Genomic DNA, 56,384 nt, shown 5'->3' with positions numbered 1-56,384 from the left:
CCGTGGCGGTCAGGACAATGGGCTTGCCCTGCAGGGCCAGCGGATCGAGTAAATCGATGAGGTGCTTGAAAAGCCCCGTGTAGCTGCCCTTGTAGGTTGGGGTGCCGACCACAAGAACGTCAGCCGCCAGAATTTTCTCAACAATTTGCGTTGAGGAAGCATCAAGATCATTGGTGTAGCGGGCCGCGCCAAGGCTGTCACCGAAATCAACCAGATCGAAAACTTCAGACGCAAGCCCATATTGATGACTGATTCGACTGACCACGTTAGCGACAAGTGATCTTGTTTTTGATGGGCGCTGGAAGTTGCCGGAAAGACCGACGACAGTCGGATTGGCCATGGGAGGATCCCTTTTAAACAAAACAGCGCACATGCCGCCGCGCAGGAAGACTAACAAGAGCCGTGAGATAAAGAAGAAAACCAAGCCCGAACTTCGACGCTATCCGGACAAAATATTCTCAATCAGGGTATTCTTGTGGGACGACACGAGCGTTACTGATCGCTCGCCTCAAAGCGAGTGGAACCGATGGCACATGGCGGGATTGCACGGAGACCGGTTGTAGGCCGCAAGTTGTCGCCCACTTGTCAATGTTGTTATGGTGGCAGTGCCTGGACATGGGAAGTCGAACTTAGGCCGTGGGTCGAGACATTTTAAACATTAGACGGACTGACGAGATCTGGCGCGCCAGACCATCACCGACAGCATCGACAGAAGCTCACAGCAAATCCGAATGATGTCGCTGGGCCACATCTGGATGTGAACGCAATCGTCCCTTAAGATAGTTACGGCCAACCTCGCGGAACAATGGATTTGTCGCATCAGTGTCGATACCCTCGGTCTCGTCAGCCAATCCTGCTGGAAGGTCCAATAAAGGGACGTCGGCATTGAGGTCTGCACCGAAGAAGAAGGCGACCGAAAGTCGGTCCTTTCCGGATGGAGGCGTCACCACACGATGCACAGTTGCCTTGAGATATCCATTGGATGCCAATTCCAGGATTTCACCAATATTGATGATGAAAGTGCCCGGAACGGGGGTGGCGTTGATCCACCGACCATCTGTCTCAACCTGCAAACCCCCTTGGCTGCCTTGCAAGAGGAGTGTCAGAAATCCGCTGTCCTTGTGTGCGCCGACGCCCTGGTCGCTGCCAGCTGCCTCGCGGCCCGGGTATCGAATAACTTTTAAATGCTGGTTCGGGGCGTCTCGATAGATAGGAGCAAAGACATCCTTGTCCTGCCCCAACGCCAAGGCAAATGCTTGCAGAAGCTCGATCGCGATACGCGTCAGCTCGTTTTGCCATTCGAGAACGATGGGTTTGAAATCCGGCAAGGAGCCTGGCCACTGGTTTGGACCCTGCAAGCGCAACCATGGCTTGCCAACTGGAAGATGGGCTACAGCTTCCCGTTCCGCACCGATATCGAACTGCTCCCGCCAGTCCGCCTGGCCTTTGGTGCGCTCCCAACCGGCACGGGTGTAGCCTCTGAAGTGCGGGGAGCGCACCATCTCCACCGCGAGCTTATCCTTCTCAGGCAACGCGAAGAATCGTCGCGCGATTGTCGCGATTTTCTCCTCGAGCGCGGAGGATACTCCGTGATTGCTCAGGTAGAAAAAACCAAATGTACGCGCAGCCGCCCGCAAATCTTCAAAGAAACCATTTTGCTTGTCAGGGTCGCGGAATCTCGAAAAGTCCAATGTCGGCAAGGTCGCCTCGGAAGAGTTGTGGTCCACAAAAAATCCTCCTCGTCGGTTTCTGGAATGACTATCGCATTTCTCCACACGCCATGCGACTATTTTGAAATGGGCGACAACGGATTGGTACCGAACGCAGCCAGTTCGTAACCATGAACATTTGACCTGTAGGCAGCAACTTCAATCTGCTGGTAGAGCCCGACGAAAGGGCTCGATGCCAACACTTTTCTTTGAAGATCGCGATAGATCTCGGCCCGCTTTACGCTATCTGACACCAGCAGCGCCGCCCGGGTTTCCCGGGTCAGGTCCGGCACATCCCATGCGTTGCGCCAGGCCAGGGTTTTATTCGTGCCTTCATCGGAATTGTCGGGATTATTCGTGAAAGTGTCGGCGTTCGAGTTGGGATCCCAGTAATCTGTCCCCCAGGGTCCGATGAAGATATCGTGGGTGCGTGCGCGGTATTTCGTCAATGTCTGCTTGCCATCGCCGGGGATGATATCCAGCTTGACACCACCTTGCGCAAAAGTCTGCTGTAGCGATTCCGCAATACCGGTTACAGGCTGGGTATTGCGAACATCGATGGTGACGGAAAAACCATCTTTCAGACCTGCCTTTGCGAGCAGTTCCTTTGCTTTGGCGACATCGAGCCTGTAGGGTTTTTCGTCAAGTTCTCCCAGAATAGCCTTGGGCAGGAAGGTCTGGTGAATTTCGCCAATACCCTTGATCAGCTTGTCGCCGATCGCATCGTAGTCAACGAGATATTTCAATGCCTCACGCACTTCCGGTTTGGCAAGTTCGGTATTCTTTTGGTTGAGGCCCAGATAATAGATGGTGCCCTTCGGCACGCTGGTTGTGGCGACATCTTTGTCCTTGGTGACCTGTTCCAGATCGTTCGGCTCAAGATTGCGCGCAACATCGATATCGCCTTTTTCGAGCAGCAATCGCTGCGCGGCGCTTTCCTTGACGTGGCGATAGATCACCCGGTTGAGCGGCGATTTCGCGCCGTAGTAATTGTCGTTGCGCTCCAGCACGACGATCTCGTTGGCACGCCAATCGCGCACCTTCCAAGCGCCTGAACCGGCATAAGCTGTCCTCAACCAGGCATAGCCGAAATCATTGTTGACCGCATGTTCCAAGACGAGCTTCTTGTCGACAACCGAAGCGACGGTTGCCGTCAGGCAGTTCAAGACGAAGCTTGGCGCATAAGGCTGATCGACTGTGAAAACGAATGTCGAGGGATCGGTCGCCTTGGCCTTTTGAGCGACATTTTCCGCTGTCAGGCCGAACTGGGTCAGGATGAATGCCGGGCTCTTGTCGAGCGTGACGGACCGTTCGAAGGACCAGGCCACATCGTCGGCGGTTATGGGATTGCCGGAGGCGAATTTCAGGCCAGGCTTCAGCTTGAAGGTATAGTGCAACCCGTCGTCGGAAACGTTCCAGCTTTCGGCAATGTCGGAAATGATTTTCGAAGGATCCTTGTTATCGAGGCGGACCAATCTGTCATAGGTATTTCCGGTGATCTCCCCGGATGAGACTTCAAACGCCTCGGCAGGATCGAGCGTAATAAGCTCATCCAGCGCGAAGGCTTCGACAAGGGTATCGGCTGGCGTTCCCGCGTGCGCGGGTGGCTGGAATGAAAGGGCTGCGACAAGCGGCAGGGCAATTCTTGCCATTCCATAGGATCGCTTGAGCAACTGCGGGCGGGATACTGACATTTGAAATCCTCGTACTTTGCTGACACGGCGCGAAGAGGAAGCCGCATTTTGGTGCGGCTTCTCGAGATGGGATGAAAATCAGCTGTTCGGCAGTCCGGGAGGGTTGGTTGCAGCCTTGTCGATTGCCTCGGAACCGAGATTCCAGCGGTCGAGAACCTGCTTATATTTCCCGTTGGCGATGAGTTCATTGAGCGCTTCGGTGATGCCGTCGGCGGCACCGCTTCCCTTGCGCGTTGTCACGGCAACCTCCGCCGTGATCGGCCAGCCGCCGCTTACCGTGCCGACGAGCCTGGTCTTGCCATTGACCTTCGCCTTGTAGGCCTGGGTCGCATTTACGCTGAAAACGGCATCGGCACGTCCGGATTCGATAGCGAGGTATTTGACAGCCTCGTCATCGTAATATTGCACGTCGATCGGCTTCAAGCCATTGCCGACATTCTGCTTGTCCCAGGCAAGCAGGATTTTCTCCTGGTTTGTACCCGGATCCGTAATCACTTTCAGACCAGCGATATCCTTTGGCTCCTTGATTGATTTGATGGGTCCATCGGCTTTGACGTAGAAGCCAAGCTCATCCTTGCGATAGGTTGAGAAATCAAATTTCTCCTTACGCTGCTCGGTGACCGTGACATTGGAAATGACGGCATCGAACTTCCCCGATTGCAAACCAAGGGGCCAATCGGCCCAGGCGACTGGAACGAGAACAAGTTCGCGCCCGAGGCTATCTGCGACCAGTTGTGCGAGATCGACATCATATCCAACCACCGTCGTCGCATCTGTTGCATAGGTGCTGAGTGGAGGATTCCCAGGGTTCAGACCAATGGTGAGCTTGCCATCGCTGATAAACTTGAAGTCTTTCGAAACGGCCTCGATCGCCTTTTCGCTTTTCTCCGCCCGGACACGATCCTTTTGCTGAGGACTTAGGTCGAAATCATCGCTTGCCGTGTATCCCAGCCCTGCTGTGGCGGCAATTAAACCGCCGGCGATTGCCGATATCAGTGCTATTCTCTTGGTCATGCTTGGCCCCTTTTCAAAAGTATTGGGTGTTGGGTTGACGTCTAGGTCGTTTCCAGCCGAGTTCCAGCGCAATAGGTTCGACAAAGTCGGAAAGAATCTGTTGGTATTCGTGCGGCTGGAATTCTATGAGAGCTCAAGGCGTAGCTCCCTTGCTCAGAGAACTTTGGCCAGAAACTCGGCAGTCCGGGTGTTTGCGGGACGGTTCAGGATCTGATCGGGTGAGCCTGTTTCAATGATCTTCCCGGCATCCATGAAGATGACAGTGTCGGCAACTTCGCGGGCAAAACCGATTTCATGTGTCACAATGATCAGTGTTGTGCCGGAGCGCGCGAGCTCCTTGATGACATCCAGAACCTCGCCGACGAGCTCGGGATCGAGTGCCGATGTCGGCTCGTCAAACAACAGGACTTTGGGACGAAGCGCGAGCGCTCGTGCAATGGCAACACGCTGTTGCTGGCCGCCGGAAAGCTGCCGGGGATAGGTGTTGATCTTGTCGCCGAGGCCGACACGGGCGAGCAGGTCGCGTGCAAGGTTGATGGCTTCCGGACGGCTCAGCCGCTTCAGCGAAACCGGCGCTTCTATGATATTCTCAAGCACAGTCAGATGAGGAAAGAGATTGAAGCTCTGGAACACCATCCCAACTTCGGCGCGGCGCTTCAGGATGTCTTTCTCCTTCAGCTCATAGAGTGTCCTGCCACTCTTGCGGTATCCGACCAACTCACCGTCGACGGTGACAAAACCATCATCCACACGCTCAAGATGATTGATCGTACGCAGGAGGGTGGATTTGCCCGACCCTGATGGACCGAGAATTGCCGTGACGCTTCCGGCTTTGATATCGAGGCGGATATTGTCCAGAACCTTCAACTGTCCAAAGCTTTTTGACACGCCGTGGATTTTCACCGATCCCGGTGCGCGCCATTGCCCGAAGGTCTCCCTTTGCCCGCCGGTCTTCGGTAGTACCGGAAGTTGGCCGTGCGACCTGACCAGAGACGCAGGCGCGATTTGCGGCCGCGCCAGAATCGGTGCACCGAACAGACGGCGCAGCGTAGGGCTAAACAGCGAGACCGGCGCATTGCGCAGCGCGCCTTTGGCAAAATATCGCTCGATATAATATTGCCCGACGGAAAGGACCGTCATGATGATCAGGTACCAGACGGTCGCGACCATGAGCAACGGCACAACCTCGAGATTGCGGCGATAGATCACCTGCACCGTATAGAAGAGTTCCGGCAGGGCGAGCACGTAGACCATGGACGTTCCCTTGGCCAAACTGATGATCTCGTTGAACCCTGTCGGCAAGATGGTGCGCATCGCCTGGGGAAGGACGATCCGGAAGGCCTGCCGCCTGCGTGGGAGACCGAGAGCCGCCGCGGCCTCGAGCTGACCCTGGTCGACCGACAGGATACCACCACGGATGATTTCCGAAGAGAAGGCGGCCTGATTGAGGCTGAGCCCGATCAAGGCTGCCGCAAAGGGGCTCAAGATCGAAATCGTCGGATATTCGGCGAAGAGAATATCCGTGTAGGGAACGCCGATCCGGACGGTCGCGTAAAGGTAGCCGAGGTTATTGAGTATTAGTAGCAGGACGATGAGCGGGATGGAGCGAAGCAGCCAGATATAGGCCCAGGAGAGCCCGCCGAGCAGCGGCGATTTCGAAACCCGGGCCAGAGCCAGAGCGGTGCCAAGCGCGAAGCCAAGCACCGTCGCCAAGGCGGTCAGAAGAAGGGTTCGGGCGAGGCCAGCCAAGACGGGCGCGGCAAAAAACCACTCGGCAAAAACGCTCCAGCCCCACTTCGGGTTGGTGAGTATAGACTGTAACGTGACGACAATGACGAATGCTGCAACAAGTGTTCCGAAGAAACGCGCGGGGTACTTTGCCTTGACAATCCTGTAGTGCGTGTAGTCCTCACCTCCGCCGGAAGATTGCGGCAGAGAACGAGCATCGGAATAATCTGTCGCAATCGCCATGTTGTTGGCTCCTCTTTACAATACGTGTCATCGAGCTATCCCGGATTGGTTTGATACATTCCGGGATATAATTTTACTCGACTGATTTAGTAGTGTATAGAAGAAACAGTCAAAGATAGATGCTGCGTATCATGGGGTTTATCGGCAGCATTGTTGCAAAAATTGCTGCTTCTTGAGCATTAAATCCCATGGCGTGTCTGGCGTCAGGATTGCGATATTTTGCTCCATTCAAGCCGCATGGGTTGAAAGCTTACCGGCTTCTCCGGCCTGCGATGACGTTTGGGCTGCAAGGTGACTGATGTCTTTTTTGAAGGCCAGATGGCCATAGACTTCCGGATCAACATCGACGTCAAAGAGCGCGGTATACCCCGAACGCAGATAGAGCTGGGTCGCCTCCGGCTGCCTGAATCCGGTGGTCAGATAAATGCGCGAATATCCTTGGCGTGCTGCCTGCGCCTCCAGCTCATAGACAACCTTCCGGGCCAGTCCCTGCTGGCGCAAATCAGCGTGGGTCCAGATGCGCTTCAGTTCGGCTGTTTGCTCATCATAGCGCTTGAACGCGCCGCCGCCGATAGTCAATCCGTCACGCAACAAAAGCAGGAATGAACCGTGTGGCGGCGCAAAATATTCGGCCGGATAACGGGCTAGTTCATTGCGTGCCGGTTCGCCGAAATAGTTGCCGTAACGGCTTTCATATTCTTCAATCAACGCCTCTATAAGGGGGCGTGCCCTTTCGTCATGGGGAGTGGTGTAGACGAAAACATCAGTCATGATTGTCTCGTTTCCTTTCACAATTCAGGATGGATTCTTGGCAAGATATTCTTCTGCCAGCTTGACCCAATAGCGGGACGCCGGGGCGATGATCTCGTCATTGAAGTCATAACGCGGGCTGTGCAGTGGCGCGCTGTCGCCATTGCCTATGAAGAGGTAGCTGCCAGGCAACTCTTCCAGCATGAAAGCGAAATCCTCGCTTGCGGAAATCGGCCGGAAATTGCTCTCAACTCTCTCTTCGCCGAAGTGGGTGATGGCGACCTGACGTGCGAATTGTGTCTCGCCGGGGTGGTTGACAAGCACCGGATATCCTCTCGGATAGTCGATTTCTGCGGTCGCTCCATAGCTCTCCGCCTGTGCCTTGGCCAGGTTCGTGATGCGTTGTTTGATCTTTTCACGCACTTCCGCGCGAAAAGTCCGGATCGTCAGTTCGAGTTCGACACTGTCGGGAATGACGTTCGGTGCGATGCCCGCATGAATGGTGCCAACAGTGATGACGGCCGCATCCAGCGGATCGATGTTGCGTGCCACGATGCTCTGCAGCGCCATGATCAGGGAAGCGCTGGCGACAACGGGATCGACCGTTTCCTGCGGACGCGCTCCGTGACCGCCCTTCCCCACGATACGGATCGTCACCTTGTCAACCGATGCCATGGCGGGACCTGCAATGAAGCCGAATTGCCCCGTTGCTACGCCCGGCCAGTTGTGCAGACCAAAGACTGCGTCGCAGGGGAACCGCTCGAACAGGCCATCCTTTATCATGCGGCGAGCACCAGCGCCGCCCTCTTCCGCCGGCTGGAAGATGAGATTGAGAGTGCCGGTGAAATCTCGCGTGTCGGCGAGATAGCGGGCGCTGTTCAAAAGAATAGCGGTATGGCCGTCATGACCGCAGGCATGCATCTGGCCCGGGGTGCCACTGGCATAGGACAGGCCAGACGTCTCAGTTATCGGCAGTGCGTCCATATCTGCGCGAATGCCAAGACGCTTCGCACCTTTACCGTTCTGCAACGTACCAACCACGCCAGTACCGCCGATCCCTGTGGCAACCTCATATCCCCAGGAGCTGAGCTTGTCGGCAACGATCTGGCTGGTACGATGTTCACTATAGCCGAGCTCAGGGTGGACATGAAGGTCGCGCCGAAGTGCGATCGCCTCGTCGAGAAATCGGTCCAGGCCCGCCGCGACCTTGTCCGGATGATGCGTCATCGCTAGACAGTTTCCTTTTGAGCAATAGGCTTGGTGGCCAACGCGTCCTTTTCGGCATAGCGACTTTCGCGGAATGGAAGTCCGAGATTTTCACGCAAGGTCACTCCCGGCAGGACAGAATGGTGGTAGCCGCGGCTTTCGAGAATGGGCAGCACGGCACGCACGAAATCGTCGAGCCCTGCCGCGAGAATCTGGAAACCGAGGATGAAGCCGTCCGCAGCTTTATTGTCGATCCAGCGGATCAGTTCCTCGGCGATCTTTTCCGGCGTGCCGGTGAAGGAGTTGCGCGGTGTCGTAACTTCAAGCGCCACCTCACGCAAGGTCTGCCCCTTCGCCTTGGCGTCACGTTTTATGCGATCGGTGGTTGAGCGAAAATTGTTCTTGCCTATGTCGCCGAGTTCCGGAAACGGCGCGTCGAGCGGATAGGCACTGAAATCATGATGATCGAAGAAACGCCCCAGATAAGCCAGCGCCTCGTTGACCGTAACCAGATCGCGGATTTCGCGGTATTTCGCATCGGCCTCTTCTTCCGTTGCGCCCACGATAGGCGAGATACCGGGGAAAATCAGAACTTCATCGGGATTGCGGCCATGCGCCTTCACGCTTTCCTTGATGCGGCGGTAGAAGATCTGTGCGTCCTCTATCGGCACATGATTGGTGAAGACCCCATCGGCGTGCTTGCCGGCCAGATCAATGCCAGCATCCGAGGACCCAGCCTGGAAAACCACCGGCTGGCCCTGCGGCGAGCGGCCAATGTTGAGCGGTCCTTCCGAATTGAAGAAACGGCCGTGGTGATCCAACCTGTGCAGTTTGGACTTGTCGAAGAACTGACCGGTGACGCGGTCGCGAATGAAGGCGCCGTCATCCCATGAGTCCCAAAGGCCCTTGACCACATCGAGATGCTCTTCCGCGATCTCGTAACGAAGGGCATGGTCGGGGTGGTCGCGACCGTAATTTTTGCCCGATCCTTCGAGCGGAGATGTCACAGCGTTCCATCCGGCACGTCCGTTGCTGATCTTGTCGATCGATCCGAACTGCCGCGCGACCGTGAACGGGTCGCTGTAGGAGGTGGAAAGCGTACCGACCAGACCGAGTTTCGAGGTTGTCGCTGCCAGCGCCGACAAGATCGCAATTGGTTCGAAACGGTTAAGAAAATGCGGAATGGACTTTTCGTTGATATAGAGCCCATCCGCGATGAAGGCGAAGGCAATACCTGCGGCCTCAGCTTTTCTGGCCTGCTCCACGTAAAAGCTGAAATTGACGCTCGCGTCGGGCGGCGAACTCGGATGCTTCCAGGAATTCATGTGGCCACCAGGACCTTGCAGCATCACCCCGAACCGGACAGGTTTCTTGCTCATCTGATGTCTCCTTGATTACGCTGCAACCGCATATTGGGCCCGCGCCAAAAGTTCGATTGACGCGAGACGTCGCGCCGCATCGTTGATAGGTGTGTCGATGATGAATTCACTGATGCCGTAGCGCTCGTGCAGGTGGTCAAGATCAGCCATGACTTTGCGTGCAGAACCGCGAATGACGTTGGGAATCTTCTTCTCAATGCGGTAATCGCGCGCTCCGACCTGCCGCGCATATTCCCTGGCCTGATCGACACTGCCAACCGTCACGCTCTGCCCACCATTCACATGAACCTTGAAATGCTCAAGATTGCCCGCAAGCCACTCTGCCTCAGAATCCGTTTCCGCAGCCACAACGCCGACAGCAAGAATTGGTCTGCCGTCCGGCGCTTTCTCCCTGTAGGCATCCAGTGTCTGCCTTAAGACTTCTTGATCACCATTGAGATGGCTGGCGAACACGAAGGCCCATCCGTGTGCCGCGGCAAGTTCAGCACTGTCGACACTCGCTCCAAGCAGGAAACGCTGGGCCGAAACAACAGGCAGCGGGCTAGCTGTCACGCCCGCCAGCGGATGAACCGATGGCAGGGTATCGTCGAGAAATGCACTGAGCTGGGCGAGCTGGGCGGCAAAATCCGGCTTTTCCGGCCGCGCGAGCAGTCCTTGCAGCGCACGGGTTGAAAATGGCAAGCCGCCAGGTGCTTTCCCGACACCGAGATCGATCCGATCAGGGGCTAGAGTTGCCAGGACATTGAAATTTTCCGCGACTTTATAGGGGCTATAGTGCTGCAGCATCACTCCGCCGGAACCAATGCGGATGCGCGATGTATTTGCCGCCAGAAAAGCGATCAACACCTCAGGTGACGAACTCGCAACGCCTGACGTATCGTGATGTTCAGCGACCCAGAACCGGTGAAAACCCCATTTTTCGGCCTGTTTGGCGAGTGCCACCGTGCGTTTTAACGCAACACTCGCTGTTTCGCCGTCGAAAATCGGACTCTTGTCGAGCAGGCTGAGTGCATAACCCATTTTGAAAAATCGCCTCCGTAAGGTGAAAGCGCTCGATCGCGATCGGACGAACGCCTCGTGTCAGAGCACCCAGATTTTCCCGTCTTGGGCTCATCGTCAAAGAAAGCCTTGCTAAAATTCTGACGAACCTCAGAAATAAATCGCTCCAAGCCAGGCCGCGAAAAATCGTACACGGAGTGGAAAATACGAAAACGCTATTTTATCCGAGCGGTTGCGCCTCATCCGATACCTCCGCTCCACTTACACCGAGCGATCGTCTCCAAATCAGACTAGCGATCCCCGCCATGTCTGCTGCGCAACCCGCCCTGGCGAGCAAGGCACCGTTGCCTTTTCGCTAAGGCATGTTTACGAGATGGTAAGCAAAATTAGATCGATATATTTATTTACTCAAGCCTGACGCAACCGTAGCTTCCCTGCGGAACCTAAGCGGAAGGACCTCACTCCGATCTTCCAGTAGTTGATGGGAGTAAGGCCGTGGCATTTCGCAATCGAAGAGAAACATTTGAAAAGCGGTTCCACGCTAGAGCCCCTATTTGGCGATGACATGCTGACGAAGAGCAGACTGGTTCTTTTTCACGCGTCAGCAAATTTGAGCCCGATCGAGCGGTTTGCGTTTCCGGTCGATTGGGCTTTGTTGTTTCGAGCTTCAGGTTCTTGGAACACAATTGCTGAAATCTGTGTTGCAGCCAAGTCGTCTCGCGAGGGACGGCAGAGGCTCGGGCATCTGTCATCCGAGCCCAAGGAGGGCGTCGGGCCTCACCCTAATTCAAAAGACTTAATACCGGAACGATCGGTCGACCGTGGTGGTTTGATCTTGGTCGAAGTGCTCACGAGCTCCGGCAAGAGGCCCGACGTCTCACCCTGAACATTGTTGTCGGTTGCGGCCAGCAGCCACGCACCTTCCCCTGCGGCCAGAGTCTCTAATGTCTGCGCGGTCAGCGGCGACCAGCCACCGCCGGTGCTCACATAAAGGGTGTCAGATCTTCTCTCCTCGATCGCAGCCAGGCTGAGGGCGCGTTGATCGCCGCCTCCGTTACACAGATCCGACGAGCGTCGTTCATTCCAAAACGGAAGAGCACCTTGGCCCGCCGGTTGAAAAGCCATGCCACTCCGGACCGCGCTCCTCCCAACCGATGACAGTGCCATCCTCGTCGACATGCCTCTCGACACCATGGTTGGTCTGGCAACTGAAGGCATGACCATGATTTGCGTTACGCACGAGATGGGCTTTGCCCGCCAAGTCGCCGATCGCGTCGTATTCATGGACAAGGGCGCGATTGTTGAACAGGACACACCCGAGGGATTCTTCTCCGCCCCGAAGAGCGATCGTGCTCGGGAGTTTCTGCGACAGATCATTCACTAGCGCCTCGCAATACTCGTTGTAACACCCTGCTACCAAGACTCTGGGAGAATATGGTCACGACCAGCGAAGCCCTGAAGCTCGCCTTAGCAGCCGGGATCGATCCCGAGGCCGCGCTGCGCGTCCTCAACGCGGCGTCGGGGCGGTCGATGATCAGCGAAGTACATTTCCCCACCTGGATCATGTCGGACAAGTTCGACAGCGGGTTTTCAATGGGACTGATGAGGAAGGACGTCCGTCTTGCGAGTGAACTGGCGGCCCGGACGGGGGCCGACCTGCCGATGGCCGAGCTCGTCGCGAAACTTTGGTCCACAACGACGGATCTAAAGGACACCGACGACTTTACGCGCATGGGCGCATTCCAATCCTCTTCAAACTAAGGACAGATATTATGGGCAACGCAGATATCATCCGCGATCCGGGTCCGCGCATCCACGAAATCCTCAAGGGTTTCGTCGGGACGGAGGAGATCGGCAGTTTCGTCAACGGCGAGATAGTCCTTGGTTCGGGTGAAGAATTGACCTTGACCGATCCGTCGAGTGGCAAACCGTTCGCGACGTTCAAAGACGCCGACAAGTCGGTGATCGACGGCGCCATGGACGCCGCCGCCAGCGCGCAGCGTGAATGGATGAAGCTCACTGCATCCGGCCGTGGGCGGGTGATGAACGAGATCGCGCGCAAAATCCGCGAACGTTCCACCGACATTGCTGAAATCGAAAGCCGGTCGGCCGGTCGGCCGATCCGTGACACTCGTGGCGAAGTCGTCAAGGTCGCGGAAATGTTCGAATATTACGCCGGATGGTGCGACAAGTTGCATGGCGACGTCATTCCCGTCCCTACATCTCACCTCAACTACACGCGCCAGGAACCCATCGGTGTCGTCGTACAGATCACGCCTTGGAACGCACCGTTGAACACCGGTGGATGGCAGATCGCTCCCGCCATCTGCGCCGGCAACGCGGTCGTCATCAAGCCGTCCGAGTTGACGCCCCTCAGCACTATCATTTTGGGACTTCTCTGCGAACAGGGCGGGGCGCCCCGAGGTCTGGTGAACGTTATCGCCGGGCAGGGCGTGACCGCAGGTCAAGCAGCGGTAACTCACTCCAAGACAGGCCTCGTCGTGTTCGTCGGATCTGCCCATGCCGGTGCGCTGATCGCGGCTGCGGCAGCCAGGAACGTGGTGCCGTGTATTCTTGAGCTCGGCGGCAAATCGGCCAATATCGTGTTCGGCGATGCGGATGTCGACCGAGCTATCCTTGGCGCTCAGTCCGCGATCTTCGGCGGCGCGGGACAAAGTTGCGTAGCGGGCTCAAGGCTGCTCGTCCATCGTTCCATCCACCAACAGTTCGTCGAACGGTATACGGCTGCAACAGAGAAGATTCCCGTCGGCGATCCTTATCTCGATACGACGCAGATCGGCCCGATCAACAATCTCCGCCAATGGAACAAGATCAGCGAGATGGTTCAGCAGGGTATCGGTGAAGGCGCGCATCTCGCGACCGGCGGTCGCAAACCCCAGCAGCTTGAGGAGACGGGCGGCTTCTATTTCGCGCCGACGATCCTGGACAACGTCTCGCCTGATGCGACAATCTCGAAGGAGGAGGTCTTCGGACCGGTTGTAGGCGTGACGCCGTTCGACACAGAGGAAGAAGCCATCACCTTGGCCAACAACAATCCATACGGACTGGCCGGGGCTGTTTGGAGGCAGAACGTTGCGCGCGGGCACCGTGTAGCTTCGCAGGTTCGGGCGGGGACGTTCTGGATCAACGGTTACAAAACCATCAGTGTAATGTCGCCCTTCGGCGGTTTCGGCAAGAGTGGCTATGGCCGCTCCAGCGGTAGGGACGCGCTACTTGCGTATACGCAGACCAAGAGCATTTGGGTCGAGACCGCGGCCGAACCGACTGTTACGTTTGGCTATTTCGCAGGCTGATTGACGAAGGGCCGGCTATTGGCCGGCTCTTCTCTTTTTTTGGGCACTCCGCTGCTCGCCCTATGGGAAACTCAATCCTGGCGAGGCAGTTGATGTTTCTTTCGGTGTTCGGCCTTTACAAAATTCGAATCGATATTGAGCTCCCACACCATGGGGCCGATGACGGCGGCAACCCGTTTTCTCGACGAAGTGAAGAACGGTGACTGGCCCCGCGCCTCCGGGTCGTCCTGAGTATATTTTCGACCCGGATCTCGACCTCGTCATGGACCGAAAGACTGCTTGCCGGGGCACCCCAATGGCATGGCGTTCGAGGCGCGGCACGGAGACGTCCGCGTTCTTTTGCGCCGCGTTTATTATTCGATGGGCGGAGGCTCGAAGGCAACACGCCGTACTCGACCTCGAAGACGGTGACCGGGACCATAAGGAATTGCGCGCGGCATAGCCGTTTCTAACACTCCGATCACCAAGATTCGCGGAAAGGCCGCAATTCCGTCAAGAACGACCAGGCGGAACGTGGCTGGTGAGTGACATGCCAGACCTCTTCCGCGATGTCGGATGGCTGGATGAAAAAGTCATCCGGCTTGTCCGCGAACCGGGCGCGGGTCCAAGGCACGTCGATGACCGCATCGATCATCATGAAGGACACGTGCACGCCCCTAGGGCCCATCTCTCGGGCAATGGACTCAGTCAGAACCCGCTGCGCTGCCTTGCTTGGGGCAAAACCGGCAAAGGCGGCCTTACCGCGATAGGCAGCGGTGTTGCCTGTCACCAGCAAGGCTCCGCCCCCTGCCGCCTCCATCCGTGGTGCAACCCACCTCGCAAGGTGCAGCAGCGCCATGACATTGATTTGAAAATTTTGCTGAAGGACTTCCGGCTCGATGTCGAGGAAGTTGCCGAAAGCTCCGCCAACAGCGTTGTGAACCACCACTTTTGGCACACCGGCACGTTGCTCGATGCTGGCAAGGGCCGCCGCGAGTGCCGCGGGGTCGGCAACATCGCAGGGGACCGCGAACGCATTCGGAAGTTCGCTCTCAAGATCGCTCAAACGCCCGGCGGTGCGTGCAAGCATGGCGACCTTGTACCCGCCGTCGTGGAACCGCCGAGCGATGGCCGATCCGGTACCCGGCCCGACGCCGGTGATGATTGCAAGCGGGCTCATGCGGGGCTCCTTTGAAGCAATCGTCGTTGTGCTAAATGTTTATCGTCCTTGGCCGGCTCCGCCCTTGGTCGAGTAGGGCCGGCCTCCGGCTCGAAAGTCGGTCATTTGGTAAGTAGAAACAGATCACACCCAGGCCAAGGTTGATGCGCCCGCTTAGCCGGTGGCGACTTGTTTATCCAAGCTTCAAAGCCGACAGCCGCCGATCACCATTTTCACGTCTCACCCTGCATGATGATCATCATCCTGTCCACCCCCGATATACAAAAAATCGATTTGGGCCGAGGCCCCGTCGATGACTGGGCAAGGTACGGATGGGGCCTTCGACTGGTCTGACACGCATGTCGACGAGCACCCATGCACATTGATCTTTGCGGCTCGGAACGGAAATGCATGAGATCTCACACCCATACGAGAGCAGCCTGCCACCTTCCGCAAGTACTGAACCGCGGCCGAGAGTGCCGGGCGCGGCAGCTGTCCCGCCCCATTCCGTAGATCAGGCTTCGTCTTGGTTGTCCGTGTGCGCCAACTCATTGGGCTCGTTGAAGGCCATGAGCTGTTCGCACACGCTGTGGAGCAGGGCGTCCGAACGGGCCGGGTCGGTCATCACCCGCGACAGGGCCAAAGCCCCAACCAGGGCGCTGATGGCCAACATCGCTCTGGAATCGTCGTCGTCGCCAAGCTGTCGCCGAGTGGTAGCGATGTAATCCTCAATAGAGCCTGCCATGACTGTCTTGGCCTGGGCATCGGCCCTCCCGACATCGGAGATCAGGGCCGAGATTGCGCACCCAGTGCTGCGTGAGTCCCGATGGTTGCGACTCAAATAGTTGCGAACGAAGCCGGCGAAGGCGCGTGGATGCGCTGTTACCTCCGCCGATCGATGTGCGCCATCTACAAGGGCGCGCTTCAAGGCCTGGGTGAGTAAGTCCGCACGCGATGCGAAATGTCCATAGAAGCCTCCATGCGTCAGGTTCACGCTCTTCATGAGCGTGCCCACGCTCACGGACTCAAGTCCGCCGGCTCGGATCTGGTCGGCGGCCTCGCTCAGGATCCGCTCTCGACTTTGCGCTTTTTCGGCCTGTGAATGCCCCAAGACAAATGCCTCCTTTTCATCTGACCATCTGCATGATGTTCAACATACTAGCAGAATATTCTTGGTGCAACGATCCATGCAGCATTGCCACGACGAAGTGGCCAAACCCAATGGATCGCCTGTATCTTGCAGTGGAAAACGTCAAGATCTAATGGTGCAATCTCTATGCTGCGGAGCAAGCCAAATGTTTTTTGTTTCCTGGAACGGTCGTTACTTGTGAACCTCTAACGAGAGCGCAAGCTAACGGCAACCTGTAGCCGAGCCAGACGGCATGAGCGATGATTTGCGCTGAAAAACGGTGGCGTTTGTCGCTGACGGCAGGCTGGGTGATGCGCGCGATCGCAAGATTGCTCGACCGTGCATCACAACGATCAGGAGACTTTGAACAAATCCCTCAGGATTACAGCGCTCGGCGGAGAGACAATGCGCCGCCTTCAACCAGGCTCAGATAATGAGATTCCGCGCTCCGAGCGTCACTTGAGCACAATACCAAGCGCGCTTAAAAATGCGAGCATGATGTCATTGACGCCACGCTGGCGCAAAATACGGGCTTCTCTGATTTCTGTGTCTTCTGCAGCACCTTCAATTTCGAACTGCGCCACGGCAACATTGCCTTCGCGCAGGTAGCCTTCGTCTGGCTCAGGATCACAAAATCGGGTGAGCAATAGCGTCAGGGCACGTTCGATGACCTCCCGATCGTTGCCTTTCAGAGCCTCTTGGAATTTGGCGATTGCACCGGCGAGCCCGCCTTCTCCGTGTTCGAGGCAGTAGACGAGATCGTGCGCATCTTTGCGCTCACGCCGGTGATCAAAGGCAAACGCCTTCAGGCATGTGAATGCCACGATATCGGCGTAGGGGATGGATTCTGTCGAGCGGCCTTTTTCACCCAACAGATCAGCGGTGACTTCCATCCGATAGTGGTGCCCGAACACGAGCGACGCGTGAGGGATATTCACCGCAGAAACATTTGCTTCCGTCGGCAGTTCCTGCAATGCGCCACCCCGGAGCTTCGGATCGTCTGCCAAGAACTCCAGAATAACGAGAATGCCGTGCTCGGTCATGGTCTGCCAACGCCAGTTGACCTTGTTGCCCTTGTCATTTTGTGCACGCTCGAAACCCATTTTTTTGAGGTTCTGCTCGAGCGTCCGGTATGCCTCTGTGTCGGCGAGGATCGACAGATCGACGACGACATCGATATCGCCGGTTCCTGCATGAGGCGGGACGTCGGGCGGCCGCTGGGTGACGATGTAGCGCGGTGCCAGCCCACCGACCAGAAAGACGGAGTCACGCCAGGGGCCGAGGCCGCTGAAGAGCGTAACCAGGACGCGCTCGCAGTCGCGGATAACATCGGCACTGTATTCCGTCAGTATCTGAGGCTTTGTCATTCGGGTACCGCGAGTTTTGTCAGCCGAAGATGGTCGGCCAGTTCCTTTGAGCGACCGCTGTCAAGCTGCAGGAGGTCGAGGTAAGTTTGAAGTGGATCTGTGACCCAGACATGACCGACCCGTTGGCGAAACAAAAAGTCGTGGCGTGGATTAGAGTTCTATAACTCCTAGATTCCAGCCCTCGTTGACAACCTTTGCTCCCAGTTTTCGAAGAAGGCTTTCACCGCCGTGATCGATGCGGCAATGGATCTGGGATATTTTCGAGAGGTGCGGTGCATGGATCTGTCCGGCCATAAGCCCGGAGATTTCGTAGCGAACTCCCGTCTCATCGCAGGTGCGGTCAATCTCATGGATTGCCTCATCGATATTGGTCATCCGCATATAGTAAGAGCGGAGCGGCTTCGGCTTGATCGAAGCGACATAGGAAGACCACTCGTCAAGCAGCGCGCGGGGATTGGAGAGTATCCTTTCCTTCGATGGACCGGCACCCTTGGAGTTCACCCATTCGCGGCGCTCTAGTTCGATAAGAACCTGGGATGCAGTTGTCGGAGATACGAATGCCCGCTCGGCCAGTTCATGCACACCGAACCATTGGTCCTTAAATGTCCAGACGGCATGGAGGGCCTGTGCGCGGCTTCCAACGAACAGATTGTTGAGCGACCGAGCCTGCTGCTTCGAGGCTGGCTTTTCGACGAGAACAAAGAGATTGTCGGCCGAAAGATAGAGACTGCCGCTACGATCGAAATAACCGATCTTCTCCTCGCGCAGGAGTGCGCGTGCACCTGGGGAAATGGTATTGGCCATCAATAGGGGGAGAACTCTGGACTTGCCTAGTGGCATGGCGGCAATGTATTTCTTCAGCTGCCAGATTGCTTCCCTGACGTCTCTTGGAAAAGCCGATCTCTTGGCTTCGACAACAAGCTTGAAAGGTGCGTCGGAAAATCGCGCGTCTATAAGGAAATCCGCGTGAGATTTTCCCATCTGCGCCTCAAACATAGGCTCGGACGTGATTTCCGCGCCTGCCTCCGTGAGGCTGGCCGTCAATTCACTCAACATATCGAAAGCGATGGGTTCTTCCATAGATATTCCCTGCGCAGCAAATATAACTATAATACCGCATATCCGTGAAAATGTCTATATGTACTGCGCAGCAAACAAATGAAAACTGCGGTGCAAGCTCCGGCCTTCGCGGCAAAAAAGTTCGCGCCTTCTCATAGACGGGGTTCGTCCGTTAATTGGCAATTGCTCCCGCTATAGGTTCGTTTCGCGGGAACACGCCGCAAAGACTGAAGAGGAGCTGAGATGGCGACAGGTACTGTTAAATTTTTCGCCGATGATAAGGGATTTGGCTTCATCACGCCGGAAAATGGAGGAGCGGACGTATTCGTTCACGTGTCTGCTTTGCAGTGGGGCGGTTCGCTTAGAGAAGGTGACAAGGTCAGTTTCGAGGTAGGCCAGGACCGCAAGACCGGGAAGTCGAAGGCCGGGAACGTCAGCGTGCTCTGACCGCGGGTGCCAAGCGGCGGAAAGGCCAGCAGCGCCACTGCCAACCGCTACGACGTCGGAGACCTCATCCCATTGGGAAGCGTTGCCAAGATGAAGGGCGATATGCCCATATCGATCTGGACGAGTGTGTTGAACCGAAACGATTTCATGACGTCGTTGCTGGTTACAACCGCTTCGATATATTCGACGTCACTGTCAACCGGACACGCCGCAAGCCGATCCGGTTCCAAGAAAGTCCGGATGAATATGGAACCCGCCTCGATGCACCGGCCCTAGAGGAGTAAGGCGATGACTCGCACGGATATGCACATGATAGATACGGGTTTCTCCTTCAAGGGTCCGGCTGAAGGTGTTCATGCGCTCACGTCCTGGATCACCCCCGAGGATGATCTCTTTCTGGTCACGCATATGGGTTTCCTGAACATCGACCCCGACCACTGGCATCTTGATGTCGATGGCCTCGTGGGCAATCCGACGAGGTTTCGTCTCTCGGATCTCCAAGCCATGCCTCAGCACGAGTACATTTCATTTCACGAATGCGCTGGAAGCCCGCTTGCGCCGACAGTTGCCCAGCGCAGGATCGGGAATGTGATTTGGAAAGGCGTTCCGCTGTCGCTTGCTCTGGAACGTGCGAAGATCAGCACCGATGCGTCTTACGTATGGACTTCCGGCCTCGAGTGGGGCGAATGGGCGGAGATTGAAGAAGCCTACCAAAAAGACCTGCCTATCGAGAAAGCGCTTGCAGAAGAGGTTCTTCTTGCGCTTCAGATCAACGGTCGGCCGCTCACTCCGGAGCGCGGAGGTCCAGTTCGACTGGTTGTGCCAGGTTGGTACGGCACGAACTCGGTAAAGTGGGTTGGTTCGATCACCGCCGCGAGCCGGCGGGCGAGCGGTGCTTATACGACGCGCTTCTATAACGAGGAAGGTCATGGCAGCTTGCCTCACTAGGTCCGCGTGAGGATAGAAGTTGGCAGCGGTTTGAGTTGCCATGGGCACCAGCATCCGGCCAGCATCTCCTGCTATGTCGCTGCACCAATGAGCTTGGCGAAATACAGCCGCCATCGGGGGCGAGAAACTCAGTCCATTCGGTGCAGGTCCAAGTTGGTGTTTAGGCCATGCCGCCAGATCAGAGCCGCAATGGATCAACAAGCCGATTTGGGAGGCTTGTCCAGGAATGCATGGCCCAGTGGAAAACTTAGTCTCGTAACCTGGCGGTTGCTTGGAGTATCCACTGCTTGAAGACTCGCGCCTCCTCCCTTACGGCTCGACGCCTGTTCGTCACCAGATAATAGGATTGATTGGCCTGCGTGAAGCCTGGAATGATGGGCACAAGCGCACCTGAAGAGATGATATTATCAATGACATTTCCCCAAGCGAGCAAGATGCCCTGTCCGGCGAGCGCGGCCTGCACGAGCAAAGGCAAAACGCTGTGTCGCACGAACACAAAGAAATATCGTCCGCAGCCGTCTTTGGCAAAAACGTTCCAAGCGGCAGCCGGCTCGACCATTGTCAGGCATCTGCAAAAAGCTTCCCGTTCATGTACTTCAGGCCGGTGTCGCTCGCGACCGTGACAACGGTCCTACCCGGCCCCAACTCATTGGCCAAACGTATCGCCGCAGCGACGTTGAGGCCCGTGGACGTGCCGACCAGCAATCCTTCTTCTCGAGCCAGTTGGCGGCACATAGCGCGTGCTTCTTCCTCCGGAATGTTACGCGCTTCGTCATAGAGGTCGTGACTGAGCAAAGGCGGAACGAAGCCTACCCCTATCCCCTCGACGTGGTGGGTTCCGGCCCAACCTTCCGATATGACGGGTGAAGAGGCCGGCTCCAGAACCACGATCCGAACCGACGCCGAGCGCGATTTAAGAACCCTCGCCACGCCCATTGTCATTCCGGCCACGCCAACCGCGCCACAGAAGGCATCGATACCGTCTGGAAATTGTGTGACCAACTCGTGGCCGATTTCTTCGTAGCCAATCAAGGCATCACGGTTGTTAAACTGGTCCGAGTAATAGCAGTCCGATCGGCTGGACACCTCCTGGGCGTGGCGGATCATTGACGGGATTAGATCCGATGAGATTTCACCGGACGGGCTGTGGATCAGATCAACGGTTGCGCCAAAGCTACGCATCGTACGCAACTTCTCCATGGCAAAGGCGTTGGAAGAAGCCACGATGAGAGGATAGCCTTTCACTGCGCAAACGAAGGCGAGCGAGGACCCGGTGCTTCCCCCACTCGCCTCAACCACTGTCATTCCCGGTTTCAAATCCCCGCGCCGCTCAGCCTCTTCTATGATGGATTTTGCCATGCGGTCTTTATACGAGCCTGTCGGGTTGAAATACTCGAGTTTGACAAAGACTTGAGCACTCCCGTCCGGAACGACGCGACGCAGGCGTATAACCGGTGTATTGCCAATAGCATTGAGCGCGGACTCGACAGGTGGCGGGGGGCTTAGTCGCATATTTTATTTGTCCTTCTGGTTGATCGTCTAGCGTCCATTGGGCAAGCTATCGGCGTGAATGCTTAAAGTGTGTCGAGCTTTTATTGGGCCTGCGGCGTCCTCTTAGAGGTGCGGTGCTGTTCGGCCTCGACGTGGTCGCGTAGTTGACATTCAGGATGATGACTGTCATCCTGAATGTCAACGAGGCGGATGGTCCGCATCCCCGTCACGTCCGGTGCTTAACCCCAACAAAGGAATCTTTCAAATGAATGCTCCACTGACCCAGTTCACGATCACCGAGGCAGCGCCGGGATACTGGCGGGTGACCTTCAACAATCCGCCGATTAACCTGTGCGATCCGGAGACCCTCATCGAGCTGCAGCAGATCGTCGGTCTCATCGAGTCCGACGACACCTTGCGGGTCGTCGTGTTCGATAGCGCTGACCCGGACTTCTTCGTCAATCACTACGACGTCTCCCGGGTTGCCGATTTTCCGCTGGCGCCGGGGCCGACTGGTCTGCCGACGTTCATCGATGCCACGACGCGGTTGACCACCTCCCCGGTCGTGACAATCGCGTCGATTCGGGGTCGCACGCGCGGCGGCGGTTCTGAGATTGCTCTGGCATGTGATATGCGCTTTGCCAGCCTGGAGCGAGCGATCTTCGCTCAGATCGAAGTCGGGGCGGGCGTGTTCCCTGGTGGTGGCGCGACCGAGCGCCTGCCACTCCTCGTCGGACGGGCCAGGGCGCTTGAAATCGTCCTCGGCAGTGATGATTTCGACGCAGCAACGGCAGCGCACTACGGGTGGGTGAACCGCGCACTCCCCGATGATGAACTCGACGCCCACGTCGACAACCTCGCGCGGCGCATCGCGTCGTTCGACAAGCCTGCGCTCGCCGAGGCCAAGCGGCTGATCAACCGTAGAACCCTGCCGTCCGCTGAGGACCTGATGCAGACGCAGGACGCTTTCCTCAACGCGTTCTCTTGGCCGACGATTCCTGAGCGGGGTGCCCGGATAGCACAAAAGCGCGACGAAGTGGGTCCTGACTTCGAGGCACGCATGGGTTATCACCTCGGCAATCTCAGCACCGAAACCCAATGACACCAAAGTCTTGGCGTACGTTCGCCTGAACTGGATCGTTAGCGCCCTTGGACCTTTGAAGGCCGCCGAATAGCAACGGCCCTACCCCCGCTCTTGAGAGGTCGAGCTGTATCGATCAATCGGCATCGGAAAATTCCAGGGCCGCTAGAAGGTCGGCGGCGTGCAGGCGCTGATGACCTCGCACGGCACTGGCCCCACGCATCGGAAACGGTGCGGACGCCTGCTTTCGAAATAGTAGGCGTCGCCCGGTCCAAGGACTCGACGTTCGTCGTCGACGGTGACCTCCAGTCTTCCGGACAGCACGACGCCGCCCTCCTCGCCTTCATGGACGAGCGGCACCTTTCCGGTGTCGGTCCCTGGCTGATAACACTCCTTGAGGATCTGAAGGCTTCGTCCGAACATGTTCTCGCCTACCTGGCGATAGGATATCCCGCCCTTTCCGATCTCGACGAGTTCCTGGGCCGCGTAGAACGCCTTCTTCGGCGTCTCCGGCTCAAGCGCGAAGAACTCCGCCAGGCCGATCGGAATGCCGTCGAGGATCCGCTTTAAAGCTCCGACGGATGGATTGGTGCTGTTCGATTCGATCAGCGAGATCGTCGAGTTTGGCACGCCGGTTCTCTTCGCGAGCTGGCGTTGTGAGAGGTTGTGGGCCTTCCGGACGTATCGCAGCCGGTTTCCGATATTGAAGGTCATGGGAGGGTGTTCATGTTGTTCAAGATTACCAAAACTATACACTGGGCTATCTGTATTTCAATGGCTTACACGGGAATAGAAAAGGGCTTGTTCGGACAGGAGAAATGCCTGAAACCTGCATCACGCCGAAGGAGGGCAAGATGGATCAGATCAACATGATGAACGAGCCGGTGCTGGATAACTTCTGGATGCCGTTTACCGCGAACCGCCAGTTCAAGGCGGCTCCGCGTCTCCTGGCCTCCGCCGAGGGCATGTACTACACCGACGTCGATGGGAACCGCGTGCTGGATGGCACAGCGGGCCTTTGGTGCTGCAACGCCGGCCACGGGCGCAGGAAGATTTCTGAGGCGGTCGAGCGCCAGCTGTCCACCTTGGACTTCGCTCCGACCTTCCAGATGGGCCATCCTGTCGCCTTCGACTTCGCCGCAAAGCTTGCGGAGATCGCTCCAGGCGGACCCGATAACCGTCTCGATCGGGTCTTCTTCACGGGCTCCGGATCGGAGTCCGTCGACACCGCTCTGAAGATCGCGATCGCTTATCAGCGCGCCATCGGCCAGGGAACGCGCACCCGCATCATTGGCCGTGAGAAGGGCTATCACGGCGTCGGCTTCGGCGGCATTTCCGTCGGCGGCCTCGTCAACAACCGCCGTATGTTCCCGCAGATCCTGGCCGACCACATGCGCCATACGCTCGATGTCGAGCGCAACGCCTACTCGAAGGGTCTTCCCGCTCACGGCGTCGAGCTTGCCGATGATCTCGAACGCCTCGTGCAGCTCCATGGTGCCGAGACGATCGCTGCTGTCATCGTCGAGCCGATGTCCGGTTCAGCAGGTGTCATTCTCCCTCCGAAGGGATACCTCGAGAAGCTGCGCGCGACTGCCGACAAGCATGGCATCCTGCTCATCTTTGACGAAGTCATCACCGGCTTCGGCCGCCTCGGCACGCCGTTCGCTACTGATTATTTCGGCGTCGTTCCCGACCTCGTCACGACCGCCAAAGGGCTTACGAACGGCGCCATTCCGATGGGCGCAGTCTTTGCAGGCCGCAAGGTGTATGACGGACTGATGGTCGGCGCCGAAAACGCCATCGAACTGTTCCATGGCTACACCTACTCGGGACACCCGGTCGCCTGCGCGGCGGGCATCGCCACCTTGGGGATCTATGAGGACGAAGGCCTCCTCACCCGCGCCACCGAACTCGCCGACCATTGGCAGGAGGCACTCCATTCGCTGAAGGGCTCGCCGCATGTCGTAGACATCAGAAATCTTGGCCTTGTGGGCGCAATCGAACTGGTCCCGCGTGACGGCGCTCCTGGAACGCGTGCCTACGACGTCTTCGTCGATTGTTTCAAGAGAGGCCTGCTGATCCGCGTGACCGGCGACATCATCGCCCTCTCGCCGCCACTGATCGTCGAGAAGTCCCAGATCGACGACATCGTTTCCACGATCGGTGAAGCGCTCAAGCGGGCAGCGTAACATGCCGTGCGGGCCGGCTACGGCCCACACCACGACCTGCATGACATGTCGTGATATCGCCCTCCTCGCTGACGTGCCGTTTAAAGGCGCGCACGCTGCTGTCTTCCCCGCTCTAGGCGGAGCAACGCGCTAACTGCGAACTTCAACGAGCTCAATCCTTCGAGGGCAACTACTGCCTCGGCGGGCCACGCCTTTTGGTGGCTGGAGCACCGGGCGCGCGCGCAAGCAATCGCGCCACGTGTTGGATGGGTAATCGGGCTCGGCAGCCTTGTCGAGGTCCTCGGACCTAACCAGACTTTGGAAGACGTCGCCCGCAGCGCTGGAACGATCTCCCACGAAATCCTGGCCTCGGCCACCGCTACGACCGCCAATATCGCTAACGGCCGGGCGAGCCGCTTCTAATCGAGGGTAACATGAAGGTCGCAGTTCTTGGCGCCGGCATCAGCCGACGATCTTGTCGCGCACATGCGCCAAACGGGTTCGCGGCGACCGGTCGCTTCATCGCATCGGCTATGTCCGGCCTGCTTCCGGTCATCCGAACGGTCAAACCGGCCGGCGTGTTGGCAAGCCACCAGGCGAAAAGAGGGGCGATCACCCAACTCAAATATGTCAGCAGCGTCTGTCCGCTGACAACATTTCCAATCCATGGTACCGCATCAAGTCCCGGTATCGACCAGTTGGCAAGCGGTCGCAACTCAGGGGTCGAGATTGTCCCGGCAGTGCCAAAAAGAGCGGCGGTGGCAGTGGCGGTTAATCCCGCAACAACAAGATTGATCCCAATCCCAACGATGATGAAGTTCGCCCTAAAGCTGATCGCAAGCAGCGCGAATGCGGCGCAGGCCAGCGCACCGCCAATCGCGCCCGCAAGGGTCGCGGCCGCGACGCAGGGGCTGAAGCGGCTCGCCAACGCCGTTCGCACCGGCACCATCCCGAAGGGCAGCATCGAAGATGGCACCTTGAGGATCGAGCGCTTGGCCGCAGCAGTGCCCCAAGATGCCGAGGAACTCATCCTCGATCTCTACCGGCGCATTCCCGAGGTGCGGATCACCGATATCCTTCTTGAAGTCGATGCGGCAACTGGCTTTGGCGACGCCTTCACCCACTTGCGGACCGGAGCGCCCTGTAACGACAGGATAGGCCTGCTGAACGTGCTGCTCGCCGAAGGACTCAACCTCGGACTGAGAAAGATGGCGGAAGCCTCGAACACCCATGATTACTGGCAATTGTCGCGCCTGTCGCGCTGGCATGTTGAAAGCGACGCCATCAATCAAGCCTTGGCCATGGTCGTCGCTGCCCAGGGGCGATTGCCCATATCCCAATTCTGGGGGCTGGGTGAAACTGCCTCCAGCGATGGCCAATTCTTTCCGGCTGCACGGCAAGGAGAGGCCATGAATCTGATCAACGCCAAATATGGTACCGAGCCCGGCCTGAAGGCCTACACGCATCTCTTCGACCAGTATGCCCCGTTTGCCACCCAGCTCATTCCCGCGACGGTCAGCGAAGCACCTTACATTCTCGACGGTCTGCTCATGAACGAAACCGGGCAACGCATTCGCGAGCAATATGCGGATACCGGCGGATTCACCGATCATGTCTTCGCTGCGGCTTCAATCCTGGGGTACTAATTCATCCCTCACATCCGAGATCTGCCATCCAAGCGCTTCTACGTATTCAATCCAACTGGCACACCGCACGAACTGCGTGGGCTGGTCGGCGGTAAAATTCGCGAAGATACCATTCACCAGAACTGGCCCGATATCTTACGAAGCGCCGCCACCATGGTTGCCGGCATCATGCCGCCAAGCCAACTCCTGCGCAAATTCGCCTCATATCCGCGACAACACGATCTGGCGCTGGCGCTCCGGGAAGTCGGGCGGATCGAACGCACGCTCTTCATCATCGAGTGGATCCTCGATATCGACATGCAACGGCGCGCCCGTATTGGCCTCAACAAGGGCGAGGCACACCATGCCCTCAAGAATGCTCTGCGCATTGGGCGCCAAGGCGAAATCCGCGACCGGACTACGGAGGGGCAGCACTATCGCATGGCCGGTCTCAATCTGCTCGCCGCAATCGTCATCTACTGGAATAGCGTTCATCTCGGTCATGCCATCATCAGTCGCCAACAAGCAGGTCTCGATGTGCCTCCGGAGCTTCTTGCTCACATCTCTCCACTCGGATGGGCTCACATCCTGCTCACGGGCGAATATAGGTGGCCGAAACCGTAGGAGGACTCGCTAACGTATGATTCCGCCCCCAGCCGGAACCGACCCCCTGTAGGGTGCCGCGCGTGCGTTCGTGATAGTGATGCTTGTCTCGTGTCGCAATTCTTCCAGCGAATGGCGCGATTGTTTTGCCAGACGCAGCATACGGCTCTTATTGAACTCATGCCCTGACGAAGCTGCTTCTCTTGAGCCCGTAGCTGTATCGTGGCGTATAGTTGGAAATCCCGGTGTCATTTCCATCTACGGCGCGAACTCGCTTCTCCGTGAAATGTTTCGCTTCTCATTCGCAGCAGCACCTCAAGAAACCTGTTGACGAGTGTGGCACCGACGGATTGACGTCGGTAGCCAATCGTGTGGGTTGAGTCGAAGCTGTGCGTTTTTTCCAGGATGGGACGCAATTCGCCCTTTGAGACCCAAAGCTGAGCCAGATGGGTCGGCAAGAAACCTATGAATCGCCCCGAAAGAACGAGCATTACTTGCGCTTCCATTGCCTCAATTGAAGCGCCTGCTCGTGAATGCCCAAAATAATAGAGATCGTCGAAATGTCTGTAACGGCGAACTGAGAACCGTGCCGCTTCAACATCCCTTCTGTCTATCTGATCGTCGGGAACAGTGAACAGCGGATGACCTCGCCCGCAGTAAAGATTGTGAGGCTCCGCATAGTAATCGACATACTCTACGCCTGCAACCCGCTGGGACAGCGGACCAACGACAATGTCGCGTTCCCCGTCCGCAATACGTCGTTCTAACTCAGGCGCGGTGCCGAGAACCAAGTCGATAAAAATCTCGGAGTCGGCGGGTAAAAACTCCGAAATTGCCCGACTTATTGAAAGCTGAGGTGTGTTAAAGATGCCGTCGCACACGCCAATCCGTAGCCGTCCGGCAAGATTACCGTTTGCAACACTGACGCGTTGGTTGAACTCTTCCAGATCGCGGAAGAGCTTCATGGAAGCTTCATATGTCACTTTCCCAAGCTCAGTGAGCTTGAACTGTTGTCGCCCACGATCGCAAAGGCGGCCACCGAGACGCTTCTCTAGATCTGCCAGATGCGTGCTTAAGGTCGACTGCGAGAGATTTAATGATATTTGCGCTTCTGCAAAACCATTGGCATCCGCCAAGGCCGTGAAAACTCTCAGAAGCCGGATGTCGATATTATCGAGTCTGCGCATGCTGATCCCGCGATCTATTGATAATTACCGATGTTCAATACTAGAAAATGTAATTTACTCCAACGATCCAGGTGAGGTTGTTTCGAAATATGCCGAAGTGTCGCAAGCCTCCGGCATAAACCCACTGCCCCTTCGATCTGGGGTGCCGGATAGTTTCTTGTGCCAAAAGTATCAACACATGTCAGGAGAAGAACGTGCTTTTGAATCCTATTTTGTGGCCTAACGGAAAGAAATTCGGAGCGTCGGTCACCTTCGACATCGATGCTGACACCCTCCTAAGGCTTGCTTGCCCCAACGACAGCGACAGGAGGTTGTCCGCTCTTTCCGTTGCCCGCTACGAGCCGACGGTAGCGGTTCCTCGCGTTCTGGAAACATATCGCCGGCTTAATCTCCGGCAGACGTTTTTTATACCTGGCCAAGTAATGGCGGATAACGAAGCGATGGTCGAGGCGATTCTCGAAGGAGGGCACGAGATTGGTCATCATTCGTGGGCTCACGAAAGCCCCTTGGATCACTCGGACGAGAGAGAAGAGGAACTCTTCGGACGAGCTCTCGAAACGCACCTGAGGCTGACGGGACGGAAACCGCGAGGATATCGAGCCCCGATATACGGAATTACGCCCGCGATTATCGACCGCTTGATCCGAGAAGGCTTCGTGTACGATAGCTCGTTGATGGCCGACGATCTACCATATAGCCTGGAGACCAAGCGGGGATCGCTCATCGAGATACCTGCACATTGGGGCACAGACGATTGGCCGCCCTTTGCTCATATGGAAGAGCAGCACTATGTCATGCCTGTGCGAAGCCCAAGCGCGGGCATGGCAAACTTTTTCGAGGAGCTCGACGCCGCGCGGGAGGTAGGTGGTTTCTGGATGCCAGTGCTGCATCCGTTCCTGACAGGTAGACTTGCGCGTTGGCGGCTGATGGAGAAGCAGTTGGAGGCGCTTCTGGAAAAAGGCGACGTCTGGATTGCCCCGATGGAGGAGATTGCCAAGCATGCACTCTCACAGCACAAATTGCGTGTAGAACCGCTAACTTGATTGAAGCTCGTGGCGGAAGATCTACGTTTCCGCCACGTCGTGCAAACTAGGTCAGGTACACTGCTACTGCATTGGCAAGGATCGATTCGCAGCGCTCTAGTTCCGAAATCGCAATGAATTCGTCCGGTTGGTGGGCTTGCTTGATCGACCCTGGTCCACAGACCACGGTAGAAAGGCCAGCCGCCTGATACATCCCAGCTTCGCTGCAGAACGAAACACTATGCGTCTGGTTTGTTCCGGTGAGCGAGAGCATCATTCGTTCTGCGAAGCCATTAGTCTCTGGCTCAAGCGCGGCAACAGCGCAAAGCTGTTCGGTTTCGATGGACGCATCCTCAGCCGCAAGGAGTAGCCGAGGAAGGGCATTGTCGCGAGCGAATGCTAGTATTTCGTCACGAATTCGCTCAGGTTCGCCGCGATAGCCGGCGCGAATTTCCCAGTTGAATTCGCAATTGGCAGGGATAACGTTCCCTGATGTTCCGCCTTGCACAATTCCACATGACAGTGTTGCATAAGGTGCGTCGTATGCGGTTGTCGTGTAGGGCGCCTGTTTGAGGGCCTCGGCCTCATCCTCAATCCGAGTGATAATGCGTGCAGCAGCGTAGATCGCGTTCGAGCCGTGGGCGGGCACACTTGAATGTGCCGCCCGACCTTTTAAAACTGTCCTGAAATCATATGCGCTCTTATGCGCATTGACGACTTGCAAGTCTGTTGGCTCACCGACGACGACAGCAGTCGGCTTGGGTACATTTGCCATGATGTACTCGATTAGAGGCTCCGCTCCGAAGCAGCCGATTTCCTCGTCGTATGAAAGTGCAAGATGAAGTGGGTTTGTCATACGGACTTTGCTCGCGTTCAGTAGCGTTACGAGGCTAACCGCGATGAACCCTTTCATATCGACTGTGCCGCGACCGTAAGCCCGATCGTCGCGGGAATGCATCTTGAAGGGGTCGTTACTCCAGTTCTGTCCCGTAACCGGTACCACATCCATGTGCGCAGAGAGGACAATTCCATGGCAGTCAGAGGGCCCGATACTGACGAGTAGCCCGGTTTTCATTCCGTCAGCTGAGGGGACGCGAACAGAGCGCGCGCCCACTCGCTGAACAAGAGCTTCAATGTAGGCCGTCATTTCCAGATTGGACTTCTGAGGATTGGTGTCAAATGACACAAGATCCGACAAAATCTCCATCGCAGACGGGTTATCTGGGTTTGCTGACATGATTTGCCTTTCTGTAGCGAGCGACAGTCCACGAGGTTTCTTAGTGGCGGGCTGGTGTTTTGCTCTCGAAAAACCGGAAAAGGCCCACGATGATCCCGGTGAGGCAGCAATAAATCAACGCTAAAAGCAGCAAGGGTTCATAGATAATGAAAGTCTCTTGCCGCACCTTGCTGAAGACGCCGTACAGGTCCGGCACCGTAATCGTTGCCACCAGTGGAATCCCCTTCAGCATTAGGACAGTTTCGCCACCAAGCGTTGGAAGAACGCGACTCACCGCGCGAGGAAACCAAATGCGCCGAAACACGGTCCAGCGACTCATTCCGAAGGCTCGGCCAGCCTCCAGCTCACCTCTGGGAACACCTGCAAATGCTCCCCTCATGACCTCGCCGGCGTAGGCCGAGAATGAAACCACCAATGCCACTAGAGCGTAGGGCCACGCCTCCCGTATATATGGCCATAGGACAGAGCCACGGATCCCGGGATATCTGGGTAGCACAGAGCCAAGGCCGTAGTAGATTATCCAGAGCTGCAGCAGTAACGGTGTTCCGCGGATAATGTTCGAATAGGACCGTGCGAGCCGCGCGAGGGGCCAAGGCCCAGCTACCTGCACGAGGCCGATCGGGACGCTAAGGACGAAGCCCAATCCACAGCTCACAACCAGCATCACAAGTGTTAACCAGACTCCATAGGCAATGGCACTCGAATACTTCGGAACCCAGTCCCACTGCATGAGCCAAATAGCGGATACGACCAGCAACATGCCAACGCACACAAGTGCAATTCGGTGGGGCCGAACGCACCCTTTGGAGCCCGTGTTCCGGAAATGTAAGGCGGCCACTGTGTCATTGCTCATTTTGCTGCACCTACGATTCCTCGGCTATAGTGTCGCTCTAGCAGACCTATAAGGAAGTTTGAGACGTGAGTTATCAGCATATAGAGGACACCCGCCGCCAGGAAGAAAAGCATATAGGCCTTCGTTGCACCGGCAGCTTGCCGGGTAACGAGCATCAACTCGGTGAAACCCACTACCGCCAGAAGTGAGGTTGACTTGATTGCAGTTAGCCAAAGGTTTGAAAGGCCGGGGATAGCGTGTGGAAGCATGGCGGGGAGCGTGATACGTCGAATAATCAAACCTGGCGACATGCCATAGGCTCGGGCCGCTTCGATCTGTCCGAAATGTACAGCTTGTATTGCCGCTCTCATGATTTCGGTTGCATACGCTCCAAGGACGACCCCGATAACGAATATGCCTGCCGCAAGCCCGTTGACGTTGATCGAGCCATAGCCTGCAAGTGCCGAGAGTTTGTTTAGAACGTCCGTGCCGCCGTAAAATAGAATCAGCATCAAAACAAGCTCGGGAACCGCTCGTACGAGCGTGGTGTAGACTTCGAGTAAATCCCGCGCAACAGGGCCGCCATAAAGCTTGCCGATAGCACCCCCTAAACCCAAGATGAGCCCCAGAAGGTAGCCGCCGATCGCGATTTGAACGGTCTGGGCAAAGCCAGCAAGGAGCACGCCGCCCCACCCCGGTGGCTGAAATGCAAGAAGGCTCCAGCTAAAGACTCCGACGTCTGCCATTCCTCTTCCCCCTATTGTGAAGGCGGGGTCGCTGAAGCGAGCGGCCCCGCTGCCAAGTCTCAGCCGCCGTATATATCGAAGTCGAAATACTTCTTAGACAGCGCGTCGTAGGTTCCGTTCTTTCGGATTTCCGCGATTGCCGCATTGACCTTCGACTTCAGCTCTTTGTCACCCTTTCGCAGGCCAACTCCGACGCCTTCGCCAAGCACTTCTGGATCGAACTCGACCATCCCCTTCAGTTCGCAGCAGGCCGCCCCCTGCTCGGTCTTCAAGAAAGTCGATATTGCAATCCGGTCCATTTCGGTCGCGTCGATGCGGCCGGCGAGTAGATCATTGTTGGCTTCGTCCTGTGTGGGATAGTCCCGTATTGTTGCGCCAGCAGGCTCATAGTGCTTATGCGCGTAGGCATAATGTATCGATCCGACCTGTACGCCTATTACCTTCCCAGCAAGAGTTCCAGGCGTCGCGTCGAATTTGAGGTCCTTGGCTCCAACAATACCAGGAGGGGCACTGTAGTACTTGTCGGAAAAGTCGATCGACTTTTTCCGTTCCTTTGTGATCGTCATCGATCCAACGATCATGTCGATCTTGCCGCCTGTCAAAGCCGGGATGATTCCATCCCAGGCGATGGGAGTAATGACGCAGTCGAGTTTCGCCGCGTCGCACATGGCATTCATGAATTCGACCTCCCATCCAGACCAGTTTCCTGAGGCGTCGGGGGAGCTAAAGGGGGGGTAGGGTTCGGCGGCAAATCCGACGTGTACTTGTTCAGCGCTGGCTGCGCCTACAAGCAGTGTTGTCGTAATCGCTGCCATCGCGAGGCTGCTCATAAATCTCATTTGTTCCTCCTCTGTAGTTTTGTTTATTTAGTGGATCGAGCTGATAAACCTCTTCAACTGGTCCGTTTCGGGAGCCTCGAAGATCTGCTCCGGGGGGCCTTGCTCGACGATATTTCCGTTCGCGAGGAAGACAACATGGCTCGCGACGTTGCGAGCGAACTTCATTTCATGGGTGACTAAGATCATTGTCCGCTTTTCTTTCACGAGATCGCCAATGACCATCAGGACCTCCCCTACCAGTTCCGGGTCCAGTGCTGAGGTTGGCTCATCAAACAACATTGCATATGGCTTTACTGCGAGAGCGCGGGCGATGGCGGCCCGTTGTTGCTGTCCGCCGGAGAGGTAGGCGGGATAGCTGGCGCGCTTTTCATACAAGCCTACTCTTCTCAGGAGCTCCTCAGCTCGAAAGATCGCCTCATCGCGCTTCACGCCAAGCACGTGGATTGGGGCCTCGATAACATTTTCCAGCACTGTCATGTGCTGCCAAAGGTTGAAACTCTGAAAAACCATGGCGAGCCGGGATCTCATGCGCTCGATCTGCTTGCGGTCCGCTGGCACGATCCCACCTGCACCGTCATCTTGCATCGCGATGGTCTCGCCCTGGATAGTCACCGACCCAGAATTAGGAAGTTCGAGCATGTTGATACAACGAAGCAGGGTGGATTTACCGGAGCCGGACCCACCGATAACAGCGACTACATCCCCCTCGCGCGCGCTCAACGAAATACCCTTCAAGACCTCTATGGAACCGAAGCTTTTCCGAATTTCGCTCACTTGAATTGCATCGGTTTTGTCGTTCATGGTTTCCCTTGTTGGCTATCGTTGGATTTGTCGCTCTGTGACAGAACGGCTTGTAGTGAACATGGCGTGCAGGCAAGCTGACCACACAAGAGGTTAGCGGCGATGCAGATCCTCGATGGCGCCTGCCAAAGCGGCGGTGAGTCGATCTACCTCCTCCAAGGTGTTGTAATGTGCCAGCGATATCCGAACGATCCCGCCGTTATCATTAATGTCCAGCCGATCGAAAATGCGGTTCGCGGCAAACTTGCCCCAACGGATCGCGATCCGTTGTTTATCCATTGCGAGACATATCTGCTCAGCGTGCACATCGCGCACGCGAAACGAGACGATGGGCAGTCGACCGGAGTTCCAGTTCTGTTGTGTGCCGATAATTCGAACGGCCGGATGTGCGGTTAGGAAAGCGAATAGTCTGCTCAACAAGCTGTTCTCATGTTGGGTAATCGCTTCAAAGCCCTTTTCAAGGGCGACTCTTCTTTCTAGTTCAGCTCCCGTTGCCCCGAGAGAACAAAGGTAGTCCGGGATCGCTGGCAATGAGGCGGTCAGCTCATAGTTGGGATCACCTGGCTCCATTTTGAAAGGAATGTCAGCTTTTCCGTAATAGTGGTGGTAGATAGAGTCTAGTTCCAAGAGGAGGTCGTGCTTGCCATACAGAACGCCGCAGTGAGGACCGTAAGCCTTGTAAGCGCTGAAGACATAGTAATCAGCATCGAGCGCCTGCACGTCGATAGCTCGATGTGGTGCGAATGCTACTCCGTCGACACACAACTTAGCACCAGCCGAGTGCACGATGTCAGCAATATCGCGCACCGGGTTTGTCAAACCGAAGATATTGGATGCGTGGTGTATGCATACCAGTCGCGTCCTGTCACTCAGGAGAGCTCTTAGATCCTCCAGATCGAATTCCGTGCTCTCTCGGCTGAATGACCAGGTTTTGATGACCACGCCAAATTCCGTAAGCCGGTCCCAGCATGTCGCATTGCTCTCGTGGTCAGCGCTGGTAAGGATGATCTCGTCGCCAGGCAGGAAACTTTTTCGGAGGCCCTGCGCAAGATTGGCAAGCGCCACGGTCGATGAGCCAGCGAAGATGATTTCCTCCGGTCGGTGTGCGTTCATCATGAGCGCCATGGCTTCGCGCGCGTTCCAGAGACGAGCTTCAGCTTCCATGGAAAGAGCGTAGCTCCCTCCATGCTGTACATATGCCGTGCGAAAGAAATCGTTGATCCTGGCGACCCCAGACCTGAGGATCTGGGACCCGCCAGCGTTATCCATAAGGATCCAGCCCTGATCGAGGCCGAAGAACTGCTCTCGTATTGCGTCGATCACTAGAGGTGGCGTGGAATTTAACATTTTTGTCTCTTTATGATGCAGTCTGCATGAGGTCGTTTAAAGCGCATTTGCGCTTGGCAATACCATTCGAAAGAATGCACGCGATCTCATAGAGAAGTGAGGCGCCCACCAGGGAGGTGCCACCCGTTTGGTCGAACGGTGGCGAGATCTCGACGAGGTCGGCACCTATCAGGTTCAGGCCATCCAGACCCCGTATTAGTGCCTGGGCCTGGATCGTAGTGATCCCACCGATCTCTGGTGTTCCCGTGCCAGGCGCAAAGACCGGATCGACGCTGTCGATGTCAAATGACAGGTAGGCTTCACCCTCGCCGACTACGGCGCGCGCCTTCTCCAGCACTTTCTCAACGCCGATCTCGTTGACTTCTTCAATGAAGATCACCGTGACGCCATGGTCTTCCGCATACTGCCAGCCGCTCTTATTATTTTGAGCGCCGCGAATGCCGATCTGCACCACCCGCTTCGGGTCAAGAAGACCATCCTCGATTGCGCGGCGGAAGGGGGATCCGTGGCTGAACTTGGATCCTTGAAATTCGTCCCAGAGATCCATATGGGCATCGATATGGACCATTCCAATCTTGCGCTCGCGTGCGATCGACCTAAAGATCGGATAGGTAACAGAATGGTCGCCCCCCACGGAGAGCGGAATGATTTTGGCTGCATGAACCAGATCGTAGAAGGCGCTGATGTCGTCGTGCGCCCCTTCTACGCTAAGAGCCCTGGTCATTGGCACATCGCCGAGATCCGCAATCCGGCAAAGATCAAACGGATTCGTCCGCGATACGTGGTGATACTTGCGGGTTAGGGACGATTGATTTCGCACCTCGCGAGGTCCGTGCCGCGCCCCGGATCGGTTTGTCAGTCCACCGTCATACGGGATGCCGACGAGGCCCAAATCGACATCCCGCAGGTCAGTTGCAAGTGGCGCGCGAAGAAAAGTTGCAATCTCGGCATACCGAGGGGCATCGAGGTCAGGTGTTGCGGGGGAGTGAAACTGATGCGACGTCATAGCTCGAATGTAATCCTCATCATAAATTATTGACTTTTTGACATTCTCGTAGCCCCCTGCAGCGATCGTCGAAAGCTTTCCGTCGGCTCGGGGCTGAACGTCCTCGTGCTCTCCTATTGATTAGGTATCCTTTGGCCTCGGCAGCTTGTAAATTTAAAATTCTCGCGCTCTACTTTGAAAAACGTCGATGTGTCGCGTCATATTTCATTCGAGATAAGTGAGTGGCCGTTGGCATTTCGCCAGTAAACTGCGCCAGGCGCATTACTTTTGCCCCCGCCCCTCGAAAACTGGGCTCCCTAAGTCAGGACTTGTTCATGACAACATTTGGAAAAACCGATGTAAGCGACGAAAATTCAAAATTTACTTTGAGGGTCCCATGGCCAACCTTGAACCTGAAATGCAGTCAACATGCATCAAGGGGAAACGAGAATGTTTATCAATGGTTCTTTCAACCGTCTGCTTGGCGGTATGCTCGCTATCGCAATTTTGGCATCAGCGTCGATAACCTCTGCGGCAAAAGCGGCCGACTGGACAGTAGGTGCAAATATCGGGAACGTGCCTTGGGAGTTTGCAGAAAAGGATGGAAGCTATACTGGCTTTGAAGTAGAACTCGTGAATGAGTTGGGGAAGCGGCTCAACCAAACCGTCGATATCCAAAACCTTCCGTTTGAAGGTGTTATTCCAGCATTGCTGTCTGACCGCATCCAGATAGGCATTGCATCGATGACCATAACTGATGAAAGACTAAAGTCGCTCGCATTTGCGCAGCCCTACTTTGATGCTGACCAGTCCGTCACGACGCTTGCGACCAGTTCGGTGACAGACTTAAACGGCATCAAAGGGACCCGAGTCGCCGTGGAGTCCGCCGCAACATCAGATATTTGGGCAACGAAGAACGAAGCAGAATACTCCTTCGAGACGATCAATCGCTACGACTCCATGAGTTCCGCAATCCTGGATTTGCAGGCTGGACGCGTTGACGCGTACATAGCGGATATGCCCGCAATCGCGTACTACATCAAAGACAAGCCTCAGTTTCATATCGTCGCGCGGATCCCAACGGGTGAGCAGTACTCATTAATATTCAACAAGAATTTTGCGGATATCGGCGCAATCAATGGCGCGATTTCGGAGATGAAGACGGACGGCTTCCTCGCTTCGTTGCACAAGAAATGGTTTGGAACGGAGCCAGCTGCGGATTCCTCAACCGTCGTCGTTAAGCCCTTGCCAGCGGTTAAGTGATCCGGCGATGGACATCGTTCAAACCTTCTTCAATCTCGACGTCCTGCGATCGAGCCTACCGGCTCTGTTGTCCGGCCTAGCTGTGACCGTGGTGTTGGGTATCGTATGTGCAATTGCTAGCTCCGTCCTCGGCCTCACTTTCGCTCTGCTTCGTGTTTATGGAGCCAAACCCGTTCGGATCGCAGTAGCTTTCTACATCGACGTGTTCCGATCAATCCCGCTTCTAGTGCTGCTGGTGCTCATATACTACGCGCTTCCGTTTGTCGGGGTTCGCCTTTCGTCTTTTTCCTCGGCGGCAACTGCGCTTTCGCTCGTTGCGGCGGCATACGCGGCCGAGATATTTCGAGCAGGATTTCAGTCGATTCCGAAAGGCCAATTTGAAGCCGCGTCGGCAATAGGATTGGGTTTCTTCAACACAATGCGAGATGTTGTCATTCCGCAGGCTTTCCGCCTGGTAGTGCCGCCTTTGACGGGAAATGCCATTAGCGTCCTGAAGGACACGGCTCTTGCGTCGGTCGTCGCGATGCCGGATCTCCTCAAACAGGCAACGCAGGCCCAGTCGCTGGCTGCCAATCCATCTCCCCTGGTCGGCGCGGCCTTGCTCTACCTCGTGCTTCTTCTTCCACTGGTAAAAATCGTAAGCCGCTTCGAAAACCGCCGACTGAGCGAAGGAAGATAACGTGATGTCAATTTGCCCTCCCCAAAAGGATGCAACGCCCTGTATGATCGAGATAAAGGGTTTGCGTAAGGCTTATGGCGCCTTCGAAGTGCTTCACAATCTGGACCTCAGTGTGAAAAAAGGGGAGGTTGTTTGCATCATTGGACCGTCAGGTTCGGGCAAATCTACGCTAATTCGATGCATCAACCTCCTGGAAAAGTATCAAGGCGGCCAGATTCATGTCGAAGGAGCTCCAGTAGGACCCGACAAGGTTTCTCCAAAGACCCATCGTAAGCTCGGCATGGTATTCCAAAGCTTCAACCTGTTTCCGCACCTTACGGCTCTGCAAAATGTCGCTCTTGGGCCGATCCGTGTCCGGAAGATCCCGAAATCAGAGGCCCATGAGAATGGACGCGCGCTACTAAAAAGAGTGGGATTGGAAACTCATGCGTCAAAATATCCGTCGCAATTGTCTGGCGGCCAACAACAACGCGTGGCCATTGCTCGCGCCTTGGCAATGGAGCCGCAGGTGTTGCTCTTCGATGAGCCAACGTCGGCGCTTGACCCTGAGATGGTAGGCGAAGTCCTGTCTGTTATCCAAGCGTTAGCACATACTGGAGTGACGATGGTAATCGTGACGCACGAAATGAGTTTCGCGCGTACGGTCAGCGACCGGGTGATCTTCATGGATGGCGGAGTGGTGGTTGAGCAGGCTGCTCCAGACGAGTTCTTCACCAAGCCGATGATGCAGAGGACTAAGGACTTTCTAAACGCTGTCAGACCAAATCACGCCGTGCCGGCCTAGGATGGGCTGCTTTTCCCTGAAATGACCGGACTCTCGCCGCGAAACCTGAAATATATGCGCGCATTCGTCAAGGCGTTCCCGATGAACAAATTGTGCAGCGGCTTGTTGCACAACTGCCCTGGGATCACAGCGTCAAGCTTCTCGATGCCGTCAAAGGGCCGGAGGAGCGCCTCTGGTATTGCGCCAAGTCATCGAGCCCGGCTGGAGCCGCAATGTCCTTGCCCATTAGATCGCAACCGGCTTGTCCTTCGGCAGGAAAGGCCCATCACCAATGTCGCAAGAACGCTGCCAGCGCCACAATCCGATCTCGCCCAAGCCCTGATCAGGGATCCCTACGCCTTCGATTTCCTCCCGCTCGGTTCTGCTATTTCGCAGCGGGAGCTTGAGCAGGCTGTTGTTGAGCATTTGCGCGCGCTGATCCTCGAGCTCGACATGGGTTTTTCGTTCGTCGGCAGCCAGGACTATTTTGTTGATCGCCTCTTCGACCAACTGCGACTGCGCTGTTTCGTCGTGATTTTAACTCCAGGTCGAGACTTCAAACCTGAATTTGCGGGCAAGAGGACTTCTACCTTCTTATGTCGATGATCGCCATTTTACCGACGCGCCAAGAATTGGCATCATTCTCTTTAAAGACAAAAGCGAGGTCATCGTTGAATACGCTACGCCGGGGCCCTACAAGCCCATGGGTGTTGCAGAGTATCGTCTATCCGCCGCCTTCCCGGCCCCCCTGCAGGCCGAGCGCCCGACTGAAACCGAATTCGGCGCGAATTCCACCTCTTTTCATTGGTCAGGCTGATGATGGAAGTTGAACGTTGAACGTGAATCCGGATGCTTCTCGACGACAACTCGCCTGCCGAGCGGCCGGTTTCTCTTGGGATACTGATTGGCCCCGCCTCGAACCGGCAGTTCGATTGTCAGTGGCAACAGAAACGAAATCAACATTCTGTTGCAAGATCAATATTATGTTGATATCCAATGAGTGTTTTGAAGATCTCATCCGGGAGGGGGAGTGAAGATGAAGTTCTCGATCATGGGCTTCGTGGCCGCGGCCTTCATGGCCAGCGCCGGCATGGCGACGGCGCAGGAAACGGCAGCGCCGGCATCGAAGACGCTCGACGCCGTCAAGGCGCGCGGCCAGCTGTCTTGCGGCGTCATCGGCGTTAGCCCGGGGTTCTCGTTGCCCGACAGCCAGGGCGTGATGCGCGGCATCGATGCCGATCAGTGCAGAGCGGTCGCCGCGGCCACGCTCGGCGATGCCGAGAAGGTCAAATGGGTTGTGCTTACGCCGCAACAGCGTTTCACTGCGCTCCAGTCCGGTGAAGTCGACGTAGTCTATGCAAACGTCACGTGGACGATGACCCGGGAAAGCCAGCTCGGTCTGCAATTCGCCAATGTCTATTACTACGATGGCATCGGCTTCATGGTGAAGAAGTCGCTCGGCATCGCCGATGCTTCGGGACTCGATGGCGGTAGCCTCTGCATGCTGACTGGCGGCACGACCGAACTTTCGGTTCAGGAATATTTCTCGCTTCACAAAATGACCTACACGCCCGTCCTTTTCTCGGAAGGCGAGGAGGCTCGCAAGGCGCTGCTCGCCGACCGCTGCGATGCCTACGTCTCGGACGCGTCGGACCTCGCGGCCTCGAAGGCAGCGCGTGGCGATTCCGGCAACGACCTGCTCATCCTCCCGGAACGCATCACCGCGGAGCCTTTGGGGGGCGTCGTGCGCAAGGGTGACGAGCGCTGGTTCGACATTGTTCGCTGGACGCATTATACGATGGTGAATGCTGAGGTTCTGGGTATCGACAGCAAGAATCTCGACAAGTCGCTTGCATCGGAAAATCCCGCCGTCCGCCGCTTCCTCGGTCTAGAGGGCGAACTCGGCCAGACCCTCGGCCTGTCGAACGACTTCACCCAGAAGATCATCAAGCAGGTCGGCAATTTCGGTGAGGTCTGGGATCGCAACATCGTGGGTGTCGATCGCGGCATGAACGATGTCTGGACAAAGGGCGGTCTGCAATACTCCCCGCCGTTCCGTTGAGCCGAATGGCTGGCGCGGCCTTCGCCGCGTCACCGCCCTCTCCCGATCCACCGAAGCTGGCGACATGAAATACACGAGCCGTGACGTAGTCAGTTCGATCGTCATCCAAATGCTCCTGATCATGGCGGTCGGGGGCGTTGGTTGGTTCTTGGTCGCGACAACGCTTGGAAACCTCGAGTCCCGAGGTGTTTCCACCGGGTTCGCCTTCCTCTGGCGCATTGTCAGCATGCCGATCGCCAACAGCTGGATCGAATTCATCCCGGGCGTGCATACCTATGCCCGCGCACTGTTGATCGGACTTTTGAACACGCTGACCGTGTCGGGTGCCGTGATAGTCGTGTGCACCATCGTCGGGGCTTTCATCGGCATCGCTCGGCTGTCTCCCAATCTGCTGCTTGCGAAATCCTGCGGTGCCTATGTCGAGGCCGTGCGTAATGTTCCGGTGCTGCTGCAGCTCGTCTTCTGGTACCAGCTGATCCTGCAACTGCCGGCGCCGCGCGCTGCCTTCAAGCTCGCGGAAGGGTTCTTCATTTCCAACCGAGGCATACGCTATCCCTCGTTTGGAGACGGGACCGCGGTCGGCATCGCCGGGTTGACGCTTCTGGTCGTCATCATCGCCTTCATCTTCGCAGCTGGGCTGCAGCGCAAGGGCAAGATTCGGTTCGGTCGATTGCTGTCCCTTCCCATATTCCTGGTCCTCGCCATCTGCCTGCCGGTCGCCGCGGTCTTGCTGTCAGGGCAAGCCACCGTGCCCGATGTGCCGGTCCTGAAAGGCCTCAATTTCCGGGGCGGCGCAACGTTGACGCCGGAATTGTCGGCGCTGGTGATCGGCCTTTCGATCTATACCTCCGCCTTCGTCGCCGAGATCGTTCGGGCTGGCATTCTCGGCGTCCCCTCCGGACAGCGCGAAGCTGCAATGGCGCTGGGCCTTGGCCCGCTCGTCACGCTGCGCAAGGTCATCATACCGCAGGCGCTCAGGATTATCATTCCGCCGCTGAGCAGCGAATATCTCGGCGTGATCAAGAACAGCTCGCTTGCCGTAGCGGTTGGCTATCCCGATCTTTTCGCCATCGTGAATTCGATGATCAGCGATACCGGGCAGGCGGTGGAAGGCGTCACCATCATCATCCTGGCCTTCCTGACGATCAGCCTCGCCGTCAGCGCGCTGATGAACTGGTATAACCGCTCCGTCGCCCTGGTGACTCGATGAGCCATTTTGTTACGACTGCCGAGAAGCCAGCTCTACCAAGGCCAGTAGATCCGTCGGAGCGCGGCGTTGCCGGTTGGCTGAGACGGCACCTTTTCAGTTCATGGTCATCGACAGCGATTACCTTGATTATGCTCCTGCTGCTGGGCAAGCTTGCGTGGTTGTTTCTGGACTGGGCAGTGTTCCGCGCGGTCTGGTCGGTGCCGTCGGCGCCGTCTCCAGATACGCAGGCCTGCCGCACCGCCGATGCCGGCGCGTGCTGGGCGTTGATCCGTGAGAAATACCGGTTCATCCTTTTCGGCCTCTATCCGTACGCCGAACAGTGGCGCGCGGCGCTGAGCGTTCTCATTTTTATCTCGCTTTATCCACTTTCCGCCGACCGTCGACTGTGGGGATGGAAGCTTGTCATGCTCTGGGTCGCCGGTTTGGCGACCGTCTTCGTCCTGATGTATGGCGGGGTCATGGGCCTTGCCTATGTCCCCGAGGACCAATGGGGCGGGCTACCGGTCACACTCATGCTCGCGACCTTCGGCATCGCGCTCGCCTTGCCCCTTGCAGTCGTCGTGGCGCTGGGACGCTCCTCGGCCAATCCGACCGTCAGGACGATGTGCGTCATTTATGTCGAGCTGATCCGCGGCATACCGCTCATCAGCGTGCTGTTCATGGCCAGCGTCATGTTTCCGCTTTTCCTTCCCGACGGGATGAACTTCTCCAAGCTGTTGCGCGCACAGCTTGGCATCGTCCTCTTCATGGGCGCCTATCTGTCGGAGACGATCCGCGGCGGATTGCAGGCCGTACCGGCGGGACAATCCGAGGCCGCGCAGTCGCTCGGTCTGGGATACTGGAAGACGATGTATTTCGTGGTCATGCCGCAGGCACTCACGCTCGTCCTGCCGCCGATCATCAGCCTCTGCATCGGCCTGTTCAAGAGCACGTCGCTCGTTATGATCATCGGCATCTTCGATCTGCTCAATGCAGGCAAGCGCGCAATCGCTGAACCCGCATGGCAGGGCTTCGGCGCCGAGGCCTATATTTTCGTGGGCGCCATCTATTTCGCTTTCTGCTTCTCGATGGCACGCTTCGGCGCCGGGTTGGAAAAGAGGCTTCGTCGGGACAGATGAGAGCATTTGGCATGAATGAAACGACAATGCTTGATATGGACGCGGTGAGGTCGACTTTCCCCTACCTCCGCGAGCGAGTCTATCTCAACACCGCTGCGACCGGTATCATGCCCCTTAATATCGGCGAGGCTGTCGGGCGCCAGCTCGACGGCATGTTCAGCCGCGGCTACGACGCCGCCGAGGAATGGCGGAGCGTGTCCGATAGCGTGAAGGCGAAACTCGCGCGGCTCATGGGGGTGGAAACCCAGGATATTGGCTTTGCGTCGAGCACATCAGAAGTCCTGAACCTCGTCGCATGGTCCGTACCTGTCCGCGCCGCTGATCAGGTCGTGGTCTGCCAGGACGAATTTCCTACGGTGCTCGCCGTGGCCAATACGCTAAGCAGGCGCGGCGCCGAAGTCGTGACCGTCGCGGTGGATTCGGAGACCAATCGGACCGCGGCGCTGGCCTCCTCGATCAAGCGTGGCGGCGTCGTGCTCGTCTCTCATGTCCATTGGCAAACCGGAACCGAAGTCGATCTGCAGGTCCTCTTCGAGGTCTGCCAGGCCAAGAGGGCGTTTCTCGTGGTGGACGGGATCCACGGTCTCGGCGCCGTGCCCGTATCGGCGCAGTTTGCAGATGTTTACGCGGCGTCGACATTCAAATGGCTGCTCTCCGGCTTTGGCCTGGCGATCTCCGTCACCAGCCTGCGATTGAGGCAATCGCTGGATCCGGCCTTTCGAGGATACTCGAACCCGGCACCGTCTAGGGAACTGCAATACAGCCATTCCAATTATCCCGGGCTCACCACGCTCGAATTTGGATTGGCCTATCTTGAGGGTCTAGGCTGGGACAACATCTACCGCCGCAATCGATTACTCTGCAGGCGGCTGGCCGATGGACTCGCAGCACTCGGCGTTCCGCTCGTGAGCCCGGCCGGATCGGCTCCGATCGTGAGCTTTCGTTCCGGGAACGCCCGTCGTCTGGTCGAGGCAATGAATGCGGAGGGCGTGAGCGTGGCCGCCCGAGGCACCAATGTCCGGGTATCCCCGCACTTCTATAATGACGAATCCGATATCGACACGTTCATCGAGCGTCTTAAAAAACTGGAAAGGAATTGAATTCATGTCCGTCGCAGCAAGACTTGCTGAACTCGGTATTACGCTGCCTGATGATTTCGGAGCGCTTGCATCCTACGTTCCATCCCGTCGCTCCGGAAACCTGGTTTTCATTGCCGGGCAAGGGCCGATTGCCGGCGGCAAGGCGGTGATGCGCGGCAAGCTTGGCCGTGAATTCACTGTCGCGGAGGGTGTGGAAGCGGCGCGAATGTCCATTCTCAATGGGCTCGCGGTTATCAAACGCGAGATCGGCGATCTCGACAGGGTCACGCAGATCGTGAAACTCAATGGCTATGTCAATTCCACCGACGATTTCGAGGACCAACACCTGGTCATCAATGGTGCGTCGGAATTGCTGGTCGAGATCTTCGGGGAGACCGGTCGGCATGCCCGTGCCGCAGTCGGCACGAACACGCTTCCCTTCGGCGTTCCCGTCGAAATCGAGATGGTGGTAGAAGTAAAGCTGTGACCGTGCCACGTGCCCACTGAATTGCCGTTGCACACCGTCAAGAGCTTGCTAGACAGATTTGTGACTTATCGCGGAGAAGATCGAATTCAATGGCAGTTGAACGTATGCGGCCTACCACCGACGCTGAACGCAGACTCGTGATCGATGCGCTGGCAAGTGTCGTCGCCGGTCTTGCCAAATGCTTCGGGCCCAATACCGAGATCGTACTGCATGATCTCGCCAAGCCCGAGGAATCGATTGTCGCAATCGCCAATGGCAAGGTGAGCGGCCGCACCGTCGGCAGTTCCATCATCAGCGGTCCGTTCGGCGATGTCGGTCTCAAGAAGCTCATCGCCGGTGACATGAACGAAGCAAACGAGCCGCTGACGATCGTGGACGGCTACAAGACCCGGACCCGAACCGGTCTGGAACTCGAATCCACGAGCATCTTGTTGCGGGACAGCGAGGGCACCGCCTATGCGGCGATTTGTGTCAACGCAGATCGAAGCAAGATGCGGGAACTCAAGGCGTTGATCCTGGAAGTCGCCAACGAACAGCAGCAAGAGGATGATCCTGGCGAGAGCGGAGCGCTTTCGGTCGAGGAGATCGTTACCGAGATCATCGACACCAGCATCAAGGCGACGGGTAAGACCGTCATCCAGATGCAGAAGGAAGACAAGGTGGAGGCGGTCCGCAATATGAGCCTTCGCGGCCTGTTCATGATCCGCTCCAGCGTCGACGTCGCCGCCGCCAGCCTCGGGATTTCGAGGTTCACCGTCTATAGCTATCTCGAGCAGATCAAGTCCGCCTCGAAATAGGTCGAGGCGAGCGTTGGCTCAATGCTAAACGCAATCTACCGAAGCGGCCCCCGGATCATTGCGGCCGCCCGCGCTAACGATTTTGCGGAGCATCTCGAACACGAGCCGTCGGCCTCCGGGCTCCATTTCACTGCCCTTGCCGGAGAATGCCGGCCGATCAGATCGCCGAGGTCACCGTCGTCAGCCGATCACGGGGTTACAGTCCAGATATTGCCTCGGTTAGTCGTGAGCGCCTTCCCGCGAGCCGGGCAAATGCTGGGTATGCGCTCCTCCGCGGCTCGCATCGCAGAAGGGGTGCGATCACCTAAATGACCTGAGACCGTGATCTGCCCCGGAACAACAAAGCGCTCGCGACCGCATTAGCGCAGCGCCTTGGCGCCCGTTTCTCGCAGGAGGGTCGCAGAGGCCGGTTAGCACATGGCTAGTAGCGCTCATCCAACTTGCTCGACCGGCGAGTCACTTCAAGGCTATGAACGTCGCAGGGTCGAGCTGGGAAATCCGAACAGCAACTTGTGTGATCGCAGCATCCCCGACCAATTGCTGGATTTCCGTGGCAAGGTCCATGAGTTTCTGACGCGTCCGTTCTGCTTTCGGCAGGAGGAAAAGCTCGAGGTTCACCGCCGGAAGGTCGGCCATCGCGTAGACTGGAATGACAGCAAACTGGCAGGCGTTGATGTTGACGTCCAGCCTTTCGCATAACAATTTTCTCAGCGGCACCAGAGCGGCTTCAATGTTCAGATGAGACTGCTCTGGTAGTGATCGATCCACGTAAATCTTCATATTTGGCATCTCAGCCGCCTCACAGTGGGTTAAGCACAAAATCGAATGGCGAACGCCAGACGGTTTCACCGCCGAGCACACGCTCATACGGCGCGATCAACGTGGCTTTGACACCGAAGACGGCATCGGACGAAAGATAGCTATCGTCGCCGACGAACGTATGGGTCACCAGTTTCTGGAAGCTGGCGGCCGTGACGATGTAGTGCATATGTGCAGGCCGATAGGGATGCCGGCCAAGTTGCTTCAGCATCTGGCCCACAGGCCCATCGGCGGGAATGGGGTATGAGACGGGCTTGATTCCGACGAAGCTGTAGCGCCCATCGGGGCCGGTCACGAAGGTACCGCGGTTATTCCACTTCGGCTGAGCGTCAGGTTGCTGCACATCGTAAAAGCCGTCGGCATTGTCTGACCAAACATCGATGATTGCACCCTCGATCGGATGTCCGTCCAGATCGACCACGGCGCCTTCGAAGACACAGCTCTCGCCCTTCCCGTCAAGCGTGATGCGATCGCCCATTGCAAGACGGGGAGCCCCCGCGACGTGGAACGGTCCGAGCACGGTGTTTTCAGTTGCGCCCGGTTGCCTGCGGTTGTTGATCGCATCCACCAACATGGATACGCCAAGCGTGTCGGATAGCAGTATAAATTCCTGCCGTTCCTCCGAACAAATCTTGCCGGTCTGTGTCAGAAACCGAACTGCGGTTTCCCATTCCTGTTGCGAAACCTTGGCTTCCTTGATGAAGGCATGCAGATGCTTCACAAGCAAGGTCATGACCTCCCTCACGCGAGGATCGATATCGGAGGCCATGCGCCCGTTTACCGCCTCGACGGAGGCTTCTTCGGTGAAATAATTTGTCATACCTTTTCCTTCTGAGTGAGAATTGGTTTGCCTTCATCCCGAAGCCTCCCTGGTAAAAAGGCTCGGACTTGGTTCCTGATGCGGATCACTCTGGCCTCCGTGTTCACGACGACCCAGGCCTCGCCCCTTCCCATGCCATCTGAAGCATCTCTCGGATTGCCGTAGCTTCCAGAGGCCGGGGGTTCCAGTAAGGGTTTCGCATGGCGACGTCTGTCGCTTTGTCCAGGTCCTCGGTAGCCAGTCCGAAATCTTTGAGCCTGGTTGGGGCGCCAATGCTATGCGCGAAATCGTAAAGCCCCGTCGAGGCGTGATCAGTCCTCATCAAGTCAGCGACAGGCTCAAGCAGATGAGGGACAGCTCCCTCCGTATACGCTACCGTATGAGGAAGAAGGATGGCATGCGTTTCCGAATGCGGCAGGTCGAAGCTGCCGCCCAGTGTGTGGCAGATTTTGTGGTGCAGTGCCATTCCGACAGCACCTAAGACGACGCCACACAGCCAGGAGCCGTAAAGCGCGTCGGTGCGGGCCGTTGGATCGCGGGGGGCGCCAATAATGGCAGGCAGCGCCTTGTGCAGCGCTGCTATGCCTTCCATCGCCATCATTGAGGACACCGGGTTGCGATCCTGTGCGTACAGTCCTTCTACGGCATGGGCCATGGCGTTGAGGCCGCTGGTAACTGTCATTTTGACAGGCAGGTTGTAAGTCAGTTCCGGATCGTAGATCACTGTTTCGGGCAGAATTGATGCATCACGCACCGTGGTCTTGATGCCGTTTTCCGTCTGCCCGAGGATCGGGGTCACTTCCGATCCGGCATAGGTTGTGGCGATGACCAGCTGGGGCGTATCAGTCCGGTAGGCGATAGCCTTGCCCAACCCGATCGTTGAACCTCCGCCCAAGGAAATGACGCAGTCCGCACCGGCGTCAGCAAAAACCCGAAGCGCTTCGATCGTCACGTCGACGGGCGTGTGCATCATGGCACCGCTGAAGACCCCCACACAGACGGATCCCAACTGTTCGACAAGCCTTTGCGCCTCCTTTTCCTGAAACGGCGTCGACAGGACAAGGGCCTTTTGCCGACCAAGGCCATGCAATTCTTCGGCCACCTGAGAGATCGTCCCCACACCGAACACGATGCGAGGAATAGTGCCTTTGTAGGTAAACGGCTCGCGCATGGTCTTCTCCTCTTGGATTCGAACGGTACTGTCGTCGCTGCCGGGTCAGCCCATGCGCTCGGAGGCATAGCTTCCCGGGCTCGGCGGGAAGACGACGGTGCGATTTCCATTGATAAAGGTCCGATGGTGGATGTGAGCGTGGATGGCGCGGGCGAGCACCTGTGCCTCCACGTCACGACCCAGGGAGACATAATCTTCGGCCGACTGCGCATGCGTGATGCGCACGATGTCCTGCTCGATGATCGGGCCTTCGTCTAGATCAGCAGTGACGTAATGTGCCGTCGCCCCGATGAGCTTGACGCCGCGCGTATAGGCCTGCTTGTAGGGATTAGCACCCTTGAAGCTCGGCAGAAAGGAATGATGGATATTGATGATCCGCCCGGACATTTTCTGGCACATCTCGTCGGAGAGGATCTGCATGTAACGGGCGAGCACGATCACCTCAGTGCCGGTGCTTTCGGCCAACGCCATGATGCGTGCCTCCGCCTCCGGCTTATTGGCCTTGGTCACCGGAATGTGGTGGAAGGGAATGTCGTGATTGACCACCAGTTTCTGGTAATCGAAATGGTTCGATACGACGCCGACGATGTCGATCGGCAGTGCGCCAATCTTCCAGCGGTAGAGCAGGTCGTTGAGGCAGTGGCCGAAGCGCGACACCATGAGAAGCACTTTCATGCGCTGCTGCGCATCGAAAATGTCCCATTCCATGCCGAATTTGTCCGCTACCGGCATGAAACCTTCCGAGAGATCGGGCCGCGACACGCCCTCTTCGGAGACGAAGCTGACCCGCATGAAGAACTTGCCGGTGTCCCGGTCATCGAACTGCGAGCTGTCGACGATGTTGCAACCCTTGGCCGCAAGGAAACCGGAAATCGCCGCGACAACGCCACGTGTGGTTTGGCAGGAAACCGTCAAGACATAGTTCTTCATTCTATCCCCGTATCTGTTAGAGCTCTTCAATAGATGCTCATCCGGCTCTCCGACAAATGCTTCAGCCCGCTGAGCTCCTGGAAGGCCATCGTGCGTGGTCTGCCGTCCGCGCCGGTTATTGGGCGGAGAGACCGATATATCGGTCGAGTGCGGAACGGTTGGCGATCAGTTTTGCCGCCTGTTCCTCAAAGACGATCTTGCCCTGATCGAGCGCGATGACGCGCTCTGCAAACTTGAGCGCCAAACCCACATGTTGCTCCACCAGCACGATCGTCTGGCCCTGATCGGCCAGCTTGTGGAAAACGTCCATCAGCATTTCGCAGATAACCGGCGCCAGCCCCTCCAGCGGCTCATCCAGTAAAATGATTTCCGGCTTTCCCAGAAGAGCACGGGCAATCGACAGCATTTGCTGTTCGCCTCCGGAAAGCTGGCGCCCGCCGTTGGAACGACGCTCCTTCAGCCGGGGAAACAGATGGTAAGCCTCTTCCAGAGTCGATCCATTCCGAAGCCCTGCAACCAGATTCTCCTCGACCGTCAGCGATCCGAAGATATCGCGGGTCTGCGGCACGATGCCGATCCCCAGTCTCGCCCTCTGATGCGAGGCGAGCGCATCGATTGCCATACCCTCGAGTTTGACGCTTCCGCCATGTTGCCGCGTCTGGCCCATGATTGTGGAGAGCAGCGTGGTTTTGCCGACACCGTTTCTCCCGACGATCGCCAGCCGCTCGCCCTTTGGGATGCGGAGCGAGACATTGCGGATGACATGGGTATCGCCATAGCCGGCCACGACACCGTCCAGTTCGAGGAGAATGTCAGACATGGACCGCTCCCAGGTAGAGTTCGCGAACCTGCTTGTTGGCGACAACCTCGTCGGGCGTGCCCTCCATCAGGATCGCGCCATTCACCAGCACGATGATACGGTCTGCGACCTCGAACACCAGCTGCATGTCATGCTCGATGATGAGAACCGACAGATCCTGGGGAAGCCGCTTGATGGCCTCCACGATAAAGTGGCTCTCGGTAGAGGGTACGCCTGCCGCCGGCTCATCGAGAATGAGAACCTTCGGCTTCACCGCCAGTGTCAGCGCCAATTCCACCAGCCGCTGCTGGCCGTAAGCCAGTCCACGCACCGGCTTGTCAGCCAGCGACTGGATATTGAGATCCTGCATCAACCGGGCGATCTCAGCTTCGATATCGCTCCACCCGTCCGCCCGACGAAAGAACTGATGCGTGCGGCCTTCCCGCTCCAGTATTGGCAGCCGCAGGTTTTCCCGAACGGTCAGGTCGCGAAACAGATTGGTTATCTGGAAGGTTTTCGCGACGCCTGCCCTCACCCGAGCTGCTTCGTTCAGAGATCCTATATCCAGACCGTTCAGCACGATCTTGCCCGATGTCGGCCTCAGAACACCGGTCAGGAGATTTGCGAAAGTGGTCTTGCCCGCACCATTTGGCCCGATCAGTGCGGTGCGCGAGCCTCGCGGCAACGTGAGCGTCAGGTCCCGGGCGACCTGCAGGCCTCCGAAATTTTTAGAAAGTCCAACGATGGAAAGCCCGTCGTTCATGACGTCCTCCTGAGCAATCGCGCCAAGTGACCTGGGAGAGCAAGAAGACCCTTTGGGAGCACGAACACCACGATGAGAAGCATGAAGCCGATCACGAAGAGCCAGTTCAAAGGATCGATGCTTGCCGCGACATGATGGACTACCATGAAGAGCAATGTCCCGATCAGCGCGCCATAGAGCCGCCCGGCTCCTCCCAGGATCAGCATCACCATAACGTCGGCAGACAAGGAGAAATTGAACACTTCGATGCCAACCAGGCCTGTCACCTGGGCCGCAAGCGCTCCGGCAATTCCAGCAATAGCGCCAGCGATAACGTAGACCGTCACCTTTCGACGATAGACCGGCGTACCGATCGCCCGCATCCGGCTTGCACTGCCTTCAATTCCCCGAAGAGCGAGCCCGAACGGGGAGCCGATCAGCACCTGGCAGAGCACCAGGACGAATGCGAGAACGCACACGCTGTAAATAAAGGCCACCTGACCGATGAAATCGAATTCGAACAGGCCCAGCAGAGGTCCGACCGTAATGCCGGCCAGGCCGTCGGCGCCGCCCGTCAGCCAACGTGCCTGGGATGCGATCTCCTGAAGAACCATGGTCACGGCTATCGAAATCATCAACAGCGTTATGCCGTGGGTGCGAAGCAGGACAAGCCCGGAAATCCAAGCCATCACTGCGCCGGCCACGGCGCCGACCAGGAGCCCGAACAGCGGGTCGGGCGACAGGTGAAGCGAAACCAGTCCCGCGGCATAGGCGCCGCAGCCATACATCGCGGCGTGACCAAGTGTGGCGATTCCCGCCTGTCCAAGGATCAGATCGAATGACACGACGAAGATCATCATGATGACGATACGGGTTAGAAACGACAGGTCGTACGGGAATATCAGAAAGGCAAGCGTCGCACCGATCACGACGCAAGTGGACGGGATGAGCAAGCTCAAAGCGATCGTCACGCGCCTCGGCGAGGTGGAAAGCACGGGGGCCGTCATTGCGCTTTCCCCATCAGACCATTGGGCCGAAGCGCGAGCAGGACCACAATCGCCACGAAAAAGAAGATGGTACCAACGCCCGGCAGGAGATAGCGACCAGCCGTATCGAGAATCCCGAGGCCAATCGAAGCAAGGAAGGATCCGGAAATGCTGCCAAGTCCACCCACGGACACAACAATCAGGAACAGCACCATATAACGGAGCGGATAGTAGGCCTCGATCGGCAGCAGTTCAGCACCGAGGATACCTCCGACGGCCGCGAGACCGGCACCGAGGGCGAATGCAACGAGATAGACGAGCGGCGTGTTGATGCCGAGCGAGGCGGCCGCAACCCTGTTGTCGACAGCTGCGCGCAAGTAGATGCCGAACCTTGTTTTTTCCATCAGAAACCAGAGACCGGCCAGCACAAGCAAACCGGAAATGATAACGACCAGCCGGTGGAACGGTAGCGTCCTGAACCCGAGATCGATCGGTGTCGTGAAAATCGCCGGGGCGCCAAGCGGCAGGATCGTGGAGCCCAGGAACAGATTGACGGTTGCGATCATGATGAAGACGATTCCAATGGTCGCCAACACCTGGCCCAACTCGTTGAAGCCATAGATGTGGCGATAGAGCAGCCGCTCGAGAAGCACGGAAACGAGGACAACCGCGAGAACGGCGACGAGGAACGCAGGAACGAACGCTACGTCCAGACGTGTGGTGAGCAGATGAACGGCTGCGCCGCCAAGCAGGGCAAACCCGCCGTGCGCAAGGTTGATAATGCGCATGAGCCCCATCGTGATCGAAAGCCCGACGGAAATCATGAACAATATCATCCCGTAGGCGACGCCATCGACGACGATACTTAAAATGAGAGACATTCTCTAACCTGAAATTTGCGAGGTCGGACGTTGCGGGGCGGAAAATTGCCGCCACGCTCACCGTGGATCAGGGATTGAAGCCGAGGTCCGGTACGTTCGGGACAGTCGCAAATTCCCGATTGACCAGTTTGCCGTCCGCGCCTTTTTCAACACGCCGAAGATAGACGTTCTGCACCACCGTCCGTGAGACCGGATCCATCTTCACCGGTCCGCGTGGGCTTTCCCATTCCATGCCCTTGGCCGCCTCGATGGCTTTTGTGCCGTCAGTCCCTGCAGCCTTGATCATCCGGTAGATCAACTCCGCGCCGTCATAAGCGCCGACCGAAGCCATGTTGGCGCGCGAGCCCGGATGAAGTTCCTTCAGTTTTGCGACAAAGCTCTTGTTAAGTCCAGACTCGTGGACGTCGGAGTAGTGATACGCTGTCACGAGACCAATGGCTTGGTCTCCCAGCGCGTCGAGTGTGGTCTCGTCGGTCTCGCCATTTCCGATGAACGAAACGCCTGCGGCTTTCAGGCCATTTTCATTGTAGGCCTTGGTGAAAGCGAAGGTCGCTGGGCCGACCGGCAGGAACGTAAAGACCGTATCAGCACCGGAATTCTTGATTCGCTGCAGGAACGGCGCGAAGTCATTGGTCTGGAGCGGCATTCGGATCTTTTCAAGAACCGTCCCACCATTCTTTTCGAAAGAGGCGGCGAAGGCGGTTTCTGCATCGATCCCCGGATTGTAGTCGGAAACGGCCGTGATGACTTTCTTGGAGCCGTTCTTCGCCGCCCATTCTGCCGCCGGCTGTGCAAGCTGCGCGAGCGTGAAGCTGGTACGGAGAAAAAACTCCGACTGCTTGTTAATCGACGATGTCCCTGCATTGAAAATGACTGCCGGCACCTTGGCCTGCTTTGTCAGGGGAGCAACCGCCACAGCGTTGGGCGTGAAGTCGAATCCTGCAAGATATTTCACGCCTTCGCGGACGAGAAGTTCCTGGGCCGCGGCCTTGCTGGCGTCGGCGTTGGGTCCGCCAACGTCCTTGTAGATGAACTGAATTTTGTGACCGCCAACCTCGTCTCCGTGCTGCGCGACATAGACATCGATCGCTTCGCGGAATTGCTTACCCCAGATTGCGTTAGGCCCGGAGAATGTAGCGATTACGCCGACCTTGATTGTCTCGGCCTGGGCGAGCGTGCCAGCCGTAAAAAACGCCGCCGATGCCACGAGATACAACGTCAATTTCGAGAATGTCATATTTTCCCTCCCTACCGGAAAAGCGTCCGGTGCACTGACGCTGAAGCGCCACTTCCTCCGCTAATATTGGTACGGAATCCGTACTAATATGTCAAGTTTTCTCCACATCCTGGACCGTTTCATCCGTGTATTCTGAATCGCAAATGTTCCGGTATAGTAAGGCTACCTGACATTTACATCGGCGCATTGGGAAGTCACGTCCGGTACCCTCGTAACCAGTCCACCGTTTTGCGTAGTCCGCCAAATGGATAGAAATGCAGACGAACATCGCCGCGATCGGCGTTGCTCAAGGCGGTAGCATATTCACTGACCAGAGCGTCGGGGCCTGCGCTCGACAACAATTGGGTGATCGATAGACCGTACCTCTTGAGGACGGCTGTCGAGGCGGAAACGCCGCAAACCGCTGCAAATTTCAATAGCGTTCTGACGCTTGCCGGACCAGGAATACCGACGTGGATCGGCACCTCGATACCCAATCGACGCAGTTCACCGATCCAGGCAAGCACGGGTTCCGATGCGAACGCAAACTGAGTGAATATCGACCACTCGATATCTGCCGCTTCCATGATTTGCCGTTTTTCCAGCAGCGCGCTGTTGAGCATGGCAGCGTTCTGGATCGGGTGTCCTTCCGGATGCCCGGCTATCGAGACATGCCTGATCCCGTGATTTTCAAGGATACCGCTGCGCAAGATCGTAGCAGTATCCAAAAACGGGCCCTTGGAAGGATCGGCATCGCCCGCGATTATGAGCAATCGGGTTACCTGGGCGTCATTCACAAGCGCCGACAGCATTGCCGATAGCACAGCTTCCGAGCCCAGACGTCTGGCGGCAATGTGAGGCAAGGGCTCATATCCCGCCTGTCGAACCATTTTGGCCGCCATGATCCGGTCGGCATCGCTTTCCGTTGAGAGAAACGGAATCGAGATGATGGTGCCTTTGGGGATCGCGCCAGACAAAGCCGCCAGTTGTGCTGTATCTTTTGTCGTCACTTCCACCGAAAAGTCATCCAGCACATCGCTTCGGTCTCGGAGATGTATTGCATGCGACATAGCCATAAAAACCCATCCCGCCTGCGAGCGCACAAGCGAATTCTTATTGCGCGAGAAGAATGTGAACGTTCGGGAGTAGCCCACCGCAGCGTATCCGTAGCCAGGACAACACCGGTGGTCGCTCTGACGCAAAGGCGCTAAGCGAACACCGGCGATCGTCAGCTGATCGCAGCGCGCTTCATCTTTTGAACCGAACTTGCATAGGGAACGGGCGCCACGACCGCCCTGACCTTGAACTGCTCGTGCCGTTCAACATGCGGCTTGCGCGACCCGCCACCGGGTTCTCCCCAGGTGAGTGTCACTTGCGTCCCGGGAGTCGCGTTTTGAACGTCGAGCATGGCGAGAGACAGCATTTCGCCTTCGTTGTTGCTATACCCGCAATGGCAGGAGTGACCGACGAGCATGCCATCCCGCCCCCGCACCTCATCGAACTGGGGCCAGCCATAATAGGCGACCGGCAGGTCTATAGCCTTGTATCGTGGCCCGTCTCCGAGGGCAGACGCAAAGATTGCCGCAACGTCGTCGCGGTTCCACACCAGCGTGACCTTTTGGCGCCGCTTCTCCACGGGCAGGGCTTCCAGGGCTTCGCGCCCGATGAAGTCATGATCGAACTTGAGAATATGGCCGTAGCCGAGATCCCACGGGGTGACGTAGTAATCTTCGATATTATCCGAGACGAAGCTGCCGCCGAGTTGGGCGTTCGCTTCCCAACCGCTTCCAGACAGCCATTGGCGAAAATCGCGCAGTTCTTCGCCCGTATAGATTCCCGGCAGCGGGTAAGGCATCCAGCCAAATTCGAAGATCGTACTAAAATAGGTCTTTGTTCCACCCTGCTTCAGCCCATGCGCCTCACCGGCACTGAGCAGCGCGGCGCGTACTTTTTCCATGTCCTCATACGGACCGGAAAGCTCCGCACCGAGATGGCCCGCCATTCCATGCCGCAGAACGAGCACTTCGCATCCGCCGATTTTAACCTTCGCGGTTCTGAAGAATGCAATCTCCGGGGCACCCCCCTCGACCGCAGCGTTGAAGATCAGGCCGGCATTGGGACCTTCCAACTGGAAACGATAAAACCAGCGCCTGCCGGTCGGGTTGTAAGGCGTCGGGTCGTCGCGCTCGATCGTCACGTCGTAGCCGCCTTGTTCCGCATTAAACTGTACCCAGTTCAGGACAGGCATGCCGCTGATCAGCTCGAACGTGTCCTCGGCAAGTCTGTAGACGACGCAATCGCCGATGACGTGACCGCGTGGCGTGCAAGCGACGAATTGCTTGGCGCGGTCAATCGTAAAATTCGACAGGCTGTTGATGCCGAGCTTTTCAAGCAACCGAAACGCATCGGGACCTTTGAGCATGAGTTCCGGCATATGGTGCGTCTGGTCGAACAGGATCGCGGTCCCGCGCCAG

Annotated in this window: 53 protein-coding genes and 7 pseudogenes (2 of these 60 running past the window's edge); 23 read left to right on the top strand and 37 right to left on the bottom strand. The window is 57.0% G+C overall.

The genetic code is table 11. The features are described 5' to 3' along the window. The 10 genes and pseudogenes from msuE to N8E88_RS03410 all read right to left on the bottom strand — a co-directional run. Positions 1-340, bottom strand: the 5' portion of a protein-coding gene (gene msuE, locus N8E88_RS03460) for an FMN reductase (RefSeq protein WP_262291079.1). Its footprint begins 224 nt before the window's first position; the window shows 340 of its 564 coding nt (coding positions 1-340); the start codon lies at positions 338-340; its stop codon lies beyond the left edge, outside the window. Positions 341-716: 376 nt separating this feature from the next. After that, positions 717-1,727, bottom strand: coding sequence for an isopenicillin N synthase family dioxygenase (locus N8E88_RS03455; protein ID WP_410010508.1), 1,011 nt, complete (start codon positions 1,725-1,727; stop codon positions 717-719). Between the two features lie 59 nt (positions 1,728-1,786). Then, positions 1,787-3,361 carry an ABC transporter substrate-binding protein gene (locus N8E88_RS03450; RefSeq protein ID WP_262291077.1) on the bottom strand — a complete coding sequence of 525 codons (1,575 nt, stop codon included), beginning with the start codon at positions 3,359-3,361 and terminating at the stop codon, positions 1,787-1,789. A 120-nt stretch (positions 3,362-3,481) separates the two neighbouring features. Next, positions 3,482-4,417, bottom strand: coding sequence for an ABC transporter substrate-binding protein (locus N8E88_RS03445; RefSeq protein ID WP_262290678.1), 936 nt, complete (start codon positions 4,415-4,417; stop codon positions 3,482-3,484). Between the two features lie 153 nt (positions 4,418-4,570). Further along, entirely contained in the window at positions 4,571-6,388 is a 1,818-nt protein-coding gene (locus N8E88_RS31460; protein ID WP_315975189.1) for an amino acid ABC transporter permease/ATP-binding protein, read from the bottom strand. A 228-nt stretch (positions 6,389-6,616) separates the two neighbouring features. Further along, complete coding sequence (locus N8E88_RS03430) at positions 6,617-7,159, bottom strand: GNAT family N-acetyltransferase (protein WP_262290677.1); 543 nt, start codon at positions 7,157-7,159, stop codon at positions 6,617-6,619. A gap of 24 nt (positions 7,160-7,183) precedes the next feature. Next, a complete protein-coding gene (locus tag N8E88_RS03425; RefSeq protein ID WP_262290676.1) occupies positions 7,184-8,365 on the bottom strand; it encodes a M20 aminoacylase family protein in 1,182 nt (393 codons plus the stop codon). A gap of 2 nt (positions 8,366-8,367) precedes the next feature. Next, positions 8,368-9,723: an LLM class flavin-dependent oxidoreductase gene (locus tag N8E88_RS03420; protein ID WP_262290675.1), complete on the bottom strand. Its 1,356-nt coding sequence runs from the start codon at positions 9,721-9,723 to the stop codon at positions 8,368-8,370. Between the two features lie 15 nt (positions 9,724-9,738). Continuing rightward, entirely contained in the window at positions 9,739-10,743 is a 1,005-nt protein-coding gene (locus N8E88_RS03415; RefSeq protein ID WP_262290674.1) for an LLM class flavin-dependent oxidoreductase, read from the bottom strand. 855 nt (positions 10,744-11,598) lie between these two features. Further along, positions 11,599-11,902: pseudogene (locus N8E88_RS03410) on the bottom strand (DUF3991 domain-containing protein); the annotation flags it as partial. On the opposite strand from N8E88_RS03410, the pseudogene glnQ reads away from it, so the two are divergent. The 4 genes and pseudogenes from glnQ to N8E88_RS03390 form a co-directional block, all read left to right on the top strand. After that, positions 11,891-12,106 (top strand): annotated as a pseudogene (gene glnQ, locus N8E88_RS03405) (glutamine ABC transporter ATP-binding protein GlnQ); the annotation flags it as partial. The pseudogenes N8E88_RS03410 and glnQ sit on opposite strands and share 12 nt — an antisense overlap. Before the next feature lie 50 nt (positions 12,107-12,156). Beyond that, positions 12,157-12,483, top strand: a complete 327-nt coding sequence (locus N8E88_RS03400; protein ID WP_315975188.1) for an NAD-binding protein — start codon at positions 12,157-12,159, stop codon at positions 12,481-12,483. Between the two features lie 11 nt (positions 12,484-12,494). Further along, positions 12,495-14,036 (top strand): aldehyde dehydrogenase family protein, encoded by a 1,542-nt coding sequence (locus N8E88_RS03395; protein ID WP_262290673.1) that lies wholly within the window; start codon positions 12,495-12,497, stop codon positions 14,034-14,036. A 92-nt stretch (positions 14,037-14,128) separates the two neighbouring features. Continuing rightward, positions 14,129-14,420, top strand: a pseudogene (locus N8E88_RS03390) (serine dehydratase beta chain); the annotation flags it as partial. Positions 14,421-14,496: 76 nt separating this feature from the next. Here N8E88_RS03390 and N8E88_RS03385 read toward each other — a convergent pair. From N8E88_RS03385 to N8E88_RS03365, 4 genes are all read right to left on the bottom strand, one after another. Beyond that, positions 14,497-15,195: an SDR family NAD(P)-dependent oxidoreductase gene (locus N8E88_RS03385; protein WP_262290672.1), complete on the bottom strand. Its 699-nt coding sequence runs from the start codon at positions 15,193-15,195 to the stop codon at positions 14,497-14,499. 493 nt (positions 15,196-15,688) lie between these two features. Then, positions 15,689-16,285 carry a TetR/AcrR family transcriptional regulator gene (locus N8E88_RS03380; RefSeq protein WP_262290671.1) on the bottom strand — a complete coding sequence of 199 codons (597 nt, stop codon included), beginning with the start codon at positions 16,283-16,285 and terminating at the stop codon, positions 15,689-15,691. 473 nt (positions 16,286-16,758) lie between these two features. Further along, the gene (locus tag N8E88_RS03370) at positions 16,759-17,670 is read right to left on the bottom strand and encodes an antitoxin (protein WP_262290670.1); all 912 of its coding nucleotides are present in this window, start codon (positions 17,668-17,670) and stop codon (positions 16,759-16,761) included. 150 nt (positions 17,671-17,820) lie between these two features. After that, positions 17,821-18,750 carry a hypothetical protein gene (locus N8E88_RS03365; protein WP_262290669.1) on the bottom strand — a complete coding sequence of 310 codons (930 nt, stop codon included), beginning with the start codon at positions 18,748-18,750 and terminating at the stop codon, positions 17,821-17,823. Positions 18,751-18,972: 222 nt separating this feature from the next. Here N8E88_RS03365 and N8E88_RS03360 point away from each other — a divergent pair, with 222 nt between their 5' ends. The 3 genes and pseudogenes from N8E88_RS03360 to N8E88_RS03350 all read left to right on the top strand — a co-directional run bounded on the left by N8E88_RS03360 (position 18,973) and on the right by N8E88_RS03350 (position 20,288). Then, positions 18,973-19,176 (top strand): cold-shock protein, encoded by a 204-nt coding sequence (locus N8E88_RS03360; protein ID WP_262290668.1) that lies wholly within the window; start codon positions 18,973-18,975, stop codon positions 19,174-19,176. A gap of 74 nt (positions 19,177-19,250) precedes the next feature. Next, positions 19,251-19,460 (top strand): annotated as a pseudogene (locus tag N8E88_RS03355) (carbon-nitrogen hydrolase family protein); the annotation flags it as partial. Positions 19,461-19,464: 4 nt separating this feature from the next. Further along, positions 19,465-20,288: pseudogene (locus N8E88_RS03350) on the top strand (molybdopterin-dependent oxidoreductase). Positions 20,289-20,371: 83 nt separating this feature from the next. Here N8E88_RS03350 and N8E88_RS03345 read toward each other — a convergent pair. Next, positions 20,372-20,683 (bottom strand): LysR family transcriptional regulator, encoded by a 312-nt coding sequence (locus N8E88_RS03345; protein WP_262290667.1) that lies wholly within the window; start codon positions 20,681-20,683, stop codon positions 20,372-20,374. Positions 20,684-20,685: 2 nt separating this feature from the next. Continuing rightward, a complete protein-coding gene (locus N8E88_RS03340; RefSeq protein WP_262290666.1) occupies positions 20,686-21,636 on the bottom strand; it encodes a PLP-dependent cysteine synthase family protein in 951 nt (316 codons plus the stop codon). A gap of 244 nt (positions 21,637-21,880) precedes the next feature. Here N8E88_RS03340 and N8E88_RS03335 point away from each other — a divergent pair, with 244 nt between their 5' ends. After that, complete coding sequence (locus N8E88_RS03335; RefSeq protein ID WP_262290665.1) at positions 21,881-22,717, top strand: enoyl-CoA hydratase/isomerase family protein; 837 nt, start codon at positions 21,881-21,883, stop codon at positions 22,715-22,717. 144 nt (positions 22,718-22,861) lie between these two features. On the opposite strand, the gene N8E88_RS03330 is transcribed toward N8E88_RS03335, so the two are convergent. Beyond that, positions 22,862-23,410: a type II toxin-antitoxin system RelB family anti-toxin gene (locus N8E88_RS03330; RefSeq protein ID WP_262290664.1), complete on the bottom strand. Its 549-nt coding sequence runs from the start codon at positions 23,408-23,410 to the stop codon at positions 22,862-22,864. A gap of 140 nt (positions 23,411-23,550) precedes the next feature. On the opposite strand from N8E88_RS03330, the gene N8E88_RS03325 reads away from it, so the two are divergent. After that, complete coding sequence (locus N8E88_RS03325) at positions 23,551-24,885, top strand: omega-aminotransferase AptA (protein WP_262291075.1); 1,335 nt, start codon at positions 23,551-23,553, stop codon at positions 24,883-24,885. 258 nt (positions 24,886-25,143) lie between these two features. Further along, positions 25,144-25,265 (top strand): annotated as a pseudogene (locus N8E88_RS03320) (alanine racemase); the annotation flags it as partial. On the opposite strand, the gene N8E88_RS31670 reads toward N8E88_RS03320, so the two are convergent. Next, positions 25,262-25,813: an ABC transporter permease subunit gene (locus N8E88_RS31670; protein ID WP_410010507.1), complete on the bottom strand. Its 552-nt coding sequence runs from the start codon at positions 25,811-25,813 to the stop codon at positions 25,262-25,264. The pseudogene N8E88_RS03320 and the gene N8E88_RS31670 overlap by 4 nt on opposite strands. On the opposite strand from N8E88_RS31670, the pseudogene N8E88_RS03315 reads away from it, so the two are divergent. Further along, a pseudogene (locus N8E88_RS03315) lies at positions 25,779-27,113 on the top strand (Tn3 family transposase); the annotation flags it as partial. The gene N8E88_RS31670 and the pseudogene N8E88_RS03315 overlap by 35 nt on opposite strands. A 227-nt stretch (positions 27,114-27,340) precedes the next feature. Here N8E88_RS03315 and N8E88_RS03310 read toward each other — a convergent pair. After that, a complete protein-coding gene (locus N8E88_RS03310; protein WP_262290663.1) occupies positions 27,341-28,279 on the bottom strand; it encodes a LysR family transcriptional regulator in 939 nt (312 codons plus the stop codon). 194 nt (positions 28,280-28,473) lie between these two features. Here N8E88_RS03310 and N8E88_RS03305 point away from each other — a divergent pair, with 194 nt between their 5' ends. Beyond that, on the top strand, positions 28,474-29,322 hold the full coding sequence (locus tag N8E88_RS03305) for a polysaccharide deacetylase family protein (RefSeq protein WP_262290662.1): 849 nt from the start codon (positions 28,474-28,476) through the stop codon (positions 29,320-29,322). Between the two features lie 46 nt (positions 29,323-29,368). Here the strand turns inward: N8E88_RS03305 and argE are convergent, their stop codons facing one another. The 7 genes from argE to speB form a co-directional block, all read right to left on the bottom strand. Next, entirely contained in the window at positions 29,369-30,538 is a 1,170-nt protein-coding gene (argE, locus tag N8E88_RS03300) for an acetylornithine deacetylase (protein ID WP_262290661.1), read from the bottom strand. 40 nt (positions 30,539-30,578) lie between these two features. Then, on the bottom strand, positions 30,579-31,391 hold the full coding sequence (locus tag N8E88_RS03295; protein ID WP_262290660.1) for an ABC transporter permease: 813 nt from the start codon (positions 31,389-31,391) through the stop codon (positions 30,579-30,581). Next, positions 31,388-32,116, bottom strand: a complete 729-nt coding sequence (locus N8E88_RS03290) for an ABC transporter permease (protein WP_262290659.1) — start codon at positions 32,114-32,116, stop codon at positions 31,388-31,390. Before N8E88_RS03290 ends, N8E88_RS03295 begins: the two co-directional genes overlap by 4 nt. 59 nt (positions 32,117-32,175) lie before the next feature. Continuing rightward, positions 32,176-32,946: a transporter substrate-binding domain-containing protein gene (locus tag N8E88_RS03285; RefSeq protein ID WP_410010528.1), complete on the bottom strand. Its 771-nt coding sequence runs from the start codon at positions 32,944-32,946 to the stop codon at positions 32,176-32,178. A gap of 36 nt (positions 32,947-32,982) precedes the next feature. Then, entirely contained in the window at positions 32,983-33,756 is a 774-nt protein-coding gene (locus tag N8E88_RS03280; protein WP_262290657.1) for an ABC transporter ATP-binding protein, read from the bottom strand. Between the two features lie 93 nt (positions 33,757-33,849). Beyond that, the gene (locus tag N8E88_RS03275) at positions 33,850-35,103 is read right to left on the bottom strand and encodes a cysteine desulfurase-like protein (RefSeq protein WP_262290656.1); all 1,254 of its coding nucleotides are present in this window, start codon (positions 35,101-35,103) and stop codon (positions 33,850-33,852) included. 10 nt (positions 35,104-35,113) lie between these two features. Beyond that, positions 35,114-35,995, bottom strand: a complete 882-nt coding sequence (gene speB, locus N8E88_RS03270; RefSeq protein WP_315975187.1) for an agmatinase — start codon at positions 35,993-35,995, stop codon at positions 35,114-35,116. Between the two features lie 543 nt (positions 35,996-36,538). On the opposite strand from speB, the gene N8E88_RS03265 reads away from it, so the two are divergent. The 11 genes from N8E88_RS03265 to N8E88_RS03215 all read left to right on the top strand — a co-directional run bounded on the left by N8E88_RS03265 (position 36,539) and on the right by N8E88_RS03215 (position 45,546). Beyond that, complete coding sequence (locus N8E88_RS03265; protein WP_262290654.1) at positions 36,539-37,351, top strand: transporter substrate-binding domain-containing protein; 813 nt, start codon at positions 36,539-36,541, stop codon at positions 37,349-37,351. A gap of 7 nt (positions 37,352-37,358) precedes the next feature. Continuing rightward, positions 37,359-38,030 carry an amino acid ABC transporter permease gene (locus N8E88_RS03260; protein WP_262290653.1) on the top strand — a complete coding sequence of 224 codons (672 nt, stop codon included), beginning with the start codon at positions 37,359-37,361 and terminating at the stop codon, positions 38,028-38,030. A gap of 43 nt (positions 38,031-38,073) precedes the next feature. After that, entirely contained in the window at positions 38,074-38,814 is a 741-nt protein-coding gene (locus N8E88_RS03255; protein ID WP_262290652.1) for an amino acid ABC transporter ATP-binding protein, read from the top strand. A 54-nt stretch (positions 38,815-38,868) separates the two neighbouring features. Continuing rightward, positions 38,869-39,399, top strand: a complete 531-nt coding sequence (locus N8E88_RS03250) for a PDDEXK nuclease domain-containing protein (protein WP_262290651.1) — start codon at positions 38,869-38,871, stop codon at positions 39,397-39,399. Then, on the top strand, positions 39,362-39,610 hold the full coding sequence (locus N8E88_RS03245; protein WP_262290650.1) for a PDDEXK nuclease domain-containing protein: 249 nt from the start codon (positions 39,362-39,364) through the stop codon (positions 39,608-39,610). The genes N8E88_RS03250 and N8E88_RS03245 overlap by 38 nt, the downstream gene beginning before the upstream one ends. A gap of 219 nt (positions 39,611-39,829) precedes the next feature. Then, the gene (locus tag N8E88_RS03240; protein WP_262291074.1) at positions 39,830-40,855 is read left to right on the top strand and encodes an amino acid ABC transporter substrate-binding protein; all 1,026 of its coding nucleotides are present in this window, start codon (positions 39,830-39,832) and stop codon (positions 40,853-40,855) included. Continuing rightward, positions 40,809-42,065, top strand: a complete 1,257-nt coding sequence (locus N8E88_RS03235) for an amino acid ABC transporter permease (RefSeq protein ID WP_262290649.1) — start codon at positions 40,809-40,811, stop codon at positions 42,063-42,065. Before N8E88_RS03240 ends, N8E88_RS03235 begins: the two co-directional genes overlap by 47 nt. Continuing rightward, the gene (locus N8E88_RS03230) at positions 42,062-43,183 is read left to right on the top strand and encodes an amino acid ABC transporter permease (RefSeq protein ID WP_262290648.1); all 1,122 of its coding nucleotides are present in this window, start codon (positions 42,062-42,064) and stop codon (positions 43,181-43,183) included. The genes N8E88_RS03235 and N8E88_RS03230 overlap by 4 nt, the downstream gene beginning before the upstream one ends. Before the next feature lie 11 nt (positions 43,184-43,194). Beyond that, positions 43,195-44,283 (top strand): aminotransferase class V-fold PLP-dependent enzyme, encoded by a 1,089-nt coding sequence (locus N8E88_RS03225; protein WP_262290647.1) that lies wholly within the window; start codon positions 43,195-43,197, stop codon positions 44,281-44,283. Positions 44,284-44,287: 4 nt separating this feature from the next. Beyond that, complete coding sequence (locus N8E88_RS03220; RefSeq protein ID WP_262290646.1) at positions 44,288-44,749, top strand: RidA family protein; 462 nt, start codon at positions 44,288-44,290, stop codon at positions 44,747-44,749. A gap of 89 nt (positions 44,750-44,838) precedes the next feature. Then, the gene (locus N8E88_RS03215; RefSeq protein ID WP_262290645.1) at positions 44,839-45,546 is read left to right on the top strand and encodes a helix-turn-helix transcriptional regulator; all 708 of its coding nucleotides are present in this window, start codon (positions 44,839-44,841) and stop codon (positions 45,544-45,546) included. A 456-nt stretch (positions 45,547-46,002) separates the two neighbouring features. Here N8E88_RS03215 and N8E88_RS03210 read toward each other — a convergent pair whose 3' ends face one another. The 11 genes from N8E88_RS03210 to N8E88_RS03160 all read right to left on the bottom strand — a co-directional run. After that, on the bottom strand, positions 46,003-46,335 hold the full coding sequence (locus N8E88_RS03210; protein WP_262290644.1) for a hypothetical protein: 333 nt from the start codon (positions 46,333-46,335) through the stop codon (positions 46,003-46,005). A 10-nt stretch (positions 46,336-46,345) separates the two neighbouring features. Next, the gene (locus N8E88_RS03205; protein ID WP_262290643.1) at positions 46,346-47,185 is read right to left on the bottom strand and encodes a dioxygenase family protein; all 840 of its coding nucleotides are present in this window, start codon (positions 47,183-47,185) and stop codon (positions 46,346-46,348) included. A 103-nt stretch (positions 47,186-47,288) separates the two neighbouring features. Beyond that, on the bottom strand, positions 47,289-48,356 hold the full coding sequence (locus tag N8E88_RS03200; protein ID WP_262290642.1) for a maleylacetate reductase: 1,068 nt from the start codon (positions 48,354-48,356) through the stop codon (positions 47,289-47,291). 45 nt (positions 48,357-48,401) lie between these two features. After that, on the bottom strand, positions 48,402-49,286 hold the full coding sequence (purU, locus tag N8E88_RS03195) for a formyltetrahydrofolate deformylase (RefSeq protein ID WP_262290641.1): 885 nt from the start codon (positions 49,284-49,286) through the stop codon (positions 48,402-48,404). Between the two features lie 115 nt (positions 49,287-49,401). Then, positions 49,402-50,106: an ABC transporter ATP-binding protein gene (locus N8E88_RS03190; protein ID WP_262290640.1), complete on the bottom strand. Its 705-nt coding sequence runs from the start codon at positions 50,104-50,106 to the stop codon at positions 49,402-49,404. Then, a complete protein-coding gene (locus N8E88_RS03185; protein WP_262290639.1) occupies positions 50,099-50,848 on the bottom strand; it encodes an ABC transporter ATP-binding protein in 750 nt (249 codons plus the stop codon). Before N8E88_RS03185 ends, N8E88_RS03190 begins: the two co-directional genes overlap by 8 nt. Continuing rightward, a complete protein-coding gene (locus N8E88_RS03180; protein ID WP_262290638.1) occupies positions 50,845-51,834 on the bottom strand; it encodes a branched-chain amino acid ABC transporter permease in 990 nt (329 codons plus the stop codon). Before N8E88_RS03180 ends, N8E88_RS03185 begins: the two co-directional genes overlap by 4 nt. Further along, the gene (locus tag N8E88_RS03175) at positions 51,831-52,694 is read right to left on the bottom strand and encodes a branched-chain amino acid ABC transporter permease (protein ID WP_262290637.1); all 864 of its coding nucleotides are present in this window, start codon (positions 52,692-52,694) and stop codon (positions 51,831-51,833) included. Before N8E88_RS03175 ends, N8E88_RS03180 begins: the two co-directional genes overlap by 4 nt. Before the next feature lie 67 nt (positions 52,695-52,761). Beyond that, positions 52,762-53,931 carry an ABC transporter substrate-binding protein gene (locus N8E88_RS03170; protein WP_262290636.1) on the bottom strand — a complete coding sequence of 390 codons (1,170 nt, stop codon included), beginning with the start codon at positions 53,929-53,931 and terminating at the stop codon, positions 52,762-52,764. Positions 53,932-54,125: 194 nt separating this feature from the next. Further along, the gene (locus N8E88_RS03165; protein ID WP_262290635.1) at positions 54,126-54,986 is read right to left on the bottom strand and encodes a methylenetetrahydrofolate reductase; all 861 of its coding nucleotides are present in this window, start codon (positions 54,984-54,986) and stop codon (positions 54,126-54,128) included. Between the two features lie 152 nt (positions 54,987-55,138). After that, positions 55,139-56,384, bottom strand: partial view of an aminomethyl transferase family protein gene (locus N8E88_RS03160; RefSeq protein ID WP_262290634.1) — the 3' portion only. It continues 170 nt past the right edge of the window; 1,246 of the gene's 1,416 nt are visible here — the last part of the coding sequence; its start codon lies off the right edge, out of view; the stop codon is at positions 55,139-55,141.

This window comes from Phyllobacterium zundukense, from assembly GCF_025452195.1.
Lineage (GTDB): Bacteria > Pseudomonadota > Alphaproteobacteria > Rhizobiales > Rhizobiaceae > Phyllobacterium > Phyllobacterium zundukense_A.
The sequence above is the reverse complement of the archived record's forward strand: the minus strand, read 5'-3'. Positions and strand labels throughout refer to the sequence as shown.

Coding starts and splice junctions, on each gene's coding strand:
- N8E88_RS03450 (WP_262291077.1), bottom strand. CDS start 3,361: ATGGCAAGAATTGCCCTGCCGCTTGTCGCAGCCCTTTCATTCCAGCCA.
- N8E88_RS03210 (WP_262290644.1), bottom strand. CDS start 46,335: ATGCCAAATATGAAGATTTACGTGGATCGATCACTACCAGAGCAGTCT.
- N8E88_RS31460 (WP_315975189.1), bottom strand. CDS start 6,388: ATGGCGATTGCGACAGATTATTCCGATGCTCGTTCTCTGCCGCAATCT.
- N8E88_RS03345 (WP_262290667.1), bottom strand. CDS start 20,683: ATGGTCGAGCCGGCTGCCGCTTGGAACGTTTTTGCCAAAGACGGCTGC.
- N8E88_RS03335 (WP_262290665.1), top strand. CDS start 21,881: ATGAATGCTCCACTGACCCAGTTCACGATCACCGAGGCAGCGCCGGGA.
- N8E88_RS03250 (WP_262290651.1), top strand. CDS start 38,869: ATGCGCGCATTCGTCAAGGCGTTCCCGATGAACAAATTGTGCAGCGGC.
- N8E88_RS03370 (WP_262290670.1), bottom strand. CDS start 17,670: ATGACAAAGCCTCAGATACTGACGGAATACAGTGCCGATGTTATCCGC.
- N8E88_RS03310 (WP_262290663.1), bottom strand. CDS start 28,279: ATGCGCAGACTCGATAATATCGACATCCGGCTTCTGAGAGTTTTCACG.
- N8E88_RS03240 (WP_262291074.1), top strand. CDS start 39,830: ATGAAGTTCTCGATCATGGGCTTCGTGGCCGCGGCCTTCATGGCCAGC.
- N8E88_RS03385 (WP_262290672.1), bottom strand. CDS start 15,195: ATGAGCCCGCTTGCAATCATCACCGGCGTCGGGCCGGGTACCGGATCG.
- N8E88_RS03425 (WP_262290676.1), bottom strand. CDS start 8,365: ATGACGCATCATCCGGACAAGGTCGCGGCGGGCCTGGACCGATTTCTC.
- N8E88_RS03285 (WP_410010528.1), bottom strand. CDS start 32,946: ATGAGCAGCCTCGCGATGGCAGCGATTACGACAACACTGCTTGTAGGC.
- N8E88_RS03190 (WP_262290640.1), bottom strand. CDS start 50,106: ATGTCTGACATTCTCCTCGAACTGGACGGTGTCGTGGCCGGCTATGGC.
- N8E88_RS03340 (WP_262290666.1), bottom strand. CDS start 21,636: ATGCGACTAAGCCCCCCGCCACCTGTCGAGTCCGCGCTCAATGCTATT.
- N8E88_RS03445 (WP_262290678.1), bottom strand. CDS start 4,417: ATGACCAAGAGAATAGCACTGATATCGGCAATCGCCGGCGGTTTAATT.
- N8E88_RS31670 (WP_410010507.1), bottom strand. CDS start 25,813: ATGGTGCCGGTGCGAACGGCGTTGGCGAGCCGCTTCAGCCCCTGCGTC.
- N8E88_RS03275 (WP_262290656.1), bottom strand. CDS start 35,103: ATGTTAAATTCCACGCCACCTCTAGTGATCGACGCAATACGAGAGCAG.
- N8E88_RS03175 (WP_262290637.1), bottom strand. CDS start 52,694: ATGTCTCTCATTTTAAGTATCGTCGTCGATGGCGTCGCCTACGGGATG.
- N8E88_RS03180 (WP_262290638.1), bottom strand. CDS start 51,834: ATGACGGCCCCCGTGCTTTCCACCTCGCCGAGGCGCGTGACGATCGCT.
- N8E88_RS03255 (WP_262290652.1), top strand. CDS start 38,074: ATGATCGAGATAAAGGGTTTGCGTAAGGCTTATGGCGCCTTCGAAGTG.
- N8E88_RS03265 (WP_262290654.1), top strand. CDS start 36,539: ATGTTTATCAATGGTTCTTTCAACCGTCTGCTTGGCGGTATGCTCGCT.
- N8E88_RS03215 (WP_262290645.1), top strand. CDS start 44,839: ATGGCAGTTGAACGTATGCGGCCTACCACCGACGCTGAACGCAGACTC.
- N8E88_RS03415 (WP_262290674.1), bottom strand. CDS start 10,743: ATGGGTTATGCACTCAGCCTGCTCGACAAGAGTCCGATTTTCGACGGC.
- N8E88_RS03170 (WP_262290636.1), bottom strand. CDS start 53,931: ATGACATTCTCGAAATTGACGTTGTATCTCGTGGCATCGGCGGCGTTT.
- N8E88_RS03325 (WP_262291075.1), top strand. CDS start 23,551: ATGGATCAGATCAACATGATGAACGAGCCGGTGCTGGATAACTTCTGG.
- N8E88_RS03420 (WP_262290675.1), bottom strand. CDS start 9,723: ATGAGCAAGAAACCTGTCCGGTTCGGGGTGATGCTGCAAGGTCCTGGT.
- N8E88_RS03360 (WP_262290668.1), top strand. CDS start 18,973: ATGGCGACAGGTACTGTTAAATTTTTCGCCGATGATAAGGGATTTGGC.
- N8E88_RS03185 (WP_262290639.1), bottom strand. CDS start 50,848: ATGAACGACGGGCTTTCCATCGTTGGACTTTCTAAAAATTTCGGAGGC.
- N8E88_RS03165 (WP_262290635.1), bottom strand. CDS start 54,986: ATGGCTATGTCGCATGCAATACATCTCCGAGACCGAAGCGATGTGCTG.
- N8E88_RS03290 (WP_262290659.1), bottom strand. CDS start 32,116: ATGGCAGACGTCGGAGTCTTTAGCTGGAGCCTTCTTGCATTTCAGCCA.
- N8E88_RS03220 (WP_262290646.1), top strand. CDS start 44,288: ATGTCCGTCGCAGCAAGACTTGCTGAACTCGGTATTACGCTGCCTGAT.
- N8E88_RS03230 (WP_262290648.1), top strand. CDS start 42,062: ATGAGCCATTTTGTTACGACTGCCGAGAAGCCAGCTCTACCAAGGCCA.
- N8E88_RS03400 (WP_315975188.1), top strand. CDS start 12,157: ATGGTCACGACCAGCGAAGCCCTGAAGCTCGCCTTAGCAGCCGGGATC.
- purU (WP_262290641.1), bottom strand. CDS start 49,286: ATGAAGAACTATGTCTTGACGGTTTCCTGCCAAACCACACGTGGCGTT.
- N8E88_RS03260 (WP_262290653.1), top strand. CDS start 37,359: ATGGACATCGTTCAAACCTTCTTCAATCTCGACGTCCTGCGATCGAGC.
- argE (WP_262290661.1), bottom strand. CDS start 30,538: ATGTCAGCAAACCCAGATAACCCGTCTGCGATGGAGATTTTGTCGGAT.
- N8E88_RS03280 (WP_262290657.1), bottom strand. CDS start 33,756: ATGAACGACAAAACCGATGCAATTCAAGTGAGCGAAATTCGGAAAAGC.
- N8E88_RS03365 (WP_262290669.1), bottom strand. CDS start 18,750: ATGGAAGAACCCATCGCTTTCGATATGTTGAGTGAATTGACGGCCAGC.
- N8E88_RS03395 (WP_262290673.1), top strand. CDS start 12,495: ATGGGCAACGCAGATATCATCCGCGATCCGGGTCCGCGCATCCACGAA.
- N8E88_RS03205 (WP_262290643.1), bottom strand. CDS start 47,185: ATGACAAATTATTTCACCGAAGAAGCCTCCGTCGAGGCGGTAAACGGG.
- N8E88_RS03330 (WP_262290664.1), bottom strand. CDS start 23,410: ATGACCTTCAATATCGGAAACCGGCTGCGATACGTCCGGAAGGCCCAC.
- N8E88_RS03430 (WP_262290677.1), bottom strand. CDS start 7,159: ATGACTGATGTTTTCGTCTACACCACTCCCCATGACGAAAGGGCACGC.
- N8E88_RS03225 (WP_262290647.1), top strand. CDS start 43,195: ATGAATGAAACGACAATGCTTGATATGGACGCGGTGAGGTCGACTTTC.
- N8E88_RS03295 (WP_262290660.1), bottom strand. CDS start 31,391: ATGAGCAATGACACAGTGGCCGCCTTACATTTCCGGAACACGGGCTCC.
- N8E88_RS03235 (WP_262290649.1), top strand. CDS start 40,809: ATGTCTGGACAAAGGGCGGTCTGCAATACTCCCCGCCGTTCCGTTGAG.
- N8E88_RS03200 (WP_262290642.1), bottom strand. CDS start 48,356: ATGCGCGAGCCGTTTACCTACAAAGGCACTATTCCTCGCATCGTGTTC.